The organism is Mycolicibacterium rhodesiae (assembly GCF_002086695.1).
GTDB lineage: Bacteria > Actinomycetota > Actinomycetes > Mycobacteriales > Mycobacteriaceae > Mycobacterium > Mycobacterium rhodesiae.
Window position 1 is genome coordinate 1 of the sequence record NZ_MVIH01000014.1, and the last position, 57,671, is coordinate 57,671.

Below are 57,671 nucleotides of genomic sequence, written 5' to 3' on the forward strand. Positions count from 1 at the left end.
GCGCAACTTCCCAAGCGCGCACTCTCACGTGAGGCAACCAACAGCACTACACGCGCATCTTGACATGAGGCAACAGGATGATCTGTGGACAATCGCGGAACTGGGGATAACGCCTACTACTTCAGCTGGCTGGCCGCGTACTCATCGGGCCGATTCTTCGTCAGCCACAATCAAATTGGCGCCAACCCCCAATCGCAAAAACGGCTGCCGGCGCGCGACGCACGCACCGAGAGCCGCCTCACGACACCGATCAGGGAGTGATCGTCGTCTTCTCGTCGATGATGTTGGTGGCGTCCATCAGCGGACCCTCCTGGCCGTCCAGCGCGTCGGCGTTCATCTGCAGGACATACAGACCGTCCTGGCCGGGAATCACGACCGTCTTCTGGGCGATGATCCGCTTCTTGCCGTCTTTGGTGTAGTTGCCACCGAGCTGAACGGCGTCGAAACCGCTCAGGGTGCTCTTGTTGGCGCCGTCGCCGAGCGGCGTCCACCCCGGCAGGTTCTGCAGCTCACCCGGCGCGAACTCGAGAACCTTTTTGGGGTCGACGTTGCCGGTCAACTTGGAGACGATCGCGATGATGCTCGGCGGATCGTTCTTGTCCTGCGGGTTGTCGAAGACAATCGCCCCGTAAGCCCAGTCCGGGGTCTGCTGGCCGGCGTCCGACCACCCCGGCGGCATCGCCAGATCGATGTTGGGGGAACCGGGATCGCCACGCTTGACCGGCGTCTCGGTGATCTGGTTCTCCTTCAGGTAATCCTGGATGGTCTTGTTCGTGCCCGCGGCCGGCGCCGGACTCGCCGATGTCTCAGTGGATTTCGAGGTCGATGTCTCGGTGGACGTCGACGTCGACGTGGAGGTCGACGTCTTGCTGTCGTTCTTGCTGTCAGAACCGCAGCCGACGAGCGCGAAACTCAAGGAAACGGCGGCCAGGCCCGCCGTGGCTACCGCCGTCATCTTGTTCATCGAACGAGTTCTCCTTTGTTGTGGCGCGCTGTCGCCAGCGATCAACCAAATTCGATTGAGCAGCTTAGTGCCCTTCACAGCGAAACCACATGAATCTTTGTGAAACCGCTTTTGCCACGGCACTGGAGAAACAGGCGCACCATGGGCTGAGGCCGCGAAATTGCAATGGCGCAGCGTGGTCGCGGTGGTGGGTCGGGTGAAGCCACCATGGGCGGTGCGCCTGGCGTGTGGGGGGCGCCGTGGGCAGCGTTGTGCGCTTGCTGTGCCTGGCCGTGTCGAGCGTCGTCGCGTCGGCGATGCTGACCGTCACTGTTCAGCTGGCGGCCACCACCGCCCTGATCATGGGCGGCACGGGACACCCTCTGGTGGGCGAATCCCCGGATTTCGTCGACCAGTTCACGCAGGACGCGCTCGATCTCTTCATCGCCCCCACCGGCGCGGTGCGGGCCGATTCGTCTGACCCCGGCACCTACCACCGGGTCGCCGTCGGCACCCCCGAACAGTTCTGGCCGGTGGCCGGCGCGGACCACTTCGATGCGTCTGTGGCGGCAGGTGCCGACAATCTGGGTAACTGCCTGCAGGGCCGGACGTCCTGCGAGGCGCGACATCTCGGCGCCGACGCGCCCGCGTCGGATTACGTGGTGTTCGGGTATTCGCAGAGCGCGAGGATCGCATCGATCGTCAAGCGCGACCTCATCGCGCAGTACCGCGCCTCCGTCGGCGCCACGCCGACAGTCTCGTTCGTGGTCGTCAGTAATCCGAACCGGCCGAACGGAGGCTTCCTCGAACGCTTTGCGGGCTTCTACATCCCCATCCTGGCGGTCACGTTCGACGGGGCGGCCCCCACCGACAGCTGCGATGCCGACGGCACCAACTGCCGGTTCCTCACCGCCGACATCGCGCAGCAGTACGACGGCTGGGCCGACTTCCCGCGACGGCCGCTGAACCTGTTGGCCGACCTCAACGCGCTGGCCGGAATCGCCTACCTGCACCAGCACTACGTCGTGTCCGCCGCCGGCGCGATCAATCAGGGCACCACCGGCGACACCACGTACTACCTGCTGCCGACCCGGCGCCTGCCGCTGCTGATGCCGCTCGCTCAACTCGGGGTGCCGGGACCGATCCTCGACGTCCTCGACGCCCCCCTGCGGGTGATCGTCGAGTGGGCCTACGACCGAACCATCAATCCCGGCGAGCCGACCCCGGCGACGCTGGCGAATCCGAAAGACCCGGCGACCATGGTCCGCGACCTCCTCGCCGCGATCCCCGTCGGAGTCGACGACGGGCTGCAAGAGGCTGGGTTGGGGCGGCCACTCGGAACGACGCCTGCGGGACCGTTCGGCGTCGGCGGCGCAACGCCGCCCGGCGGGCCACCGCCGAGCAGTCCGGCGCCGGCCACCCGCCGCGCCACCGCACGGCCATCCGGTGCCGCAGGCCACAGACCCCGCACACAACCGGCCCGATCGCAGCGACCGCCCGCCGCAAACGCCACCCCGGCGCACTCCGGCGTCGGTCGCCACCGGGCCCGGTTCTGACCACTGTGTGACGCCCCGTGAAGGCACGCGTTTGCCGATCTTGCGCATGGGTAAGTTGGCGCCATGGGAAAGTCCATCGTCGCAACCTCATTGGCCACCGCCGCGGCCGCCGTGGCCGGCAGCATCGCCAGCCGCTCCGGTGTCGAGACCTGGTATCCCCGGATTCGTAAACCCCGCTACGTTCCACCGAACGCCGTGTTCCCGGTGGCGTGGACGACGCTGTATGCCGATATCGCCGTGACGTCGGCGGCGACGATCGACAAGCTCTGGGCCAACGGTGAGGAAGCCAAGGCGCGGGCCTACATCGGCGCGCTCGGCGTCAACCTGGTGCTGAATGCCGGCTGGAGCTGGCTGTTCTTCAAGTCCCACAAGCTCGGACCGTCAGCGGTGGCGGCCGGCGCACTCGCGGTCAGCAGCGCCGACCTGGCGCGCCGGTCGGCCGCCGCGGACCCGAAGCTCGGGGCGGCGCTGGCGCCCTACCCGTTGTGGTGCTCGTTCGCGACGCTGATGTCGACCGACATCTGGCGCCTCAACCGTTAGAACGCCATCTCACGCGGCGCGAAGCGGTCGGTGATGTCGCCGATCAGCGATTCGTCGTAGGGGTCGACCGCGACCGGCGTGTCGTCGAGCTTCAACCGGTCCATGTCGACCCACACGACGTTGGGGCTGGTGGTCAACTCGAAGAAGTACATCCGGTTGGTCAGGTCGGTCACTGTCCGGTATTCGGTGTTGTAGACGCCGAAGTCGCCGTAGGGAGCGCCGAACGGAACCGACACATTCCGCATGATCGCCATCACGCTCGCGATCGCCTCGCGCTGTGAATTCGGGGTGGGCAGCAGGGCGCTGTAGTAGGCGGCACGCTGGAACCGATCGACCGGGTTGACGTTTCCCGGCAACGGCATCTCCCGGCTCGGGTGGGAAAAGTCTTGCAGGGACAGCAGATTCAGCTGCTCGTCGTAGGTGGGATCGTTGGTCATCAACGTGAACTGGCGGCCGTGGTGGACCACCGCCTTGCCCTGGGCGAATTCGATGATCGCCGAGTCGCCACCGGCGTCCTCGAGGGCGACGTGCAGGTTCGCGTCACGTCCATGCGCCGACACCTTCACCAGCTGGATCTCCTCCATCAGTCGCAACGCCTCGGCGACGGTGTCCGCCTGATCCAGCAGATACTGCAACCACAATCCGGCCTGCACCCCGGGTTTCGCCGGGTCGCGCGGGCCGAAGTCCGTCTCGTTCAGGTACAGCCCGTGGCCGGCCAGGCCCGCCTCGTTGAGGCCGTCCACGGTGCCCAGTCCGTAGACGGTCGTCACCAGGCTGGCGTAGCGGCTCGTCCAGCGCAGCGGATTCGGGTCGGCGACGATTCCGGTCGGCTTGCTGCCGTCGCGGTCCCGCCCGCGGGGAAATCCGACGATCAACGGCTGCGTCGACTCCGGCCAGTCCATCGAGCGCCCGGTCAGAACCGCTAGGTCATTGGTGTTCCACAGCACCCGAGTACACATGGCTGACAGGTTAGCCCGCGAGGCACGCGCATCAGCCGAACGATCAGTGGTATCAAAGCCCCGTGCGGCGGCTGATCGTCTGCCTGACGACGACACTGTGCCTGGCGACGGGACTCGGTCCGGCGGCGTGCGCGAAACCCACTTCGCCGCCGCCGCCGCCGCCGTCGTCGTCCTCATCGCCGTCGGCACCCGACGCCGGGGCGATCAATCCGGCCAATATCAAACGCATCCGGTCGTCGCTCCCGGCCGGCTACGAGGTTGCCGACGTGGCGGGGCCGGTGAGCGCTGCGGGCTTGTGGGGGTTCGGATCCGGGTGGACGGCAGCCCCGCCGCAGTGCGCGGCGCTCGCGGACCCGGCCCCCGCCGATCCCGGTGCACGGGGCTACTCGGCATCCGGGGCAGGCGGAACCGTCTACGTCGTTGTCGCCGTACCCACCCAACCGGCGCCGGATGACGCGGTGGTCGGTGAGTGCGCCCGGTGGACGATGACGTTCGCGCACACCACCGGTGACGTGACCCTGGCGCCCGCGTCCGAAGCGCCAAGTATCGACGGTGTCCTGACCGTCGCGATGTCGGTCACCACCCGCACCGTCGTCGAGTCCGGCACCGAGACAGACGGCCAGGCCGTCACCGCGCAGGCCTACGTCGGCGGCCACGTCGTCTACGTCACCCTCGTCACCGATCCCGGATCACCGCATCCGGCACTGGATTCCCGTTCCGTCGGCGATCTTCTGGTCGCGACGGTCGCTGCCCTGCGCGGCTGAGGCAGGTACATTGGCCACGATGTTGAAACCCGGCGCGGTCGTCGCAGTGCTGTGCGCCGGACTGGCGGTGGCGTGCTCATCGGGCGCACCAGCCGAACCGAAGGCCGATATCGCCAAGGTGACGACGGTGAAGTCGAGCTTCGGCCCGGACTTCACGGTCTCCGAGGTGGCCAAGACCGGAATCGACCCGCAGGTGCTGGCCGGCCAGAAACTGCCCGACGGCCTGACCTTCGATCCGCCGTCGTGTGCGAAGTACGCGACCGGACAACTCGTGCCACAGGGCACCCAGGGCAACATGGCCGCTGTGTCGGCCGAGGGCCAGGGCAACCGCTTCATCGTGATCGCCGTCGAAACCGATTCGGCAGTGCCGGTGACCGAGCCCGGGCCGGACTGCCGCAAGGTCACCTTCACCGGCAGCGCGCTGCGCGGGTTGGTGGAGTCGGTCGAGGCGCCCACGATCGACGGCACCAAGACCCTCGGCGTCCACCGCGTGCTGCAGGCGGTGGTCAACAACCAGGCGCGCACCGGCGAGACGTACAACTACTCCGCCCATTTCGGCGTCTATCAGGTGATCGTGAGCGCCAACCCGCTGGTGGTGCCCGACAAGCCGGTGGTGCCGGTGAACACCGGGCGGGCCCGGGATCTGCTGGTCGCCGGCGTCAACGCCATCCGGGGCTGACCTCAGCGCACGTCGCGCGGGCGGAACTGGATGCTGATCCGCGGTCCTTTGGGCAGCGCGGTTTTGGGAACGGCGTGCTCCCAGGTTCGTTGGCACGAACCGCCCATCACCAGAAGGTCGCCGTGGTGTTGCGGTAGCCGCAGCGACTGGCCGCCGCCGCGGGGCCGCAGCGCGAACACCCGGGTGGCGCCGAGGCTGACGATCGCCACCATGGTGTCCTCGGTGCTGCTGCGGCCGATGGTGTCGCCGTGCCAAGCCACGCTGTCGGCGCCGTCGCGGTACAGGCACAGCCCGGCACTGGTGAACGGTTCGCCCAGTTCGCCGGCATAGACGTCGTTGAGGCGACGGCGCAGCTTCGTTATGGCGGGGTTCGGGGGCGGTTCGGTGAGCAGATCGTGGAAGCTGACCAGGCGTGGAACGTCGAGGACCCGGTCATACATCTGCCGACGCTCCGCGCGCCAGGCGACGTCGTCGAGCAGGGAGTCGAACAACGCATCGGCGTCGTCGACCCATGCCGAGCGCATGTCGATCCACGCGCCGGCACCAAGCTCGCGGCGCTCACTGTGCTCGAACAGCGCGCCCTGAACCGGGACAGACACAGCACGAGGATATCGCACATCTGTTCGACGCTGAAGCTTCGAAGCTAGAGTTTTGCCGCCCCGGGACCGTGTCCGGCGAGGATGTCTTCGGGGTTGGACAGCGCGCAACTGCGCAGGCTCAGGCAACCGCAACCGATGCAGTCGGCGAGGTTGTCGCGCAACCGCTGCAGGTGGTCGATCCGCTCGTCGAGGTCGTCGCGCCAGCCCGCCGACAGCCGCGCCCAGTCCCGGCTGGTGGGAACCCGGTCGGTCGGCAGCGTGGCCAGTGCTTCGCGGACCCTGGCCAGGGGGATGCCAAGGCGCTGGGACATCCTGATGAAGGCCACCCGCCGCAGCGTGTCGCGCGGGTATCGCCGCTGGTTGCCCGAGGTTCGGCGGCTGCTGATCAGGCCCTCGCGCTCGTAGAAGTGCAGTGCCGAGATCGCCACTCCGGCTCGCGCCGCGAGCTCGCCGGGCCCCAGTTCGTGCTCGGTCACTCCTCGACGATAGATGAGCTGACGCAGGTGTTGTTACGGTGCTATTCGTGACTGCCGCCGTACTTGGCTCCAACTCCGAGGTCGGGACGCTGCGGGTCGTCATCCTGCACCGTCCCGGTGCCGAACTGCAGCGGCTGACCCCACGCAACAACGACAAACTGCTGTTCGACGGTCTGCCGTGGGTGGCGCGGGCCCAGCAGGAGCACGATGCGTTCGCCGATCTGCTGCGGTCGCGGGGGGTGGAAGTGCTGTTGCTGTCCGACCTGCTCACCGAGGCGCTGAGCAGCGGAGCGGCCAGGATGCAGGGTATCTCCGCGGCGGTCGATGCGCGCCGGCTGGGATTGCCTCTGGCGCAGGAGCTTTCGGCCTACCTGCGCAGCCTGGAGCCGGCGGCGCTGGCGCATGTGCTGATGGCGGGCATGACATTCACCGAAATGCCTTCGGGCACAACGTCGGACATGTCACTGGTCCGGTTGATGCATCACGGCGGCGACTTCGTCATCGAGCCGCTGCCGAACCTGTTGTTCACCCGCGACTCGTCGTTCTGGATCGGCCCTCGGGTGGCCATCACCTCGCTGGCCCTGCCCGCGCGGATGCGCGAAACCTCACTCACCGACCTCATCTACGCCCATCACCCGCGTTTCCTCGGTGTGCGTCGTGCCTACGAATCGCACACCGCGCCGGTGGAAGGCGGCGACGTGCTGCTGCTCTCGCCCGGCGTGGTGGCCGTCGGAGTGGGAGAGCGCACGACCCCGGCGGGTGCGGAAGCATTGGCGCGCAGCCTGTTCGACGACGGGTTGGCTCACACGGTGCTGGCCGTCCCGATCGCCCAGGAGCGGGCCCAGATGCACCTGGACACCGTCTGCACGATGGTCGACGTCGACGCAGTCGTGATGTACCCGGCGATCAGTGACTCGCTGTCGGCGTTCACCATCAAACGGACACCCGACGGGGTGAAGATCCTCGACGAGGCGCCGTTCGTCAAGGCGGCCGCCGATGCGATGGGAACGGCGCTGCGCGTCATCGACACCGGGCTTGACCCGGTGACCGCCGAACGCGAGCAATGGGATGACGGCAACAACACCCTCGCGGTGGCGCCCGGCGTCGTCGTCGCCTACGAACGCAACACCGAAACCAATGCCCGGCTGCAGGATTCAGGTATCGAGGTGCTGCCGATCGCGGCCTCCGAGCTCGGCACCGGTCGCGGCGGTCCGCGGTGCATGTCATGTCCGGTGGCCCGGGACCCATCGTGACCGATCTGCTGATCGACGGGAAGCTGGTCCCCGGCGGCGCGGGGATATTCGGCACCGTGAATCCGGCGACCGAGGAGCAGATCGGCCCGGCCGCAGACGCGGACACCGCCGACATGGATCGGGCCATCGCTGCCGCCCGTGCCGCGTTCGATCACAGCGACTGGGCTCGGGATGTGGCGCTGCGGGTGCATTGCCTGCGCCAACTGCATGCGGCTCTGACCGACGAGATCGAGGAGCTGCGCTCGGTCACCGTCGCCGAGGTGGGCGCCCCGGTGACCTTCACGTACGGCTCGCACCTTGAAGGCCCGGTCAACGATCTGGCATTCCCGGCCGACACCGCCGAAAGCTATTCGTGGACAACTGATCTCGGGATGGCATCCCCGATGGGGATAGCGACGCAGCGCTGGCTGGTACGCGAGCCGTATGGGGTCGTCGGTGCGATCACGCCGTTCAACTTCCCGCACCAGATCAACCTCGCCAAGCTCGGACCTGCGTTGGCGGCAGGCAACACCGTGGTCCTCAAGCCCGCTCCCGAGACCCCGTGGTGCGCCGCTCACATCGGCCGGATCATCGCCGAGCACACCGACTTTCCGCCGGGTGTGGTCAACATCGTGACCGGCGCCGATCCCGGCCTCGGTGCGCAGTTGTGCCAGGACGCCCGGGTGGACGTGGTCTCCTTTACCGGGTCGACGACCACCGGTGCCGCCGTGATGGCCGCTGCGGCCCGCAACATCACCAAGGTCTGCCTCGAACTGGGGGGCAAGTCGGCGTTCGTCGTGCTCGACGACGCCGACCTGGGCCGAGCGTGCGGCGCGGCCGCCGTCGCGGTGTCTCGGCACGCCGGCCAGGGCTGCGCGTTCACCACTCGGTTGCTGGTGCCGCGCAACCGATACGACGAGGCCGTGGACGCCGCCGCCGCAGCGATGGGCGGTATCGCCGTCGGCGACCCGGCCGATCCCGCGACGGTGTGCGGACCGCTGATCTCGGCGCGTCAGCGAGACCGCGTGCAGGGTTATCTGGACCTGGCATTGGACGAAGGCGGATCGTTCGCCTGCGGCGGGGGCCGCCCGGGTGGGCTGGACCGCGGGTACTTCATCGCTCCCACAGTGATTCGCGGCCTGGACAATTCGGCACGGGTAGCCCGCGAGGAGATCTTCGGCCCGGTGCTGGTGGTGCTGGCTCATGACGGTGACGACGACGCGGTGGCCATCGCGAACGACTCGCCGTACGGGCTGTCCGCGGCGGTGTGGAGTTCCGACCCGGAGCGGGCGGCCGCGGTGGCGGGGCGGCTGCGGACCGGAACGGTCAGTGTCAATGGGGGAGTGTGGTATTCGGCCGACACCCCGTTCGGCGGCTACAAGCAGTCGGGCAACGGCCGTGAGATGGGGGTCGCCGGCTTCTCCGAGTACCTCGAGACCAAAGTGATCGCCACCGCGGTGGGCACGGCGTGACCGGACTGCCGTTCGATCCCGACGCGCTGCGCGCCCGTTATGCGCGGGAGCGCGAGATACGTTTGCGGCCAGACGGTATCGGTCAGTACGTCGAGGTGGCCGGTGACTTCGCCGGCTTCGCGTCCGACCCGTGGTCCGGTGCGCCAGAACCCCGCGAGCCGGTCACCGACGAGGTCGACGTCGCGATCATCGGCGCCGGGTTCGGCGGTCTGCTGACCGGTGCCCGGCTGCGGGAACTCGGCGTCGCCGACATCCGGCTGATCGACAAGGCTGCCGACGTCGGCGGCACCTGGTACTGGAACCGATACCCCGGCATCGCCTGCGATGTCGAGTCCTACGTCTACATGCCGCTGTTGGAGGAGGTCGGCTATCTGCCGACCGAGAAGTACGCCAAGGGCCCGGAGATCTTCGCGCACTGCCGGCGCATCGCCGAGCACTACGACCTTTATCGCAATGCCCTGCTGCACACCGAGGTCCGGAAGATCCAGTGGGACGAGCGCAGCGAGCGGTGGATCGTGGAAACCGACCGCGGTGATGCGATCCGCGCTCGGTTCGTCTCGATGGCGAACGGATACCTGCAGAAGCCGAAACTCCCGGGCATCCCCGGCATCGCGTCGTTCGCCGGGCACACGTTCCATACCAGCCGGTGGGACTACGACTACACCGGACACGACCTGGAACTGTTGGCCGACAAGCGGATCGGGATCATCGGAACCGGTGCGACGGCCGTGCAGTGCGTTCCGCACCTGGCGCGTGCCGCAGGTCATCTCTCGGTGTTCCAGCGCACCCCGTCCTCGGTCGACGTCCGCGCCAACCGGCCCACCGACGCGCAGTGGGCCGCCACGCTGGCACCCGGCTGGCAACGGCGTCGCATCGAGAACTTCCAGCAGCTGACGGCAGGCGGTGACGCCGACGAGGACCTGGTGGCCGACGCCTGGACCAGCATCGTCAAGACACTGCTGGTGATGCAGGATGGCGAGCTGGCCGATTTCGCGAAGATGGAGGAGGTCCGCGCCCGCGTCGACGCGATCGTGGCCGATCGCGACACCGCCGAGGCACTCAAGCCGTGGTACGGCTACTTCTGCAAGCGGCCGTGCTTCCACGACGACTACCTGGCAACGTTCAACCGGCCCAACGTGACTCTGGTCGACACCCATGGCCGCGGCGTGGAGTGCATCACCGAGCGCGGTGTCGTGGTCGACGGTATCGAGCACGAACTCGACTGCCTGATCTTCGCAACGGGATTCGAAGTCGGCACCGAGTATGCCCGGCGCACCGGGTTCGAGGTGCTCGGCCGCGACGCACGCACATTGACCGACAAGTGGCGTGACGGCGTCCGGACGTTGCACGGTCTGATGGTGGCAGGCTTTCCCAACCTCTTCGTCGAAAGCATCGCGCAGTCGGGCTTCACGGTGAACTTCCCCTACCTGCTTGACGTCCAGGCCACCCATGTCGCATGGATCATCGCCGAGGCCTTGTCGCGCAATGTGTCCCGCGTTGAATCGACGGCGGCCGCCGAGGACAACTGGGTGGACATCGTGGTAGGCAGATCCGCCGGGACCGCGGACCGCGCCCGGAACTGCACCCCGGGGTACTACAACCGGGAAGGGCAGGCCAACGCCACCACCCGGCAGGGCAGCTTCTTCTACGGCACCCCAACCGAATACGCAGACATCCTGGCCGCGTGGCGGGAGGACGGCGCGCTCGATGGGCTCGAGATCTCTCGCGGCGGCCTCCGATGACAGCTCGATACCTGACGGGCAGACTGCGAGCTGCGGTGCGGCGGCGGTCACCGCGGGTGGCGATCATCGGCGCCGGGTTCGGAGGGCTGGCCGCCGCGGTCGCGTTGCGGCGCATCGGCGTCGACGACATCGCGATCATCGAACGCTGTGACGGAGTCGGCGGCACCTGGCGGCTGAACACCTATCCCGGTGCGGCGTGCGACATCCAGAGCCACCTCTACTCGTTCTCCTTCGCGCCCAACCGCAACTGGAGTCGCACCTACGCCAGGCAGCCGGAGATCTTGGCCTACCTGGAGTCGGTGGCCAAGGATTTCGACCTGGAACGGCACGTGCTGACCGGCACCGCGGTGCGGAGCATGCGCTGGAGCGAACGCGCTCAACAGTGGGATCTCGACCTCGAATCAGTCAGCACCGGAAGCAGCTTCGCCTTCGCGGCCGACGTGGTGATCAGCGCCGTGGGTCTGTTCGGTGAGCCCAAGTTGCCCGACATCGACGGGTTGACGGACTTCGGCGGTTCGATCATGCACACCGCGCGCTGGGACCCGCGCGCCGACGTCACCGGCTGCCGGGTAGCGGTCATCGGCACCGGAGCCAGTGCGGTGCAGGTCGTTCCCGAACTCGCGAGAGACGCCGCCGCGGTGACGGTCTTCCAGCGCACACCGCCGTGGATGGTGCCCAAGGACGATCGCGCGTTCACCGCCGACCAACTCGACCGCTTCCGTCGGATCCCCTGGGCAGCGCGCCGCGAGCGGTGGCGGCTGTGGAAGGAGCAGCACGACAACACGGCGCTGCGACTCGACGACCCCCGGGTGGCCGGGCGGCAGGGCATCGCCGAAGAGTTCCTGCGCCGCAGCGTCACCGACGACGAGCTCCGCGAGGCGCTCACCCCGGACTATCCGTTCCGCTGTAAGCGGGTGCTGCTCGGCGGCGACTACTACGCCGCACTTCAGCAGGACCACGTGTCGTTGGTGACCGAACCCATCGAAAAAATCACCGAGGACGCGGTGTGCACCGCCTCGTCGACGATCGAGGCCGACGTCATCGTGCTGGCCACCGGATTCCAGACCAGCCGGTACCTGGCCGGCATCGAGGTCACCGGCGTCGGGGGACAGTCGCTGCACGACCGTTGGGGCGAGGACCCCAGCGCCTACCTCGGTGTCGCGGTCAGCGGCTTCCCCAATTTCTTGATGCTGTACGGGCCCAACACCAATCAGGGCGGCAATTCGATCGTCTACATCCTGGAGGCGGGGGCCCGCCTGGCCGCTGACGCGGTGGCGCGGCTGCGCCGCAAGGGCGGCACGCTGGAGGTGGACCCGGACGCCGAGCGGCGATTCAACGACGAGATCTCCGCCGAACTCGAGCAGACGGTGTGGACGCAGTGCGGCAGCTACTTCCGCTCACCCGATGGTCGCATCGTCACGCAATGGCCCTACACCGAGATCGAATATGCCCGGCGCACCTGGCGATTGAAGCCCGGGGACTGGATCCACCGGTAAGTCAGAGTCCCAGCGGCCAAGACCCGATCACGTCGTCGGCCTCCAGGCGGGCCAGGTCCTGATCCGTCAACCCCAATGCGTCGCCGAAGATGTCCGCGTTGTGCTGACCCAGCAGCGGAGCCGCCTCGGCGACGAAGTGTCCGGTGACCGGCGGCCGCGGGTAGGGCAGTGGTCCGCACAACGGGTGTGACACCGTCTGGAAGAACCCGCGTGCCTGCAGCGAGGGGTTGTCGATCACATCGGGTGGCTGCAGAACGGGTGCGGCGGGTATCCCGGCGGCGAGCAATGCTGCGACGGCTGCGTCGCGGGGCCGGGTCGCGAGCCACTCGGCGAGATGGCCGTCGATGAGGTCGCCCGCATCGGCTGTGTAGCTCACGTCGTGAGCCCAGTTCGGGTGACCGAGAAGTGCTGTGAGCGCGGTCCAGTCGGCGTCATGGCGGATGCTGACCGCCACCCACTGATCATGCCCGGCGCAGGCGTAGACGTTCTGCACGGCGAACTCGTGCCCGCGGTTGCCCCGGCGGGTCAACACCACACCGGCGGCGTCGCGTTCGATGACCTGCAGCGCGCTGGCGTTGAGCACCACGTCGATCATCGGCACTTCGATCAGCTGCCCCTGTCCGGTGCGCCGGCGGTACTCCAAGGCCGCGAGCGTGAGGAACGCCGCGTGCACTCCGGCCAGCGGGTCGCACGCGCCGCGCGGGGCGGTCGGCAGCCCGTCGGGATAGCCGGTGATCCAGGCCAGCCCCGCAAGCTGCTCCATCGTCATCGCGAAGCCCACCCGGTCGCGCCACGGGCCGTCGAGCCCGAACCCGGGCATGCGAACCTCGATGATCTGCTCGTTGAATCCGCGCAGCGTCTCGTATCCCAGCCCGAAGTTCTCCATCACCCGAGGGGTGAAATTCTCGATCACCACGTCGGCCTCGGCGACCATCCGGCCGAAAAGTGCTCTGCCGTCGGCGGATTCCAGATCCAAGGTGACCGAGCGCTTGCCGGAGTTGACGCCGTGGAAGACCCAGCTGTACTCCCACCATCGTTCGACGTCGGCACGGAACCCGCCCGCGAAGCGCATCCCGTCCGGGCGCTGCACCGACTCGACCTTCACCACGTCCGCACCGAGCATCGCCAGCAGATGAGTGGCGGCCGGCCCGGCCCAGAACGCGGTCAGATCCACGATCCGGACGCCGTCGAGCGGCAGGCCCGTGCCGGTGGTCTTGTCCCGCGGCGTCCAGCCACCCACGGTGTCACCGACAGCGGGAGGTAACGCCGGCGGCAGTGCGGGCGTGCGGCTCATCCGCCACGGCGGCCCCGGCGCCAGGAACCCCGCGGGATGATCGACGAACGACTTCCGCGCGACGAAATGGTCCATCCCAGCAAGGGTTTCACCATTGCCGATGGCCGCCATCGGAATCCGGAACAGCTCGGCCAGTTCGACGATCTCCGCGACGGTGTGGGTGGCGAACCAGTCGCCGATGCGGGCCCGGATGAGGTCGCGCTGTTCCCAGCGGCCCACCTGGAAACGCAGCTCGGGAACGTCGGCCAGGTCCGGGCATTCGACCATCGCGCAGAAGTCCTGCCACTGCTGACCGGTGGCCATCGAGATTCCGACGTAGCCGTCCTTGGCGCGCTCCACCGACGGGACCTCGGTCGAACGGCCGACGACCTCGAGGAGCATCAATTCCTTACGCAGCCAGGAGAACACCTGCATCGACGTGGTCATCGCTTCCAGCACCGACATGTCGAAACCGCCGCCACCGCGGTGCGCGGCGAGCGCGAAGAACGCGGCGTAGCTGCCGGCGATGAACTCACCAAGGTCGCCGCCGACGGCGATCGGCGGCCGCTCCGGCTCTCCCCGTGACCCGGTCGAGCCGCACCAGGCCTGCATGGTAAATTCGGTGGCAGGCAGCTCCGTCCACGGCCCGCTCCAACCGAAGTTCGACACCGTGACCACTGGTGTTGTGCAGCAGGCGATTTCGTCTGGACCGAGGCCCATCTCGGCGGCCTGCTGCGGGGTGGCGCCGAGCACGACGATGTCGACGGAGTCCAGCAGCGCGGCGCTGACCGACTGCCCGGCGATGCTGCGCTTGCCGCCGGCCAGGAACGAGAAGAACGGGCTGTCGCCCTCGGGCGCCGCGACGCCGGTGGGCCGGTAGCGGCGTAGCCGATGACCGGTCGGGGGTTCGACCATCACCACCTCGGCGCCGGCGTCGCGCAGCAGCTTGCCGCAGTAGGCGGTGGCGATCCGGTCGCCGATCTCGAGCACCCGGATACCCGACAGGGGAGAGGTCATCCGTCGCTCACGCGATTCCGAAGTCGATGACGCCGCGAATCAACCGGCCCTGCATCAGGTCGTCGAACGCGGTGTTGATGTCGTCGAGGCGATAGCGCCGGGTGATCATCTCGTCGAGCAAGAGCTGACCCGCGGTGTACATGCTTGCCAGCAGCGGGATGTCGGACCGCGGATTGCACGACCCGAACACCGTTCCGCACAGGGTCTTGTTCATCAAGACCAGGTCCTGGATGTCGAGGTGTACGGGCAGCGCGCCGGACGGGGCCATGCCGGTCAGCACACAGGTGCCGCCCTTGCGAGTGAGCGCCAGCGCGTCGCGCACGTCGTCACCGGTGATGTCCGACGGCGCGACGACCACACAGTCCGCCATCACCCCACGCGTCAGGTCCCGAACCAGGTCTTTGGCATCGGCCGCCCAGACCGCCGTGTGGGTCGCCCCGAAGTCGACCGCCGACTTACGTTTGCGCTCAAGGGGATCCACCGCCACGATCGTCGTCGCACCGTTGATCCGCGCGCCCTGGATGGCGGCGGTGCCGATGCCGCCCGCGCCGACCACCACCACGGTGTCGCCGCCGCGCACATTCCCGCGGCGGGCCGCCGAGCCGTACCCGGTCGGGATCGCACACGCCAGCAGCGCCGCGGGTACCAGCGGGATGTCCGGGTCGATCTTCACCAGCGAATCCGCCGCGACGACAGTGTGTTCGGCGAAAGCGCCGATCTTGGAGGTGTGGCCGACGTCGTGGCCGTCGAGAGTGTGGTGGCGAAATGTGCCGTCGGTCGGCATGCCCGGTGTCAGCACACCGGCACCCTTGTCGCACAGGTACTCCATGCCCGACGCGCACCAGCGGCAGTGGCCGCACACCGCGACGAACGACGTCACCACATGGTCGCCGGCAGCCAGCCCGGTGACGCCGGGGCCGACCTCGACGACCACGCCGGCGCCTTCGTGGCCACCGATGGTCGGGGGACGCGACGTCGGGGCATCCTTTGGTCCGGAGGGCGGCGACATGAAGCCGTTGCGGATGTGGTCGTCGGAATGGCACAGCCCGGCGGCGGCCATCTGCACCAGCACCCCGCCGGCGCGCGGGGCGTCGAGTTCGAAATCCTCGACCGACCAGGAGCCGCCGACTTCGCGGACGATCGCGGCGCGGCTTTTCATGGCCCCGACCTTACGGCGCGGTCTATTCCCGGGTTCGCGGAGAGTGAAACGGGGCGCACGCTCCGCTTAGTCGGGGTTAGGTTCGCAGACGTGGCAATCAAACTTGGACTCCAGATCCCCAACTTCTCCTACGGCACCGGCGTCGCCGAGCTGTTTCCCACCGTGATCGCGCAGGCCCAGGAGGCCGAAGCGGCCGGGTTCGACTCCGTCTTCGTGATGGACCACCTGTATCAACTACCCGGGCTCGGTGCGCCCGAGGAGCCGATGCTGGAGGCCTACACCGCGCTGGGTGGGCTGGCGACGGCGACGAACCGGGTTCAGCTCGGCACGCTCGTCACCGGCAACACCTATCGCAACCCGGCCCTGCTGGCCAAGGAGATCACCACCCTTGACGTGATGAGCCAGGGTCGGGCAGTTCTCGGCATCGGCACCGGCTGGTTCGAACTCGAACATGACTCGCTGGGATATGAGTTCGGCACCTTCACCGACCGGTTCAACAAGCTCCACGAGGCGTTGGACATCATCCTGCCGATGCTCAAGGGCGAGCGGGTCACGGTGGACGGCAAGTACTACCAAACCAAAGAGGCGTTCGCCAACCCCCGCTTCCGCGACCACATCCCGCTGATGATCGGCGGCAGCGGCGAGAAGAAGACAATCCCGTTGGCCGCCAAGCACTTCGATCACCTGAATATCATCGCCGGCTTCGACGAGCTGCCCCGCAAGGTCCAGGTGGTCAAGGATGCGTGCGAGAAGATCGGCCGCGATCCCGCCACATTGGAGACCAGTGTGCTCGCGATCGCGCTGATCGACGAGAACATCACCGCCGACATGATCCCGGAGGACTTCAAGCAGCAGGCCGTCTTCGGCAACCCGGAGCAGATCGCCGAGCAGATCAAGACCAAGGTGCTCGACGCCGGCGTCGACGGCGTGATCCTGTCCGCAGCGACGATCAACGGGTACAAGCCCGGTGGAGTCACCGCGATCGGTGAACTGCTGAAGCCGATGCTCGGGCTCTAACGCCCCGGCGAGATCGACACCATGGCCGTGGATCAACCGGACTCACGACCCTCATGCAGATCTCGTCCACGACAGTCGCCGGCGGGTGAAGGCGTCTTCCACGCGGTGAAGGATGTACGCGCGGCTGTGCTCCTTCACCACGCGGACGATCAGCCAGCCCAAGGCCTCGAGCATGTCGTAGTGGCTGATGTCGCGGACGTGTTGGCCGCGGTCGGACTGGTGATGCGCTCCCTCGTACTCCAGCCCGATCTTCGGCCCATCCCATCCGAGGTCGACGAACACCGTCGTGTAGCCGTCGGACACGGGAATCTGGGTGACGGGGCAGGGGTATCCGGCGTCGATCAGCAGCAGCCGGAGCCAGGACTCCCGCGGCGACTGTGCGCCGGCGTCGATCAGGGGCACCGCGGTTCGAGCCCGTCGGATTCCTCTCGCGCCCGGGTAGCGATCGGCAAGCGAGAGCACGGCGGCGGGTTCGAATCCGGTGGCCGCTGCGAGTGCGTCGAGGTTGGTGATGGCCTCGTCTCTCGGTAGGTGACGGGCAAGGTCGAGCGCGGTGCGTACTGGTGTGGTGACGGCCAAGTCGGCGAGCGGCCCGAATTCATCCGGACCGATGCGTTCCTCGCGCACGATGACGCCGGGTCGGCGGCGGCGGGCGTGTCCGATGAGTTCGACGGGGGTGGCCGGTCCGACCCACGATGCCCCATGGAGCGCGGCCGCTGCCCGGCCGGTGATGATTCCGTCCGGTACCCACAGTGCTGCCGCCCGGGTGCGGACGTCGAGCGTGCGTTCGGATCCGTTGGGGATGTACACGTCGGGATGAATCGCGGTGTAGTTCCACCGCAGCTGACCCCGCGTCAGCAGGCCACTGGCGACTGCGGTGCTCCCGATGAACGGCCTCGACATGCTCGCATGGTGGTTCGCTGCGCAAAAACCTGGTAGTCAGCGTCGCGAAAACGACCTCAGGGCTGTGGAATTCCCGGATTCACGACCATGGTGTCGATCTCGCCGTGTGGCTAACCCTCTACCGCCAGCTGGGCAGCCAGATCTCCATGTTCCATGTCGCCTGCGAGATCGGCACGCCGGTCAGCACCGGGTACAGCCAGGCGAAGTTCGTGATCACCAGCGCGACATAGCAGCTCACCGCGATCAGCCCGAGCGTTCGTCGTTCGGCATTCTGATTGCGCGCATGCAGGATGTCGCCGAGGATCAGCGCGATCGCCATCACCAGGAACGGCGCCATCGGCACCGCGTAGAAGAAGTACATCTGCCGGTCGATGTCGGCGAACCAGGGCAGGAATCCGGCGCCGTAGCCGGTGAGCACGACGGCGTAGCGCCAGTCGCGACGCACGAACGCGCGCCACAACGCGTAGAACAGGACCGGCACCGCGAGCCACCACATCGCGGGAGTGCCGACCAACATCACGGCCTTCACGCAGGAGGCGGAGCCGCAGCCCGGGACGTTCTGGTTGTCGATCGCATACAGCACCGGCCGCAGCGACATCGGCCATGTCCATGGTTTGGACTCCCACGGGTGGTGGTTGCCGTTCGCGTTCGTCAGCGTCGCATGGAAGTGAAAAGCCTTGTACGTGTAGTGCCACAGCGACCTGATCGCGTCCGGCGGCTGATACCACTGCCGCTCGCCGATCGACTGGCCCACCTCGTACCGGTTGACGGCGGTCTCGGAGGAGAACCACCACGCGTACGACGCGAGGTACACCGCAAACGGAATCGCCAGGAACACGTAGGCCATCGGCCCGACGTCGCGGCGGATCGTGCCGAACCACGGTCGCGGCACCCGGTACGCGCGCCGGGCGGCGATGTCGAAAGCCAGCGTCATCGCGCCGAAGAACACGATGTAGTACAGCCCCGACCACTTCGTCGCCGTGGCCACCCCCAGCAGCACGCCCGCCCCGAAGCGCCACCACCGAACCCCGAGACGAGGACCCCACGGAGTCTCGGCGATGCGGCCCTCGAGCAGCGCGTTGTGCATTCGCTCGCGGACCTGGTCGCGGTCGACGATCAGCGCTCCGAACGCCGCGACCACGAAGAAGGTCTGGATGCCGTCGAGCAGCGCGGTGCGCGCCGCGACGAAACTCACCCCGTCCGCGATCAGCAGCAACCCGGCCATCGATCCGACCAGCGTCGAGCGACTGATCCGGCGCACGATCCGAACCACCAGCAGGACCATCAGCACGCCCAGCAGCGCGCTGGTGAACCGCCAGCCCACCCCGTTGTAGCCGAAGATCGCCTCGCCCAACGCGATCATCTGCTTGCCCACCGGCGGGTGCACCACCAGCCCGAAGCCGGGGTTGTCCTCGACCCCGTAGTTCGACAGCATCTGCCAGGCCTGCGGCGCGTAATGCTTTTCGTCGAAGATCGGGGTGCCCGCGTCGGTGGGCGAACCCAGGTTCATCAACCGGGTCAGCGCGGCCAGCGCGGTGATGATCGCGGTGGCCACCCAGCCCTCGATGCGATCGACCGGGCCGAAGTCGGCGACCGGCACCAACGGTCCTGGGCTGATGACGGGCACATGGCGTTCGTGCACGGCGAGGTCATCGGCTGTCGTGGACATCGCCTGCGATCGTATTCTGTCGGGCGTGACCACCGGACGGCTGATCCTCGGAGCCACGCCGCTGGGTCAGCCGGGGGATGCGTCGAAACGACTGGTCGACGCCCTCGCGACCGCCGACGTGGTGGCCGCTGAGGACACCCGGCGGGTGCGCTCCCTGGCCCAATCACTGGACGTGCGGATCGCCGGGCGGGTGATCAGCCTGTTCGACCAGAACGAGGCGGCCCGGGTGCCCGCGCTGATCGACGACATCAAGGCGGGGGCCACCGTGCTGGTGGTCAGCGACGCCGGGATGCCGCTGATCAACGATCCCGGCTATCGGATGGTGACCGCGTGCATTGACGCTGAGCTGGCCGTCACCTGCCTGCCCGGCCCGTCGGCGGTCACCACCGCGCTGGCGGTGTCCGGGCTGCCGTCGGACCGGTTCTGCTTCGAGGGATTCGCGCCGCGCAAGCAGTCCGCGCGACGGACCTGGCTGGCCGGTTTGGCCGGCGAGCAACGCACCTGCGTGTTCTTCGAATCACCGCGCCGGCTGGCCGACTGCCTGCGCGACGCGGTCGACGAACTCGGTGCGGACCGCCGGGTGGTGGTGTGCCGGGAGCTGACGAAAGTGCACGAGGAGATCCTTCGCGGCACGCTGGCCGAACTCGCAGAGTGGGCAGACGACACAGTCCTCGGCGAGATCACCGTCGTACTCGCTCCCGCGGTTCCGACCACCGACCTGCCGACATTGGTCGCCGAGGTCGAGGTGATGGTCGCCGATGGCATGCGGGTCAAGGACGCCTGCGCGCGGGTGGTCGACGCCCATCCGGGCGCACCGTCCAAGCGGGATCTCTATGACGCGGTGCTGCGCTCGCGCTCGCCGGCCTGAAGCACCGCAGCGGCCTTGTGCAGGCATTCCTGCCATTCGGCCATCGCGTCGGAGTCGGCCGTGATGCCGCCGCCGACGCCGAGCACCGCCGCGCCGGTCGCGTCGAATTCGACGGTCCGGATCGCCACGTTCAGTTCGGTGCCCGCAACCGGGGATGCCATCCCCAGCGTCCCGCAATAGATACCGCGGCGGCGTGGTTCCCACTCTGAAAGTAATTGCCGAGCACGGGTTTTCGGAGTGCCGGTCACGGAAGCCGGGGGGAAGGTCGCGGCCAACAGCGCGCTGTTGGGGATCTCGGAGCGGACCTTCGCGGCCACCGTCGACACCAGGTGCCACACCCCGGGTGCGGCCCGGACCGTGAGAAGTTCGGCGACGGTGACGGTTCCGGTGTCGGCGACCCGGCCGAGGTCGTTGCGGACCAGGTCCACGATCATGATGTTCTCGGCGACGTCCTTGACCGACGCCCGTAGTTCGTCCGGTGACCGGTGCAGGGGCAGCGTCCCTTTGATCGGACTGGACGCCACGTCGTCTCCGGTCCGCCGCAGGAACAGCTCCGGTGACAGTGAGGCCACTGCGCCCCAGTCGCCCGCCAGGTAGACGGCCCGCGCCGGTGTGGTCCGGGCGACCGCGTCGGCGAAGAACTCCAGCGACGAGCCCCGCAGCGTGCCGGTGAACTGCGTGCACACGCAGGCCTGGTACACCTCGCCCGCCTCGATCGCGGCCAAGCAGGCCAGTACACCCTCTTGGTGGCACGCGAAATCGGCTTCGTTCCAATCGATTTCGTAGGTGCTCGACGGCGCCGGGGACGACAGCGCGTCGGCCACCCATCCCGCGACCGGTGCGCCGGAGAGGCTTTCGTGCCACCAGCAGCCGTCGCGGTCCAATCGCAGCACGCTGTCGGTCCAGCCGCCTGCCGCCTCGGGGATTCGCGGCGGTGCGCCATCGTCCGCGGCGTCGGGATAGGACAGGTAGCCGATCCAGCCGCCGCCGACCGTGTCACCGTGGTGGCCGGGCGACACCGGGAACATCGCGTCGGGATCGACCGGCCGCACCGACAGGGTGGGGGCGATCACCGCACCGGCGCCGAACCATTCACCGACCAGGGCGGCAGGCGGCGCCAATCCGCACCGGCGGGCGGCGGCGGCCACGGCGCGCAGAACCTCGGCGGCGGTGCCGAGGTCCCCGAGCCGGTCGATGCGCATCGCCATAGCCTGACGCCTGCGGTCGGCAGACGCAAAGAGTCAGCGGCTGATCTCCCTGCGCACAGTGACCGCGGCGAGCTTGTCGGGGTTGCGCATCGCGTAGAAGTTGGTGATCGTCCCCTCGGTGATCTCCACCAGCATCACCGACTCGGCCCGGTCGCCGCGGAAGACGACGATCGCGGGCGCGCCGTTGTAGTTCGCGCCCTCGATCCGGTACTCCGGTGTCGCCTGGCGGAACAGCCCGATGATGAGCCTGGCGACCTTGGCCGGCCCCAGCACCGGACGGCGGGCGGCGCTGACCTTGCCGTCGCTGTCGGAGGTGAACACCACGTCGGGCGCCAGCATGCTCATCAGCCCGTCCAGGTCACCGGTTGCGGCCGCCATCAGGAATTGCGTGGTGATCTGCTCGGACTGTTGCGGGTCCAGCGGGGAGAACCGGCGCCGCCGTGAGTGCACGTGCTCGCGGGCGCGATGCGCCATCTGCCGCACAGCGGCCGTGGATTTACCTATGGCGTCGGCGATTTCGTCGTGGCTGAAGCCGAACACCTCACGCAGCACGAAGACCGCGCGCTCGTCGGGCGTCAGCGTCTCGAGCACCACGAGCATCGCCATCGACACCGACTCGGCCAGCACCACGTCGGCGGCTCCGTCGTGCTCGTCGAGCAGCAGGGGTTCGGGCAGCCACGGGCCGACATAGTCCTCGCGGCGACGGGATTGCGAGCGCAGCGTGTTCAGCGCCTGCCGGGTGACCAGCTGGGCCAGATACGCCTTGGTGTCCCGAACCGCATCCAGATCGACTGTCGCCCAACGTAAATAGCTGTCCTGCAACACGTCGTCAGCCTCGGTGGCCGAGCCGGTGATCTCGTAGGCGATGGTGAACAGCAGCGGGCGCAGCAGCGTGAACCGGTCGGCGTGCTCGTCGGCCGCGGTCACCGCGTCGCCACCGGTTCGGGAGCGGGGCGCCTGCCGCCGCCCTTGATCCAGAAATAGGAGCCCGGCTTGCGGGCCTCGCGGCGCAGGAAGCTGATGGTGCCCTTGCAGACCGCCTCCTTGATCGTCGCCGCGGTGCGCCCACCGATGTACAGCGGCAGCGGAACATCGTTGGTGCGGGCGATCTGAATGGTCGCGCCGCTTCGGCCGAGGCTGATGCACTGGCCGGTGAACGCCTGGCTGATAACGGCCGGTTGATCCCCGGCGAGCCGGGCCAGGACGGTGTTGGCGGCTTGCGCGCCCAGCGGGATCGCGGCCTGGCAGCTCATCCGCAGCGGCTGCCCCGACGGGGCGGCCGCATCACCGGCCGCGACGATCCGGTCGCTGTCGACACTGGTCAGTGTCTCGTCGGTGAGCAGCCGTCCCATCGCGTCGGTACGCAGGCCGGAGCGCGTCGCGAGATCTGGGACGCCGAAACCAGCGGTCCAGATCGTCACCGTGCTCGCCAGCCTGCGCCCGTCGCCGAGGGTGACCGCATCGGCGGCCACCGCGGTCACCACCGCCTGCGGTCCGTCGACGATCTCGACGCCGAGCTTGCGCAGCCGCTTGGCCACCGACCGGCGCCCTGGCGTGCTCAGGTAGGGCCCGAGGACCGCACCGCATACCAGCGTGACCGTGCGGCCCCGCTCGGCCAGTTCGGCGGCGGTCTCGATACCCGTCGGCCCGGCGCCGACGACGCACACCGGCGCGCCGTAGTGCAGGTCGGCCAGCGCGGTGGTCAACCGCTGTGCCTCTTCGAGATCGGCGATGGGATAGGCGAATTCGTCGGCGCCCGGCACCGCCGGCCGGGCGGAGCCGCTGCCCACCGCGTAGATCAGATAGTCATAGGGCACCGCCGGGCCGCTGAACAGTTCGACCTGCCGGGTCTGGGTGTCGATGCGGGTGGCGGCGTCGACCACCAGCTCGATACCGGGACCGAGGATCTCGGCATAGTCGACGACGGCGTCGTCGGAGCCGGTGACCAGCTGGTGCAGCCGGATCCGTTCGACGAAGTCGGGGCGGGGGTTGACCAAGGCGATGTCCAGGTCGGGACGCAGCCGTAGATGATTGGCCGCGATCACTCCGGCATAGCCGCCGCCGATCACCACAACTCGAGTGCGTTGCTCAGTCATCACATCTCTCCTTTGAGGTCGCTTGAGCGTGCTGACCTCGAGACACCAGGGGACCGGTGGATGTGACGTTACGTGACGCAGCTCACAGCGTCACTCGGCCGGCTGGTACCGGGGGAAGACGCCGGCTGGTGCCGGCAGCTCGGTGCCGGGCGCGATACGGACCGCGACCGCACCGAAGTCGCGGGCCGACTCCGGCTGCCCGAGCAGGTCGAGCAGGGTGGCGGCCGACGTGGGCATGACCGGCTGCACCAGCAGCGCCGCGATCCGCACCACCTCCAGCGTCACGTAGAGAACCGTCCGGAACCGCTCCTGGTCGGCGGCCGCCTCGGACTTACGCAGCACCCACGGCTCCTGAGCCGAGAAGTAGCGGTTGGCGGCACCGAGCATCGCCCAGATCGCCTCCAGGGCGAGGTGCATGGCGGGCACGTCGAAGTGGGCGCGCACCCGCGCCAGCAGCTCGTCGGCGAGCGCCAGCAGTTCTCGGTCGGCATCGGTGAACTCGCCCGGCTCCGGCACCCGCGCGTCGAGGTTCTTGTTGACCATCGACAGCGAGCGCTGCGCCAGATTGCCGAACTCGTTGGCGAGGTCGGCATTGATCCGGCCGACGATGGCGTCCTCGCTGTAGCTGCCGTCCTGTCCGAACGGGACCTCGCGCAGCAGGAAGTAACGCACCTGGTCGAGGCCGAAGGCGTCGACCAGAGCGAACGGGTCGACGACATTGCCCACCGACTTGCTCATCTTCTCGCCGCTGTTGAGCAGGAAGCCGTGCACGAAAACCCTTCTGGGCAGCTCGATTCCGGCCGACATCAGGAACGCCGGCCAGTACACGGTGTGGAACCGGATGATGTCCTTGCCGATCATGTGCAGATCGGCGGGCCAGTACTTGCGGAACGACTCCGAGTCGGTGTCGGGGAAGCCGGCGCCGGTCAGGTAGTTCGTCAGCGCGTCCACCCACACGTACATGACGTGGTCCGGGTGGTCCGGCACGGGCACACCCCAGTCGAAGGTGGTCCGTGAGATCGACAGGTCGCGAAGGCCACCCGAGACGAAGCTGACGACCTCGTTGCGGCGGACGTCGGGACCGATGAACTCCGGGTGCGCCCGGTAATGGGCCAGCAGCCGGTCGGCGTAGTTCGACAACCGGAAGAAGTAGGTCTGCTCCTCGGTCCACGTCACCGGAGTACCGGTCTCGATGGAGTACTTGTTGCCGTCGGCGCGGGTTTCGAGTTCGTCCTCGGTATAGAAGCGTTCGTCGCGCACCGAGTACCAACCCGAGTAGGAGTCGAGATAGATGTCGCCTGCGGCGTCCATCCGCTTCCAGATCTCGATCGACGCGTCGATGTGGTCGGCGTCGGTGGTTCGGATGAACCGGTCGAACGAGGCCCCGAGCTTTTCCTGCATCGCCTGGAACGCATCGGAGTTGCGGCGGGCCAGGTCTGCGGTCGGGATGCCCTCGGCGGCGGCCGTCTGCGCCATCTTCAGCCCGTGCTCGTCGGTTCCGGTCAGGTAGCGCACGTCGAAACCATCGAGCCGCTTGAAGCGGGCGATCGCGTCGGTCGCGATGTACTCGTAGGCGTGGCCGATGTGCGGCGCACCGTTGGGGTAGGCGATCGCGGTGGTCAGGTAGTACGGCGGCTTACTCATTTGGGGTTCACCCTAAAGTGTGGGCGTGGGTTCCCAGGACAAGAGGCGCGAGCCGCCGCCGCTCCCAGAGCCCTTGACGCCGCTGATCGACGCGCACACCCACCTGGACGCGTGCGGCGCCCGCACCGCGGACGACGTGCGCGCAATCCTGGACCGTGCCGGCGAAGCGGGCGTCGTCGCGGCGGTGACGATCGCCGACGATCTCGATGCCGCCCGCTGGGCCGCCGAGGCCGCCACTTGGGACCCGCGCGTCTATGCCGCCGTCGCGCTGCATCCGACCCGCGCGAACGCGCTGACCGACGGCGCACGCGCGGAGCTGGAACAGCTGGCGTCCACCGCGCGGGTGGTGGCGGTCGGGGAGACCGGCATGGACCTGTACTGGCCCGGCAAGCTCGACGGCTGTGCTGAACCTTCGGTCCAGCGAGAGTCGTTCGCCTGGCACATCGACCTGGCCAAGCGGACCGGCAAACCGCTGATGATCCACAACCGCGACGCCGACGCCGAGGTGCTCGACGTGCTGCGCGCCGAGGGCGCCCCCGAGACCGTCATCTTTCACTGCTTCTCCTCGGGCCCCGAGATGGCCCGGACCTGCGTCGAGGCGGGCTGGGTGCTGAGCCTGTCCGGCACGGTGAGCTTCCGCAACGCCCGTGACCTGCGCGAGGCGGCGGCGCTGATCCCGCCACGCCAGCTGCTCGTCGAGACCGACGCCCCGTTCCTGACCCCGCACCCCTACCGCGGGGCACCCAACGAGCCATATTGCCTGCCCTACACGGTGCGTGCCCTGGCCGAGGTCGTCGGGCGCCCGGCAGAGTTGCTGGCTGAGCAGTCTTCGGACACCGCCCGGCGGGTCTACGGTCTCTAAGGGTCTGTTGAGAGCGGCGGGCCCGGGTTGCTCCGGGCCGGGATGGTTCGTTACCGTCTTGTGATCAAAGGGGAGCCACATTGGCGCCCCTGTTGCTTTTTAAGTACTTAGGCAGGACCGAAACTCTTGAACGCGTTGACCAAGCTGCATCAGTCGCCGTCACCGATCCTTCGTCTCGTCGTCGCCGCAGTGCTGCTGACGCTGGCCGGTGCGGGGGCGTTCGCGGTGAGCTCCCACAAGACCGTGACTCTCAACATCGACGGTGCCCAGATGAAGGTCAGCACGATGAAGTCGCGGGTGATCGACGTCGTGCAGGAGAACGGCTACTCCGTCGGCGAGCGCGACGATCTCTTTCCCGGCGCCAACCAGCCCGTCAGCAATGCCGAGACGATCGTGCTGCGGCGCAGCCGGCCCCTGCAGATCTCGTTGGACGGCCAGGACGCCAAGCAGGTGTGGACCACGGCCTCGACCGTGGACGAGGCGCTGGCTCAGCTGCGGATGACCGATACCGCCCCGGCCGCGGCCTCACGCGGCAGCCGCCTGCCCCTGGAGGGCATGGCGCTTCCCGTGGTGAGTGCCAAGACGGTTCAGATCAACGACGGCGGAGTGGTGAACACCGTGCACCTGGCCGCGCCGAACGTGGCCGGCCTGCTCGCCGCCGCGGGCGTGCCGCTGGAGCAGGCCGACTCGGTGGTGCCCGCGCCGTCCTCGCCGGTGATCGCGGGTATGCAGATCCAGGTCACCAGGATCCGCGTCGAGAAGGTGACCCAGCAGATGCCGCTGGCGCCGGTCGCGCAGCGGATCGAGGACCCGACGCTGAACATGAGCCGCCAGGTCGTGGAGGATCCCGGAACGCCCGGCTTGCAAGACGTGACTTTTGCTGTCGCCAAGGTCAACGGGGTGGAAACGGGTCGGCTTCCCGTTGCCAACACTGTCGTTGTCCCGGCGCGTGATTCGGTTTTGCGGGTCGGAGCGAAGCCCGGTACCGAGGTTCCTAAGGTGCTGAACGGACCCATTTGGGATGCCATTGCCAGGTGCGAAGCGGGCGGAAACTGGGCGATCAATACCGGTAACGGTTACTTCGGTGGCGTGCAATTTGATCAAAACACCTGGGAAAGAAACGGCGGACTGCGCTATGCTGAGCGAGCCGATTTGGCAACCAGAGAAGAACAAATTGCGATTGCTGAAGTAACAAGATCGCGACAAGGCTGGGGAGCGTGGCCCGTGTGTGGTAGGGGTGCATCGTGACAATTCGTTTACTCGGTCGGACCGAGATCAGAAATCTGGCCAAAGAACTCGACTTCAAGCCGCGTAAGTCTCTGGGACAGAATTTCGTACACGACGCAAATACCGTGCGTCGCATTGTCTCCGCGTCCGGGATAAACAAGCACGATCATGTCCTGGAAGTCGGGCCCGGACTCGGTTCTCTGACGCTGGCATTGCTGGACCGCGGCGCGACGGTGAGCGCGATCGAAATCGACCCGGTCCTCGCCCAGCGCCTTCCCAAGACGGTTGCTGAACACTCACACAGCGAGATCCACCGGCTGACCGTGCTCAATCGCGACATCCTCGGCATCGAGCGCTCCGACCTCGTCGAGCCGCCGACCGCGGTGGTGGCCAATCTCCCGTACAACATCGCCGTTCCGGCGCTGCTGCACCTGCTGGCCGAATTCCCCTCGATCCGGACCGTGATGGTGATGGTCCAGGCCGAGGTGGCTGAGCGCCTTGCCGCCGAGCCCGGCGGCAAGGACTACGGCGTACCCAGCGTCAAGGTCCGGTTCTTCGGCAAGGTTCGCCGCTACGGCATGGTGTCGCCGACGGTGTTCTGGCCGATCCCGCGGGTCTACTCCGGTCTGGTGCGCATCGACCGCCACGAGACCTCACCGTGGCCGACCGAAGACGACTTCCGTGAGAGCGTGTTCGAGCTGATCGACATCGCCTTCGCGCAGCGGCGCAAGACGGCCCGCAACGCCTTCCTGGAATGGGCCGGCTCCGGCAACGAATCCGCCGAACGCCTGCTCGCCGCCAGCATCGATCCCGCCCGGCGCGGGGAGACGCTGACGGTCGCCGACTTCGTCAGGCTGCTGCAGCGCTCGGGTGACTTCACGCCGTCGACGGACTCCTCCGAAGGCCCGTCACGGCCTGCTCAGGTGTTCTGAGCGCTTCGCACTGCTTCGGTGAGGTGATGCACCAATTCGGTGCATGACGGGTATCGCCGATCTGGATCCTTCGCGATCGCTCTGGCCAAAACCAGGTCGAACGACCTCGTCAGCCAAGGGATCCGCGCCGATACCTCCGGCGGCGGACTGTGTACGTGTGCGTCCACCAGCGCCAGCGGATTGTCGTACGCGAACGGCGGTGCGCCGGTGAGCAATTCCAGGGCGGTGCAGGCCAGGGCGTATTCGTCGGTCGCCGCTTGCGGGAGGCGCCCCTGCAGCAGTTCGGGAGCGGCGTAGGGCAGCGAGGTCACCACGTGGGCGGGCCGGTGCCAGACGTCCTCGGCGAGGATGTGCGCGACGCCGAAGTCGATGAGAACCGCGCCGAGTTTGGAAAAGTCTTGGTGCACAAGAATATTCGTAGGCTTGACGTCGCTGTGCACGACGCCGTCGTGGTGGGCGTGGTCGAGCGCCGCGGCGATCTGGCCGAGCGCCGCAAGCCGGTCCGCCAGCGACGTCAGCCGGGTGGCGTCGCCGCCGTCGACGTACTGCATGGCCATCCAGTGTTGGCCATGGTCGTAGACGGTCACGATGTGGCGGTGACGCAGCCGGTCGGCGATGCGGTATTCGCGGGCCAGCCGGGCGATGCTCGCCGGGCTGCGGTGGTCGTCGTCGAGCACCTTCAGCGCGACCAGTTCCGGTGTCCGGCCGGCCCCGCGGGCCAGGTAGACCGCCGCTTCGCCGCCGCGGCCCAGCTCGCTTTCGACGACGTAGCCCGCGAACGATTGCCCGGGATGCGTCACGGTTCGACCCTAGAGCGCGGGTCGGCGACGGCCGGGCGAATTGCGCACGGCGCGATAGTCTCGTGGGCGTGTCCTCGTCCAACGGTTCTATCGCTGCCGAGTGGGTGCCGACCGGATCGGTGACCGTGCGCGTGCCGGGCAAGGTGAATCTGTACCTGGAGGTCGGTGACCGTCGCGACGACGGCTATCACGAGCTCGCCACCGTCTTCCACGCCGTGTCTCTGGTCGATGAGGTGACGGTGCGCAACGCCGACGTCTTGTCCCTGCGGGTGGTCGGCGAAGGTGCCGATCAGCTGCCCGTCGACGAGACCAACATCGCCTGGCAGGCCGCCGAGCTGATGGCCGAGCACATCGGGCGCGCTCCCGACGTGGAGATCACCATCGACAAGTCGATTCCGGTGGCCGGTGGGATGGCCGGCGGTAGTGCCGACGCCGCGGCGGTCCTGGTCGCGATGAACAATCTCTGGGAGCTGGGTGTGCCGCGCCGCGACCTGCATGCGCTGGCCGCCCAGCTGGGAAGTGACGTCCCGTTCGCCCTGCACGGCGGCACTGCGCTGGGCACCGGTCGAGGCGAAGAGCTGGCGACGGTATTGGCCCGCAACACATTTCACTGGGTGCTGGCCTTCGGTGAGGGTGGGTTGTCGACGGCGGAGGTCTATCGCGAGATCGACCGGCTCCGCGAAGCTGGCGATCCGCCGCGGCTGACCGATCCCGAGCCGCTGCTGGGCGCACTGGCCGGCGGCAATCCGCGAGAGCTGGCCCCCTTGCTGGGCAACGACCTGCAGGCTGCGGCACTGAGCCTGAACCCGGGACTGCGCCGGACCCTGCGGGCGGGTGCCGAGGCGGGTGCGCTGGCCGGCATCGTCTCCGGGTCCGGGCCGACATGTGCGTTCCTATGCGAGTCGGCGTCCGCCGCGGTGGATGTCGGTACCGACCTGGCAGGCGCCGACGTGTGCCGCACCGTGCGGGTGGCCAGCGGGCCGGTTCAGGGTGCCCGGATCGTGCCGGGCCGGCCGACCTGACTGTGACGCGCTTCTCATTAAACCGTAAAACTTGGCGGTAACTTAAGGGGAGTTTAAGATGATCGACGGTGACAACTAGCGGCTTGGTACTGCACACATATGAATCGCCCACCCCGGTCCGGGGCGGGCGGTGGTCCGGCGGTACCGGCACTGTCGTCGCATCATCACCATTTCGAGATCGAACCGCTCCCCAGTCGTACTGGCGTGCCTCCTATGCAGGGCGTTGTGGCCGGTGGAGCATGAAATACAGGGCGTTCGCTTCATCCCCAACGTCGCTGATCAGCCAGCTCCGGATGCCGAGGAGGTCGTCGTGAGCCGTTTCACCGACAAGATGTTCCACAGTGCCTTGACCAGCAGTAAGGGCATGGTCACCGGGGAACCGCACGAGCCGGTTCGGCACACGTGGCGTGAGGTGCACGAACGGGCCCGTCGCATCGCGGGCGGCCTGGCCGAAGCCGGGATCGGCCTCGGCGACGCCGTCGGCGTGCTGGCCGGCGCTCCGGTGGAGATCGCCCCGACCGCTCAGGCGCTCTGGATGCGCGGCGGCAGCCTGACCATGCTGCACCAGCCCACTCCGCGTACCGACCTGGAGCAGTGGGCCAAGGACACCGCGACCGTCATCGACATGATCGAGGCCAAGGCCGTCGTCGTCTCCGACCCGTTCCTGGTCGCGGTGCCGGTGCTCGAAGAGCGCGGCGTCAAGGTCCTCACGGTGGAGGCGCTGCTGGCCGCCGAGCCCGTCGACCCGGTCGAGACCTCCGAAGACGACGTCGCGCTGATGCAGTTGACCTCCGGGTCGACCGGCTCGCCGAAGGCCGTCATCATCACGCACCGCAACATCCACTCCAACGCCGAGGCGATGTTCATCGGGGCCAAGTACGACATCGAGAAAGATGTCATGGTCAGCTGGCTGCCCTGCTTCCACGACATGGGCATGGTCGGGTTCCTGACCATCCCGATGTACTTCGGCGCCGAGCTGGTCAAGGTCACGCCGATGGACTTCCTGCGCGACACCCTGCTGTGGGCCAAGCTCATCGACAAGTACAAGGGCACCATGACCGCGGCGCCGAACTTCGCGTACGCGTTGTTCGCCAAGCGCCTGCGCCGCCAGGCCAAGCCCGGCGAGTTCGATCTGTCCACGCTGCGCTTCGCCCTGTCCGGGGCCGAGCCGGTCGACCCCGCCGACGTCGAGGACCTGCTGGACGCAGGCAAGCCGTTCGGCCTCCAGCCCGAGGCGATCCTGCCGGCCTACGGCATGGCCGAGACCACGCTGGCGGTCTCGTTCTCCGAGTGCGGGGCCGGGCTGGTTGTCGACGAAGTCGACGCCGATCTGCTGGCCGCACTGCGCCGCGCCGTGCCCGCATCGAAGGGGAACACCCGCCGGCTTGCGACGCTCGGCCCGCTGCTCAAGGACCTCGAGGCGCGCATCGTCGACGAGGACGGCAACGTGTTGCCTGCCCGCGGTGTGGGCATCATCGAGCTGCGCGGCGAGTCGCTGACCCCGGGCTACATCACCATGGGCGGCTTCGTGCCCGCCCAGGACGAGTGCGGCTGGTACGACACCGGTGACCTCGGCTACCTGCTGGAGAACGGTCACGTCGTGGTGTGTGGCCGGGTCAAGGATGTCATCATCATGGCCGGCCGCAACATCTACCCGACCGACATCGAGCGGGCCGCCGGACGTGTGGAAGGGGTGCGCCCCGGCTGTGCCGTCGCGGTGCGCCTCGATGCCGGCCACTCCCGCGAGACCTTTGCGGTGGCCGTCGAATCCAACGCCTGGCAGGATCCCGCCGCGGTGCGGCGCATCGAGCACGAGGTGGCACACGAGGTGGTCGCCGAGGTCGACGTGCGCCCGCGCAATGTCGTTGTCCTCGGGCCGGGCACCATTCCGAAGACGCCGTCGGGCAAGCTGCGTCGCGCCAACTCGGTCGCGCTGGTCACCTAACCGGTCAGAACCGGCAGCTGATCTCCATCGCATCGGAATCCCTGACCGGAAAGCTCACGCCGACAAAACCGTTCGCGGGGTCGCGGATGTACTCGACGTACGGCTGCGCGTCGGCCAGTCCGGTGTTGTCGGCAACCACCAGCGCTCCGGCGCTCAGCCGAGGCTCCAGCAGCGCAACGACCGGGACGTACAGGTCCTTCCACCCGTCCAGCAGGACGAACCCCACCGGCTCGTCGATGTCGGCGAGCGTCTGCGTGGCATCGCCGGCCAGCACGGTGATCAGATCGTCCAAGCCGACCTCGGCGAAGGTCGAGGTGGCTGCGGCGACCTTGGCGGCGCTGAGCTCGGTGGTCACCACCCGCCCGGTGCCGTTGTCCCGCACCGCGCTGGCCAGATGAATTGTGGAGAGCCCCAACGACATTCCGAACTCCACCACGAGTGCCGGCCGGGTCGCGCGGACCAGGGTGTAGAGCAGCAGGCCCGACTCGGGGGTCACCGGAAGGTAGAAGTCGCTGAACGCATCGGCGCGTTCCTGTGCGGTCTTCGCCGCCCGCAATTGGGCGCCGCGCTCGTGAAGCTGAGCCATCTGCCCGCTTGCTTCGGCATACATACGGTCGATGGCTGCCGCCACCTTCGGATCGCGCAGGGTGTTCACCGCGCCGAGGCTACTCCCGCTTCCTGACGAATCGGGGGGCGCTGCGACTCCCGGTCGCCCGACGGCTGCGGGACCAGCAGGACCGGAATGGTGGTGTGAGACACGACCGCCGCCGCGACGCTGCCCTGCAGGTGTCCGAACAGGCCGCTGCGACGGTGCGGACCGAGCACGATCAGACCGGCGCCGTGCGCAGTGGCGGCGTCCACGATGCCCTTCCAGGTCGGTGCCGCCTCGATCGCCACACTGCACGACTCGAATCCGGCCGCCCGCGCCAACGTGGCGCCGTGCTCTGCGGTCTGCTCGGCGGCCCGGCGGACATCGCCGGCACAGTCGGCGTCGAATGGCCGGTTGTCGCTCGGCGTGAAGCCGACATCGACCGGCTGCCAGACACAGACCACCACAGCATCGCGATAGGGCGAAAGGTGTTGCGCTGCTTGCGTGATCGCATACCGGGCCAAATCTGAGCCGTCGTAGGCGAAGAGGACCGGCCCCCCTGCGTGCGACGGGCGACGGTCGGCGACGGACGGTGCCGCCGGCTGCGTGGTGATGGCCGGTGGTGCGGGCGGCAGGCCGCGCAGCCGTGCGAGCAGCGGGGGCGAGTACCAGGCGGGGGAGTCGCCGTCGAGGAACTCGTCGAGATCCGGTGTCTGCGGGCGGGCGCCGCTGAGCGCGTAGACGGCGACGCCGAACACCGCGCCGCCGATTGCGAGTGCGAAACCCACCCACAGGGCGACGTTGGTGCCTTCCAGCAGGTCACCGGAGTAGCGCGTCGCGAGGTGCGCGAAGATCGGCGCCACCATGAATGCTGCTACCGCACGCAACAATTCGATGATCGCGAACACGCGCTGCAGGCTGTTGGACCGCAGGGAGAACCCGGCGACGAACAGTGCAGGCGCGACGGTGGCGCCCAGTGCCAAGCCCGTCAGTGCGGAACCGACAAGTGCCAGTGGGACATTCGCCGGCAGCGACGCCCGGAACACCGCGATGCCGGCCGCCAGCAGCCCCATGCCGACGAGCGGCAGGAAGTGCATGGCGCGGCGGCTGATGACGACGCCGAACACCACGGCCATGACGATCGCGCCGCCCAACTCCGGCAGATAGAGCAGGCCCACCTGGACCGGGCTGAAGTGCTGCATGAACACGGCCGCGGTGAGGGTGGTCGCGGCGATCGAGGCGGCTGCGGCGAACAGTGCCACGCCCACGCCCGCCACCGGGATCGCACTGGTCAACATCGTCCGGATGGTCAGCAGCGGCCGGTGCGCGCGGAACTGGTACACGATCAGCGCCACGATGAGGGCCAGGCCGCCGAACATCGGTGCGGTGACGGCGAAGTCGGAGATCGCGTGGGTGCTCAGCTGCGCTGCGCCGACGAACGCGGCAGTGCATCCGACGGTTGCGAGCCCGATCGCCTTCAGGTCGCGCGGTGCCTCCGGGTCGGCGGGCGGGGCGTCGTCGAATGTCAGCGCGGCCAGGACGAGAGCAAGGAGAGCGACGGCTGCGACGATCCAGAACAGTGGTCGCCAGGCGTGCGCCTCGGCCTGCACACCGCCGAGGAATGGTCCGAGCGCGACGGCGCCGAACACGCACATGTTCATGATGACCGCGGTGTTGCGGAGCTTGTCCCGCGGAAAGCCGATCGTCAGCGGCGGAGCGGCGGCGATCAGCAGCATGCTGGTCGCCAGGCCTTGCAGAACGTGGCCTGCGATGAACGCGGCGGCGTTCGGTGCGGCGGCGGCGATGACCGATCCGATGACGAGCACCACGGCGTACAGGAGCAGCATCCGGCGCTGCGGAAGATGTTGCGCGAATTGGACGGCGAGCACCGTGCCCACGGCGTAGGCAGCGTTGCCCAGACCCGAACTCAGCGCCATCGTCTGGGTCGTCATGTGCAGCTGCTCGGAGATGATCGGCACGAGCGGATCCAGCGCGGCCGACAGGGCCAGGTAGGGGATCAGGGCGAGCGTGACCATGGCGGCCACGGCCGGGTAGCGCCCCGCGAGCGGGCCCTGGCGCATCAGCTCAGTCCTCCGGTCGCGGCTGTGTGAGCGCGAAGCGTGGCCGACACGGGATGCGGGGACGCGGGAAGATAGAGCATGGCGTATCAAAACTTTACATAGGTAATGAATATTCCGCGCATCGGAGTGCTTCGGATCACCCTTCGCTCTGAGTATGGAGTACTATACCTAGCTATGCGTCCTCAACTATCCGACCATCCGACCGTGCAGGCGGTGCGGGCCCGGCAGCGCACCAGGCCGGCGCCGGTGATCGACGCCGACTGGCTCCGTGAGATCTGTCTGGCCGCCGGGGCCGACGACGTGGCCTTCGCCGCCGTCGACAACCCGGACCTGGTGAGCGAACGCGAGCACGTCGAGGCCGCACTGCCCGGTACGCGGAGCTACATCTCGCTGGTGGTCCGAATGAACCGGGACAACGTGCGCTCGGTCGCGCGAAGTGTGGCCAATCAGGAGTTCCACCGCAGCGGGGAGATCATCAACGAGGCCGCGCACCGGATCACCCGCGCCCTCGAGGCGGCCGGGCACCGGGCATTGAACCCGTCGGCCACATTCCCCATGGAGATGGACCGCTACCCGGGCCGGATCTGGGTGGTCGCCCACAAGCCCGTCGCGGTGGCCGCCGGACTTGGTGTGATGGGCATCCACCGCAACGTCATCCATCCCAAGTTCGGCAACTTCGTCCTGTTGGCCACGATTCTCGTTGACGCACCGGTCAGCAGTTACGGTGCACCACTGGACTATTCGCCGTGCCTGGAATGCAAGCTCTGTGTCGCGGCCTGCCCGGTGGGTGCGATCAAGAAAGACGGCGAATTCGACTTCCTGGCCTGCTCGGTGCACAACTACCGCGAGTTCATGGGCGGGTTCACCGACTGGGCGCAGACCATCGCCGACAGCGACGACGCCGCCGACTTCCGTTCTCGGGTAACCGATTCGGAGAACGCCTCGATGTGGCAGAGTCTGTCGTTCAAGGCGAATTACAAAGCTGCCTACTGCCTGGCGGTCTGCCCCGCCGGCGAGGACGTCATCGAGCCGTATCTGGACGATCGCAAGGCCTTCATGGACCTGGTGTTGCGGCCGCTGCAGGAGAAGGTGGAAACCCTTTACGTGCTGCCCAATTCAGCGGCGAAGGCACATGCCGAGCGACGCTACCCGCACAAGCCGGTCAAGGTCGTCGACTCCGGGGTGCGGGGTCGCGCGTAGGCTGGTCCGATGGAGCGGGCGCTCGGCTGGATGGGGGTGTTCGGCGCGGGATTCGCGATCGTCGCGGTGCTCGCTCTCGACGCCACGCTCGGCGGGCAGCACACTCGCGGCCGCCGATTGCGCGCCGCCACCATCTCGGAGTACGTGTACACCTCGGGCAGTGCGGCTTTCGTCACGGCGGTACTGATCCTGGCGGTCGCGTCGGCGGCGCTGCTGCGCGGCCTGATCCGGGCCGGACGGGTGCGGCTGCGCTCGGCGGGTTCGGTGTTGATGATGCTGTGGGTGGTGGGCCTGCTGGGCGTCATCGCGTTTCCCAAGCACAACTGGGTCACCGGTCCGAGCACCTCGGGCACTGTGCACCGGGTCGCGACGCTTGTCGCGTTCGTCGCGTTGCCCTTGGCGGTGTTGCTGATCGCCCGTGGCCGGGACGTCGCCGTTCGAGCAGCCAGATGGCTTACTGCAGTCGGAATCGGTTGGCTGGCAGTGTTGTTCGGGGCGATCGGGGTTGGCGTGGCGACTGATCGACCGTGGTGGAAGCTGATCCCACTCGGGGTGGTGGAACGAGGGATCGCCGGGTTCGAGGTGGCTGCGCTGATTGCGCTGGGGCTATGGCTGGTGCGTGGGGAGCGCGTCGATCCTCCTCACGAGCGGCAGGCGTCATCGCGTCGAGAACGTCGTAGACCTGCCACCAGCGAGCCTCGTGTTCCGACCGGGAGATCCGGCCCTCCGCCAGATCCAGGTCCGCATGATCCAGGGCCCGCGCCATGACGCGCAGCTGTGAGTACCGTCGCTCGGTCTCGTCGTGGCGCACGCCCGCGACCGTCATGGCCCACAGGGTGCGCACCCGCATCCGTGTCTCACCCGCCAATGCGAATGTGATTGCTCCAGCGGCGATGTAGATCATCGTCCCGGCGATCAGCGCGGTTGCCGACATGCCGACGGCCTCGCCCCCGATCTGCAGCGCCAGCCACAGCGCGGCTCCCCAGAGTGGCCACGTGCGCCACGCCCGCAGCATTCGTCGTTCCCACGCGGTGATACCGGGTGGGAACACCACCAGGCGGTAGCGGGCGACGCCGTAGCGCGCCGGGTAGGCGTCGAAGGAACCCCAGACAGAAGTGGTCACGAGTCAGGTCTACGCCCGCGCCGTATCACCGTCGTCGGTCTATACGGAATCCTTATGCCCTGCCTGACGAACCCTTACGGGTTCACCAGGCGTGCACTTGATTCTGGGCTGTCTCCAACCCGGCCTCGATCAGCAACTCGGTCGCGTCGGCGGCCTGCTCGCAGATCGCAGGCACCTCCGTGCGCTCGGCCGCGGTAAACGGCTCGAGTACGTACGCCGCCGGATCCTTGCGTCCCGGCGGTCGGCCGACCCCGATGCGGACCCGCTGAAAGTTCTTGGTCCCCAACGCATTGGCCACAGACCGCAAACCGTTGTGGCCGCCCTCGCCGCCGCCGAGCTTCAGACGGATCCGGCCGAACTCGATGTCGAGCTCGTCGTGGATGACGATGATGTCGGCAGGCATGACCGAATAGAACTTCGCCAACGGACCGACCTGGCGCCCCGACTCGTTCATGTAGGTGCGCGGCTTGGCCAGCACAACGGGACGATGCGCCAGCCGGCCGGTCACGACCTCGGCGCCGGAGCGCTTGTGCACCTTGAACTGTGCGCCGATGCGCCCGGCCAGCACGTCGGCCACCATGAAACCGAGGTTGTGCCGGGTCTTGGCGTACTGCGGGCCCGGGTTGCCCAGGCCGACAACCAGCAGGGGATCGGCCATTCGGGCTTACTCGGCCTCGGCCGACTCGCCCTCGCCGTCGGCGGCTTCGGCTGCTTCGGCGGCCTGCTCGGCGACCGACTCGCCGCCGCCCTCGGACTCGAGCTCCTCGGCCGTCGGGGCGGTCACGATGTTGACGACCAGCAGTTCGGGATCGCTGATCAGCGACACGCCCGCCGGCAGCTCGACCTGGCCTGCGGTGATCTGGGTGCCCTCTTCGGCGCCCTCGATCGACACGACCAGCTGCTGCGGGATCGACAGGGCGTCGGCCTCGATCTCGATGGTGTTCGCATCCTGGGTGACCAGGGCGCCCGGCGCGGCGTCGCCCTCGAGGGTGACGTTGACCTCGACGGTCACCTTCTCGCCGCGGCGAACCACGATCAGGTCGGCGTGCTGGATGCTGCGCCGGATCGGGTGCACGGAGAGGGCCTTGGTCAGCGCGAGCTGTTCCTTGCCGTCGATGTCGAGGGTCAGCACGGCGTTGGTGCCTGCCTTGCGCAGCACGGCGGCGAAGTCGTGGGCGTCGAGCTCGAGGTGCTGGGGCTCGGTGCCGTGGCCGTAGAGAACGACGGGAACCTTGCCGTCGCGGCGGGCCTGGCGCGAGGCGCCCTTGCCGGTCTTGCCCCGCACGCCGGCGGTGAGGTTGTTGGTGGCGTTCTTGGCCATGAGGGGTGCTCCTGTTGCCTGTCGTGGGTCATCCGCACGGCGAAGGCAGGCACCAATAAGAGGAAGCCTCGTCGATAACGGTGGCTGGACCACCCTCGCCGTGACGCGGCCACCAGGGTAGCCGATCAGGGCTTCAGAGCGGAAATTCGACGCCGGTGAGCTGCTCGGACAGCCGCCACAGGCCGGCGGCGGTGGTCTGGTTGCGGGCCAGCGGGCTGCGCGGCGACTGGCCGGTCGGCCCGCGCATGGCGAACCTGGGGCCGATGAAGCTGTTACCCGGCAGGTCCTCGGCAGCCGCGTACAGGGTCTGGCGGGCGCCGAAGTCGGCACTGGTGGCGAACACCGCGTTGCCGGCGTCCCAGATCCGGGTGCCCATCCGGTTGCCGGTGTGGCCCTGCAGGTTGGTCGCCGAGTAACCGGGGTGGGCGGCGTGCGACTTGAGCGGCGATCCGGCGGCGTCGAGGCGCTTCTGCAGCTCACTGGTGAACAGCAGGTTGGCCAGCTTGGACTGGCCGTAGGCCAGCCAGGCGGAATACGGCCGGGCCTTCCAGTTCAGGTCTTTGAGGCTGATCTTGCCCAGCAGGTGCATGAACGACGAGACCGTGACCACGCGGTCGGTCACCTTGGGCAGCAGCAGGTTCGTCAGGGCGAAGTGGCCCAGATGGTTGGTGCCGATCTGGCTCTCGAATCCGTCCTTGGTGACGGCATAGGGGACCGCCATGATCCCGGCGTTGTTGATCAGGACGTCGACGCCGTCCACGCCGTCCGCGAATTCCCGGATCGAGTCCAAGCTCTGCAGATCGAGGCTGCGCACCTCAACGTCACCGGTCATCGTGGCGGCCGCTTCGGCGCCTTTGCTCTGGTTGCGGCACGCCAAAATCGTGTGGGCACCGACCCGGGCCAGTTCACGCGCGGTGACCAGACCCAACCCGCTATTGGCGCCGGTGACGATGACGGTGCGGCCGGCGAACGAGGGCAAATCTGCGGCGGTCCAACTCATGGGAGTCACTCTAGGGGGACAGGCGCAGCCGGCAGACGCTACTTCTTCAGTGCGACGTTGAAGCCGGAGATGATCGCTTCGACGTCGTTGGACGCCGCGGCGGCCTGATCTGCCAACGTGGTCACCGTCAGCTGCACCAGGTAGCGCTGGAACGCGGGCGCCGGAGTCACCGGGATCACCACGCGGTTGTAGGAGTGCAAACGCTTGCCGTTGAGGTCGTAGCTGCCCTCGATCATCGAGGACGGGAATCCCTTGAAGTCGGCGGTGGACGCGTTGAGTTTGGTGAAGTTCTGACTCATCTCGGCATCGACGCTGGCGTGCTTGAGCGCCTCGCCCACGTCGAAGTTGCCGGTCAGCTTGAACACGATCACCATCGCGGTCGGATAGGTGTTGTTCTTCGCGATCACCTCGGTGCCCGGCGAGAAGTTCGAATTGGTGTACTTGGTCCAGCCCGGCGGCCGCGGCAGCGTCACGCTGATGTCGGTGAGCTTGTCCAGCGGGATCTGCTCGCCCATGACCCCCACGCCGTAGAGGTATTCGGCGATCGGCTGCGGCTTGTCCGAGGTGGTGGGAGCCGCGGTGGTGGTGGCCGGTGTGCTCCAGATCGAGGAGTAGTCCGGCGGCGTCGACCCGCACGCCGCCACGGTCGTGGCCAGCGCGATGCACAGGACTGCGCTGCCGGCTCTCACAGAATTTCGTGCACCGATTCGATCGGCCGGGCCAGCCGGGTGCCCTTGTCGGTCACCACGAACGGGCGCTCGATGAGGATCGGGTTGGCGGCCATGGCATCCAACAGCTCGTCGTCACTGGCGTCGGCGAGATTGAGCTCGCTGTAGAGGGATTCACGCTTGCGCACCGCGGCGCGTACGTCGATGCCGGCGTCGGCGATCAATCTGGTGATCTCGGCGCGCGACGGCGGCGTCTTCAGGTACTCCACGATTTCTGGATCAATTCCGTTGTCGCGCAGTAGGTCCAGTGTTTTGCGCGAGGTGCTGCAGCGGGGATTGTGATAGATGGTGCTTGACAACTACGCGTCTCCGTCGAAAAGGCCTGTGACCGAACCGTTTTCGAAGACCGCGCGGATGGTGCTGGCCAGCAGCGGCGCGATCGAGAGCACGGTCAGTTGCGGGAACCGCTTGGACTCGTCGATCGGCAGGGTGTTGGTGACGATCACCTCGCGGGCACCGCTGTCGGCCAGTCGCTCGCGGGCCGGGTCGGACAGCACGCCGTGGGTGGCGGCGATGATGACGTCCTTGGCGCCGTCGTCGTGCAGCAGCTTGACCGCGCCTGCGATGGTGCCACCGGTGTCGATCATGTCGTCGGTGAGCACGCAGGTCTTGCCGGCCACGTCGCCGACAACCCGGTTGGACTTCACCTGGTTGGGCACCTTCGGGTCGCGGGTCTTGTGGATGAACGCCAGCGGTGTGCCGCCGAGGGCGTCGGCCCACTTCTCGGCCACGCGTACGCGGCCCGAGTCCGGCGAGACCACCACGACGTTCTCGCAGTTGTAGTTGTCCCGGATGTAGCCGGTCAGCAGCGGCTGGGCTCGCATGTGGTCGACCGGCCCGTCGAAGAAGCCCTGGATCTGATCGGTGTGCAGGTCCACTGTGACGATCCGGTCGGCGCCCGCCGTCTTGTAGAGGTCGGCGACCAGGCGGGCGGAGATGGGTTCGCGGCCGCGGTGCTTCTTGTCCTGACGGGCGTAGGGATAGAACGGCAGGATCGCGGTGATCCGCTTGGCGCTGCCGCGCTTGAGCGCGTCGATCATGATCAGCTGTTCCATCAGCCACTTGTTCAGCGGCGCGGGATGGGACTGCAGGACGAAGGCGTCGCAGCCCCGAACGGATTCGTCGAAGCGGACGAAGATCTCACCGTTGGCGAAATCGCGTGCGGTCTGCGCGGTGACCTGCACGTCGAGCTCTTTGGCGACCTGATCCGCCAGCTCCGGGTGCGCGCGGCCCGAGAAGAGCATCAGATTTTTGCGGTTGTCGGTCCAGTCCGTGCCCACTGTGTGCTGCCCTTGCCGGTCGGGGATCGATACGGGCCAATCGTACGGTGCTAGGTCCCCGGGTTACCAAAAAGGCAACATCTGGCGACGACGATCAGTCCGTCGGGTCGGCCGCCCCGGGTTCTTTCGCCTTCGCCGCGGCCTGCGCCGCTCGGGCCCGATTTGCGGCCTCCGCCGCGGGACTACCGGGTCGCTTGCGCAGCACCCAGTCCTCGATGTTGCGCTGTGGTCCGGCCGACACCGCCAGCGCGCCCGGCGGCACGTCGTCACGCAAAACGGTGCCCGCCCCGGTGTACGCGCCGTCGCCGACGGTGACGGGCGCGACGAACATGGTGTCGGAGCCGGTGCGCACGTGCGAACCGATCGTGGTGCGGCTCTTGTTCTCGCCGTCATAGTTCACGAACACGCTGGATGCGCCGATATTGCTGTGCTCGCCGATGTCGGCGTCGCCCACGTAGGTCAGGTGCGGGACCTTGGTGCCCGCGCCGATGACCGCGTTCTTGGTCTCGACGAACGTGCCGAGCTTGCCGCGGGCCCCCAGCTGGGTGCCCGGGCGCAGGAACGTGAACGGTCCGACCGTCGCGCCGTCGCCGATCGCCGAGTCGCTGCCGTGGGTGCGTACCACCGAGGCCTCATCGCCGACGCTGACGTCGGTGAGCGTGGTGTCCGGACCGATCTCGCAGTGCGCGCCGATCCGGGTGGCGCCCAGCAGCTGGGTGCCCGGCCGGATCACGGTGTCGCGGCCGATTGTGACGTCGACGTCGATCCAGGTGCTCAAGGGGTCGATGACGGTGACGCCGGCGCGCTGATGGGCCGCCACCACCCGCCGGTTGAGCTCGCGCGCCAGATCGGCGAGCTGCACCCGGTCGTTGACGCCGGCGACCAGGGCAGCGTCGTCGACGTGCTTGGCGTGCACCACCCGGTGGTCGGCGCGCAGGATCGAGATCACGTCGGTCAGATAGAGCTCGTGCTGGGCGTTGTCGGACGACAGCCGGCTCAGCGCCGAGCGCAATTCGGCGATGTCGAACGCGTACACACCGGCGTTGACCTCGCGGATGGCCCGCTGCTGGGGGGTGGCGTCGGTTTCCTCGACGATCGCGATGACCTCGCCGTCCTGGGTGCGCAGGATGCGGCCGTAGCCGGCCGAGTTCGGCAGGGTCGTGGTCACGACAGTCGCCGCGGCGCGTTGAGCGCGGTGGATGGCGATCAGCTCGGCCAGGGTTTCGGCGTCGAGCAGGGGCACATCGCCCGAGGTCACGACGACGGTGCCGGCGAAATCGTCGGGCAGCCCGGACAGCCCGCACAACACCGCATGCCCGGTGCCGAGTTGCTGCTCCTGCACGGCCACCTCGATGGTGCGGCCCAGCTGCTGCGCCAGCCCGGCCACCACCGGCCCGATGCGCTCGCGGTCCTTGCCGAGCACGGCGACGAGGTGCTGGGGCGCGACTTTGGCGACCGCGTGCAGGGCGTGCGCGAGCATGCTGCGCCCGCCGAGGGTGTGCAGGACCTTGGGGGTATCGGACCGCATGCGGGTTCCGGCCCCGGCTGCAAGTACCAGGACGGCGGCATCGGTCTGTGTGGTCACCTGGACCTCCATCACTAAAGCTCCGTCGCCAGGACTCGAACCTGAACTATCTGAACCAAAATCAGAGGTGCTGCCGATTACACCACGACGGACTGGCCGAAATATCCGCCTGAGACTCTAGTGCAAACCAGTACCCTTCCTGGATGGCAGCACCGGAGAAGGAGCCGCGCGCTCCGCGCGCCCGGATGACCGGCACCGAGCGCCGGCGCCAGCTCATCGACGTGGCGCGGACCCTGTTCGCCGAGCGCGGCTACGAGGGCACCTCCATCGAGGAGATCGCCCAACGCGCGAACGTCTCCAAGCCCGTCGTCTACGAGCACTTCGGCGGTAAGGAAGGCCTGTACGCGGTGGTCGTCGACCGCGAGATGTCGGCCCTGCTCGACGGGATCTCGTCGTCGCTCACCAACAACCGGTCCCGGGTCCGGGTCGAGCGGGTGGCGTTGGCCCTGCTGACCTACGTCGAGGAGCGCACCGACGGTTTCCGCATCCTGATCCGTGACTCACCGGCGGCGATCAGCACGGGCACCTACTCCAGCCTGCTCAACGACGCCGTCAGCCAGGTGTCCTCGATCCTGGCCGGCGATTTCGCCCGCCGCGGCCTGGACCCCGTGCTGGCCCCGCTGTACGCGCAGGCCCTGGTCGGCTCGGTGTCGATGACCGCGCAGTGGTGGCTCGACACCCGTGAGCCGAAGAAAGAAGTGGTCGCCGCGCACCTGGTGAACCTGATGTGGAACGGGCTGACCCATCTGGAGGCCGATCCGCAATTGGAAGGTGAGTGAGTAGGCGACCTGCGTCACAGCGCGCGAGCGAATCGCGGCCCGCCGCAACGTCTTCGGTCCCGCCGCCTAGGATGGATGCATCATGACCGTACCGGGGCAGGAGTATGTTCACACCCCGATCGCGGGGCTGGTGGACTTGGCGCTGACCGCGCCGGAATTCGTCGAACTCGCGCAGCGGGCCGCCGAGCGTCCCGACGAGCTGGCGCTGGTCGGACCGGCAAGTGCACAGCTGTATGCCGCCTGCGCGGTCGCCCGTAAGGGCCCGCTGCTGGTGGTGACCGCGACGGGCCGCGACGCCGACGACCTCACGGCCGAACTGCGAGGTGTGTTCGGCGACTCGGCGGCGATGTTCCCGTCCTGGGAAACCCTGCCGCACGAGCGCCTGTCGCCCGGGGTCGACACCGTGGGCGCGCGGTTGATGTTGCTGCGCCGGCTGGCCCGGCCCGACGACGCGCGCCTGGGGCCGCCACTGTGCGTGGTGGTCACCACGGTGCGCTCGCTGCTGCAGCCGATGTCCCCCGACGTCGGAACCGTCGAACCCGTCACGCTCCTTCCGGGAGCCGAGTTCGATTTCGACGCCTTGATCGCGCGCCTGGTCGAGCTGGCGTACACCCGCGTCGACATGGTCGGCAAGCGCGGCGAATTCGCGGTCCGCGGTGGCATTTTGGATGTCTTCCCGCCGACGGCCGAGCATCCGGTGCGGGTGGAGTTCTGGGGCGACGAGATCAGCGAGATGCGGATGTTCTCGGTGGCCGATCAGCGGTCCATCCCCGAGATCGACGTGGACAGCGTGGTCGCGGTCCCGTGCCGCGAGCTGCTGCTCACCGACGAGGTGCGGGCGCATGCCGCCAAGCTGCTCGCCGACCGCCCGCGCGGTGAGGGTAACCAGGTCACCGGCAGCGTCGGCGACATGCTCGCCAAGCTTGCCGAAGGCATCCCGGTCGACGGGATGGAGGCGCTGCAGCCGGTCCTGCGTCCCGACGACCTGACCCTGCTCATCGACCACCTGCCGGATGGCACCCCGGTTCTGGTGTGCGATCCGGAGAAGGTGCGCACCCGCGCGGCCGACCTGATCAAGACCGGCCGGGAGTTCCTCGAAGCGTCCTGGTCGGTGGCCGCTCTCGGCGGTGACGCCCCGATCGACATCGAAGAACTCGGCGGCTCCGGGTTCCGGGAACTCGAGGAGGTGCGGGCCGCGGCGCGCACGTCCGGCCACCCGTGGTGGACGGTGAGCCAGTTGGCCGCCGAGGACGCCACCGAACTCGACGTGCGGGCCGCCCCGTCGGCTCGCGGCCAGCAGAGCAACGTCGACGAGATCTTCGCGATGTTGCGCGCCCACGTACTGACGGGAGGATTCGCCGCCGTCGTGGCTCCGGGCACCGGAACCGCGCACCGGGTCGTCGAGCAACTCGGCGAGCGCGACACCCCGGCGGCACTGCTCGAATCCGGGGAGGCCCCGAAGGCCGGCGTGGTCGGCGTGCTCAAGGGCCCGCTGCGGATGGGCATAATCGTGCCCGGCGCCAACCTTGTGGTGATCACCGAAACCGACCTGACCGGCAACCGGGTGACCGGTACCGAGGGCAAGCGGCTGGCGGCCAAGCGCCGCAACACCGTTGACCCGCTGGCGTTGACCGCAGGCGACCTGGTGGTGCACGACCAGCACGGCATCGGGCGGTTCGTCGAAATGGTCGAGCGGACCGTCGGCGGCGCGCGGCGCGAGTACCTGGTGCTGGAGTACGCGTCCAGCAAGCGGGGGCAATCGGCCGACAAACTGTTCGTGCCGATGGACTCCCTTGACCAGCTGTCCCGCTACGTCGGCGGTCAGGAGCCCAGCCTGAGCCGTCTGGGCGGCAGCGACTGGACCAACACGAAGACCAAGGCGCGCAGGGCTGTTCGCGAAATCGCGAGCGAACTGGTGGCGCTCTACGCCAAGCGGCAGGCCGCACCGGGCCACGCGTTCGGCCCGGACACCCCGTGGCAGGCCGAGATGGAGGACGCGTTCGGCTTCACCGAGACGATCGACCAATTGACCGCCATCCAGGAGGTCAAGTCCGATATGGAGAAGCCGGTCCCGATGGACCGGGTCATCTGTGGCGACGTCGGTTACGGCAAGACCGAGATCGCGGTGCGCGCGGCGTTCAAAGCCGTGCAGGACGGCAAGCAGGTGGCCGTGCTGGTGCCCACCACGCTGCTGGCCGACCAGCATCTGCAGACGTTCAGTGCGCGGATGGCCGGTTTCCCGGTGACCGTGAAGGGCCTGTCGCGGTTCACCGATCCGGCCGAGTCGCGCGCGGTGATCGAAGGAATGGCCGACGGCAGCGTCGACATCGTGATCGGCACGCACCGGCTGCTGCAGACCGCCGTCCGGTGGAAAGACCTCGGCCTGGTGATCGTCGACGAGGAACAGCGTTTCGGCGTCGAGCACAAGGAACACATCAAAAGCCTGCGCACCCACGTCGACGTGTTGACGATGAGCGCCACACCGATTCCGCGCACGCTGGAGATGAGCCTGGCCGGCATCCGGGAGATGTCGACGATCCTCACCCCGCCCGAGGAGCGCTACCCGGTGCTGACGTACGTCGGCGCCCACGACGACAAGCAGGTCGCGGCGGCGCTGCGGCGCGAATTGCTGCGCGACGGGCAGGCGTTCTACATCCACAACCGGGTCAGCAGCATCGATTCCGCTGCCGCGCGGGTGCGCCAGCTGGTGCCCGAGGCGCGGGTGGTGGTCGCGCACGGGCAGATGCCCGAGGAATTGTTGGAGCGCACCGTCGAGGGCTTCTGGAACCGCGAGTACGACATCCTGGTCTGCACCACGATCGTCGAGACGGGACTGGACATCTCGAACGCCAATACCCTGATCGTCGAGCGCGCCGACACCTTCGGCCTGTCCCAGCTGCACCAGCTGCGCGGTCGGGTCGGCCGCAGCCGTGAGCGCGGCTACGCCTACTTCCTGTACCCGAAGGAGATGCCGCTCACCGAGACCGCATACGACCGGCTGGCCACGATTGCGCAGAACAACGAGCTCGGCGCCGGCATGGCAGTTGCGTTGAAGGACTTGGAGATTCGCGGTGCGGGCAATGTGCTTGGTGCCGAGCAGTCCGGCCACGTCGCCGGGGTCGGGTTCGACCTGTACGTCCGGCTGGTGGGCGAGGCCGTCGAGGCGTATCGCGCCGCAGCCGACGGCAAGACGGTCACCACGTCCGAGGAACCCAAGGATGTGCGCATCGATCTGCCCGTCGACGCCAACCTGCCGCCGGATTACATCGGCAGTGACCGGCTGCGGCTGGAGGCCTATCGCCGGCTGGCGGGCGCCGGCGACGACGCCGGCATCGTCTCGGTCGTCGAGGAACTGACCGACCGTTACGGGCCGCTGCCCGAACCCGCACAGCGCCTGGTCGCGATGGCTCGGCTGCGGCTGGTGTGCCGCAGTTACGGCGTGACGGAAGTCGCCGCCACCGGAAGCGGTTCGGCCACAACGATTCGCGTCTCGCCGCTGACTCTGCCCGACTCCGCGCAGCTGCGGCTGAAGCGGGTTTATCCCGGTGCGAGCTACCGGGCGACGACCTCGACGGTGATGGTGCCGATCCCGCGCGCGGGCAGCGGTGTTGGCGCCCCCCGGATCCGCGACCTGGAACTGGTGCAGATGGTGGCCGATCTGCTTCGGGCGCTTGACGGACAACCCCACGGCGAGCTTGATATAACGACGTTTACACCGGCAGGCACGGCGAGGGGAGAGCGGTGACCGTCATCCTGGTCGATCCGCGCCGTCCGTCGCTCGTGCCCGTCGAGGCGGTCGAACTGCTCGGCGGCGATGTGCAGTACACCGAGGAGCTGCCGATCAAGGTGCCGTGGTCGCTGCCGTCGGGACGGCCGGTCTTCACCGGCCAGGACGCGCCGGTGCTGCTGTCCTCGGACCGGCAGCATCCCGAAGTGCGAGCCAGGTTGTCCGCCGGTGAGCGGCTGATCGCCGCACCCGACCCGCAATCCGGCGAGCGGCTGGTCGACGCGGTGGCGATCATGGACAAGCTGCGCACGGCCGGGCCGTGGGAGAGCGAGCAGACCCACGATTCGCTGCGACGCTACCTTCTGGAGGAAACCTACGAGCTCTTCGACGCGGTCCGCGGCGGCAACGTCGACGAGTTGCGCGAGGAGCTCGGAGATGTGTTGCTGCAGGTGCTCTTTCACGCCCGGATCGCCGAAGAGGCGTTGCACGGTTTCACCATCGACGACGTCGCCGATTCGCTGGTGCGCAAACTCGGCAACCGGGTGCCCGCGGTGCTGGCGGGGGAGTCGATCTCGCTGGAAGACCAACTGGCGCAGTGGGAACAACGCAAGGCTGCGGAGAATCTCGGGAAGAGCAACCGGATTTCCTGCGTCGACGACGTGCCGACCGCTCAGCCGGCGCTGGCGTTGGCGCAGAAGGTGATTGCCCGCGTGACGACCGCCGGGCTGCCGCCGGAACTGATCCCGGCATCGATCGTCACGGTGACGGTCGCGGCGGAGCGCGATGCCGAGAACGAGCTGCGCACCGATGTGCTGGAATTCATGGACACCGTACGAGCCGTCGAGCGCGCGATCGCGGCCAACCGCCGCGATACCGACGCCGCAACAGAACTCGACGCCGTCGCGGCAATGGGCGCGGTCAGCGCCGACGAGTGGCGCAGGCACTGGCCTGCGCCGCAAGCCGAGCCGCTGGAGCTACCGCTGGTCCCCGAGGTGGTCACCGACGACGACGTGCTCGACGACGTCGACCTCCTTCGGGTGGACGACGATCTGGACCTGCCCGAGCTCGCCGATGACCTCGCGGTGAGTGAACTGGTTGACGTCGAGGCCGATCACCCGAGCAGCGTCGAACCCCAGTAGTCGCCGTCGCGCAGGCCCGGCGGCACGGCGAAGATCCCGCTGCCGGTGTGGGTGATGTACTCGTTGAGCAGATCGCGGCGGGCCAGTTCCATCTGCATCGGGATGAACTGGGTCACCGGGTTGCGCACGAATGCGATGAAGAACAGCCCGGCGTCCAGGTGCCCGAATCCGTCGGAGCCGTCGGTGAAGTTGTAACCGCGACGCAGGATCTGGATACCGTTCAGGTGCTGCTGGGATGCCAGCCGCACATGGGCGTCACGGTCGATCAACGGCTCGTTCTTGTTGTCGACGATGTCGAAGTTCAGCTCCTCGAACTCCTGCTTGAGTCCGTTGGGTGCCCCGCTGCCCTTCTGCCGGCCGATCACCCGCTCCTGCTCGAGAAGCGTTGTTCGGTCCCATGATTCGATCCGCATTCGGATGCGACGGCTGATCAGGTAGCTGCCGCCGGTCATCCAGTCCGGTCCGTCACCCTTGGCCACCCACACCTGCTGGTTCAGGGTGTCGGTGTCTTCGGCTTTGATGTTGGCGGTTCCGTCTTTGAACCCGAACAGATTTCGCGGTGTCGACTGTTCCCGGGTGGTCGAGGAGGTGCGGCCGAACCCCAGCTGGGAATACCGCACCGCGACGGTGCCGAAGCCGACCCGGGCGAGATTGCGGATGGCGTGCACCGCGACCTGCGGGTCGTTGGCGCAGGCCTGTACGACGATGTCGCCCCCGCACCGCGCCGGATCCATCGTTTCGTTGGGGAACTTGGGCAGATTCTCCAGCAGCTGCGGCTTCTGGCCGGCCAACCCGAAGCGGTCCTTGCCGTCCTTGACGAACAGCGACGGGCCGAACCCGATCGTCAGCGTCAGCTGCGACGGCGTCAACCCGAGTGCCTCACCCGTATCCGACGGTGGGGCATAGGGATTGAGCCCGACGGCGCCGTCGTGGACGGCTTCCTCGCCGGCGGTCATCCGCTCGGCCATGCCGGTCCACTCCTTGAGCATCGCGACGAGGTCGGCCTTGGACTCGGTCGTCACGTCGAACGTTGCGAAGTGCATCCGATCCTGGGCTGGGGTGACGATCCCGGCCTGGTGCTCGCCGCGGAACGGCACCGGCTTGTCCAGCCCGCCGGTGACCGAGCTGGCTGCGGACGCCCGGCCGGCCAGCGCCCCGGCGCCCGCCGCGCCGACCACCGCGGCGGTGACGCCTGCCGCGCCGAACAGCTTGCGCCGCGACATTCCCGACGGTGCCGGCTGGGGAGAGGTCGTTGCCGGCTTGTCCTCGTTACTGGGGAGCGATGACACCCTGCACCTGGCTTACCTCTTTGCTCAGCGCGTCGATCGCACGCGAGAGTTCCTGTCGCTGGGGCTCGGTCACGGTGTCGTACAGCACGAAGCCGTCGCCCTTGCGGTACTTGGCCAGCAGCGCCTCGACGTCGGCGAAACCCTTGTCGACCCGCTTGCCGAGATCGGCGTTGCGGCTGTCGAGGATCGGGCGGACCGAGGCCACCGCGGTCTGACTGCCCTGCACGTTGGCGTTGAAGTCCCACAGGTCGGTGTGGCTGAAGATGTCCTCTTCGCCGCTGATCTTGCTTGCCGCGATCTCATCGAGCAGACCCTGTGCGCCACCGGCGATCTGGGTGGAATCGATGGTCCAGCCGGGTGCCTTCACGCCGTCGTTGAGCTCTTTGACATCAGCCATCAGCTGGTCGGCCAGCGCGCCGGCGTCGGGCTGCAGACCGGTGACCCAGAGCTGCTTCTCCAGGGCGTGGAAGCCGGTCCACTTCTGGCCGGGTTCCAGGTCGGCCTCACGAAGATCGATGCGCGGGTCGAGATCGTTGGGGAACGACTCGGCGACCGGTTCGATGCGCTCGTAATAGGTACGCGCGACCGGGTACTGCGCCTTGGCGGCCGCGACATCACCCTTCTTGACCGCGTCGACGAACACCTGGGTGGCGGGGATCAACGCGTCGGTCTGGCTGTTGACGTAGCGCTTGTAGCTCTCGCTGGCTTCCTTGAACTCGCCCTTTTCGTCGACCGCGACGGCGTTGCCGGTCACGGTGAAGTCGCTGCGAATGCCGTCGCCGATCATCCCTGGCTTGCACGCGGTCTGGTACTTGCCCGGCTCGGCGAGCTGGACGACGAGCTTGCGCTGCAGCCCGGGGGAGATGTTCTCGACCTCACCCATCACCCGCTCGCCCTCGCCGTACACGTAGAACTCGGTCACCTTGGTGCCGTTGTTGGTGACCACGAACGTGCTCGGGCCGGTGGCGGCCTGGGTGCTCGACAGCTTGCAGTCGGTGTCGGTGGCGTTCACGGTGATCTCGGACGCTGCCTTGCTGCTCGAGTCCGCCGACTTCGATTCCTTGGCGGTGCATCCGGCCAGAGAAACTCCGGCGAGTACTGCGGCGACGGCGGCGGTGGACGTCTTGATGCCGTGGGGCAGCGTCACTTATGGGACCTTTCGGTAAGGGGAGAGCGCTCCGAGTCTTCGGAGACGGTGTCGCTGGGGACGTCAGTGGCCGGAGCGGGCTTCGGCGTGGCATGGGTGGGCCGCAGGAACAGGGCGAGCACGAGGACGATGTAGGCCAACCAGCAGATGAGCTGCAGCACCGTCGGGGTCGGGGTGATGTTGAAGACGCCCTGGACGATCTCGCCGTACCAGGCCGACCAGTGTTCGGAGCTGATGTCGAAGGCCTTGGAGCCCAGGCCGGGTAGCCAGCCCACGGTCTGCAGCGCGCCGATGCCGTAGGACAGGACGCCCGCGGCCACCAGGATCAGGAACACGCCGGTGTAGGAGAAGAACTTTGCCAGGTTGATCCGCACCGCGCCGGCGTACATGCCCCAGGCGATGGCGGCGGCCACCAGCACGCCGATCAGCAACCCGAGCAGCGGCCAGGCGGTCTCGGCTTCGGCGAAGCCGACCATGAACAGCGCGGTCTCGACGCCTTCCCGGCCCACGGCCAGGAACGCCAGGGCGAAGACGGCGAATGCGCCGGTCTCGAGTGCCTTCGACATCCCGGCTCGCAGTTCGCCGGACATGCTGGCCGACGCCTTGCGCATCCAGAGCACCATCGAAGTCACGATCACGACGGCGACCAGCGAGGCGACCCCGGCGATGGCTTCGGCGGCCAGGCCGGTGATCGTGTAGGTGCCGTATTGGATCGTCAGAAACACGACGACGGTCATCAGCACCGCGGCGCCCACGCCCAGCCAGACCCACTTCAGGGCGTCGCGGCGATCGGATTTCACCAGGAAAGCGACCAGGACCATGACGATGATGCCGGCTTCCAGACCCTCGCGGACGCCGATCAGCCCGCTGCCGAAAAGCTGCGCGCTGACATTGGGGGCGGCCGCGCTGATTGTCGTCTGGATGCCGCTTGAGATGTCCGCCAGGTGGGTCATCGCGCGTCCTAACTAACTTCAGGCAATTCTGGTCAAGCAAGGCTTACCAAATGAAGGATCGGCTCACCTTAACAGACGGTAGGTAACGAAGTTACCGGCCTTTGGGGGTCGTTGGTAGGGACTAACGACCCGGGAGCCGTGGGACGATGAACATGTTTGGTTGGGCCCGAGGAGTGCTGTGTCGTCAACGCGTTGGCTGCGTGCTGCCGCCGTCATTGCGGCGGCAGCGATGTTGCTGGCGGCCAGTTGTTCCTGGCAGCTGGGCACGCCGATTCCGGACGGGGTTCCGCCGCCGCCCGGGGACCCGGTGCCCGCCGTCGACACCCACGCCAAGGGCAGGCCGGCCGATCAGTTGCACGACTGGGCGGCGCAGCGCGCGCCGGCACTCGGTATCCCGATCACCGCGCTGGAGGCCTACGCATATGCCGCGCGGGTGGCGGAAGTGGAGAACCCCAATTGCCACCTGGCCTGGACGACGCTGGCCGGGATCGGCATGGTCGAGAGTCACCACGGCACCTACCGCGACGCCGTCGTCGCCCCGAACGGCGACGTCAGCCCGCCGATCCGCGGCGTCCACCTCGACGGCACCAACGGCAACCTCGAGATCATCGATGACGAGAAAACGGTGACCAATGACGAGCCGGTCTACGTGCGGGCGATGGGACCGATGCAGTTCATCCCGGAGACCTGGCGGCTTTACGGCGTCGACGCCAACAATGACGGGGTGATCAGTCCGGACAACATCGACGACGCGGCGCTGTCGGCGGCGGGGTATCTGTGCTTCCGGGGTAAGGACCTGGCCTCGCCGCGCGGGTGGATGAACGCACTGCACGCTTACAACCACTCCGACCAGTACGCGCGCACCGTGCGGGACTGGGCGACGGCATATGCCCAAGGGCACGCGCTCTGACAGCGCTCCCGCGCTTGGGACCATCTAGGCTGTTCGTCGCAGACCACGACGCAAGGAGAGAGCCAGTGCCCATCATCGAGCAGGTCGCGGCCCGCGAGATCCTCGACTCCCGCGGCAACCCGACCGTCGAGGTCGAGGTGGCCCTGATCGACGGCACCTTCGCCCGTGCCGCCGTCCCGTCAGGCGCGTCGACCGGCGAGCACGAGGCCGTCGAACTCCGCGACGGCGCGGCCCGCTACGGCGGCAAGGGCGTCGAGAAGGCCGTGGAAGCCGTGCTCGACGAGATCGCGCCGGCCGTCATCGGCCTGTCGGCCGACGATCAGCGTCTGGTCGACCAGGCGCTGCTGGACCTGGACGGCACCCCCGACAAGTCGCGGCTGGGTGCCAACGCCATCCTCGGCGTCTCCCTGGCCGTGGCCAAGGCCGCCGCTGATTCGGCCGCTCTACCCCTTTTCCGCTACTTGGGCGGACCCAATGCCCACATCCTTCCGGTGCCGATGATGAACATTCTCAACGGCGGCGCGCACGCCGACACCGGCGTCGACGTCCAGGAGTTCATGGTCGCCCCGATCGGCGCGCCGAGTTTCAAAGAGGCGCTGCGCTGGGGCGCCGAGGTCTACCACTCGCTGAAGTCGGTGCTCAAGAAGCAGGGCCTGTCCACCGGCCTGGGTGACGAGGGCGGTTTCGCGCCGGACGTCGCGGGCACCAAGGCCGCGCTCGATCTGATCGGCACGGCGATCGAGGCGGCCGGATTCTCCCTCGGCACCGATGTCGCGCTGGCACTGGACGTCGCGGCGACCGAATTCTTCACCGCCGGTAAGGGTTACGCCTTCGAGAAGGAGGTGCGGACCGCCGAGCAGATGGGTCACTTCTACGCCGACCTGCTTGATTCCTACGCGCTGGTGTCCATCGAGGATCCGCTGTCCGAGGATGACTGGGACGGCTGGGTCGAGCTCACCACCGCCATCGGCGACCGGGTGCAGCTGGTCGGTGACGACCTGTTCGTCACCAACCCTGAACGGCTCGAGGACGGTATCGAACGGGGCGCGGCCAACGCGTTGTTGGTGAAGGTCAATCAGATCGGCACTCTCACCGAGACGCTCGATGCCGTCGCGCTGGCGCACAACAGCGGCTACCGCACGATGATGAGCCACCGCAGCGGCGAGACCGAGGACACCACCATCGCCGACCTGGCGGTGGCCGTCAGCAGCGGTCAGATCAAGACCGGTGCGCCGGCCCGCAGCGAGCGGGTGGCCAAGTACAACCAGCTGCTGCGCATCGAGGAAGCGCTCGGCGATGCCGCGCGCTACGCCGGCGATCTGGCATTCCCGCGGTTCGTGGTCGGCGAGTGAGGCCCCTGCGGGACCGGAAAGAGGCCTGAAAGAGACTGTGGCGGAAAGCAAGCGGCCCGACTCGAAGCGACGCTCACCGGCCTCCCGGCCGGGGGGCTCGGGTCGTGTCCGCTCGCGCACGTCGCCGTCGGCCAAGAAAGACCCCCGTCCCACCGAGACCAGAGCCAAACCGGAGGCGGTCGGAGTTACCGGGCCTGCGGCGTCCGAGACCGGCCACACGCTCACCGAACCGGTCCGCCGGGCCATCGCGGCGTCGGCGGAGCGTCAGAGCGAACAGCGCCTCGGCTTCACCGCGCGCCGTGCGGCCATCCTGGCGGCCGTGGTCTGCGTGCTCACCCTGACCATCGCCGGTCCGGTGCGCACGTACTTCGCCCAGCGCACCGAGATGAAGCAGCTCGCCGCGACCGAGGCCGCGCTGCGCAAGCAGATCGCCGATCTGGAATTGCAGAAAGCCAAGCTCGGCGATCCGGTGTACATCGCGGCGCAGGCCCGCGAGCGGCTCGGCTTCGTGATGCCCGGCGACATCCCCTACCAGGTGCAGCTGCCGCCGGGAGCCGTCGTCACACCCGATACCGGCCCGGCGGCCGCGCCGGTGCGCAGCAATGATCCCTGGTACACCTCGCTGTGGCACACCATCGCCGACACCCCGCACGGGCCGCCGCCGGTCCCACCCGCCGATCCCGGGCCGCCTCCGGAACCCGGTCCAGCACCACCCCCGGCGCCCGGTGGTTGATCCCGCCGATCTCGACGCGGTGGCGCGGCAGCTCGGGCGCGAGCCGCGCGGCGTACTGGAGATCGCCTATCGCTGCCCCAACGGCGAACCGGCCGTGGTCAAGACCGCGCCCCGGCTGCCGGACGGTACTCCGTTCCCCACGCTGTACTACCTGACTCATCCGCTGCTGACCGCCGCGGCGAGCCGGCTGGAGTCCGACGGACTGATGCGCGACATGAGTGAGCGGTTGGCCCAGGACCCGGACCTTGCCGCCGCCTACCGGCGAGCTCACGATTCGTACCTGGCCGAGCGCGACGCGATCGAGCCGCTGGGCACCACGTTCACCGGTGGTGGCATGCCCGACCGAGTCAAGTGTCTGCACGTGGTGATCGCGCATTCACTGGCAAAAGGCAAGGGCGTCAACCCATTTGGGGATGAAGCACTGGCCGTGCTCGCCGCCGAGCCGGGGATGGCGGGAATCCTGGACAACGAGGAGTGGACATCAACGTAGAGACCAACCGGGTTGCGGCCATCGACTGCGGCACCAACTCGATCCGGCTGTTGATCGCAGACCTGGCCGGTGGACGCCTGCACGATGTTCACCGGGAGATGCGCATCGTGCGGCTGGGCCAAGGTGTGGACGCCACAGGGCAATTCGATCCTGACGCACTGGCCCGCACGCGGGCCGCGCTGGTCGACTACGCCGCGTTGCTCGAGCAGTTCGACGTCGGCAAAGTGCGGATGGTGGCGACGTCGGCGACTCGGGATGCAGCCAATCGTGACGTGTTCTTCGCGATGACCGCCGAGGTGCTGGACCCGGTGGTGCCTGGCGCGGTCGCCGAGGTGATCACCGGGCAGGAGGAAGCCGAGCTGTCGTTCAGCGGCGCGGTGGGCGAACTCGCTGACGCCGCAGCACCATTCATTGTTGTCGACCTCGGTGGCGGCTCCACTGAGCTGGTGGTCGGTGACAGTGGCGGCGTGCAGGCCAGCTTCTCGGCCGACATCGGATGCGTGCGGCTCACCGAACGCCGCCTACACACCGATCCGCCGACCGCGACCGAGATCGCCTCCGCCCGCGAGGTGGTGCGGGAACGTCTCGGCGAGGCGCTGCGGGCGGTACCTGTGGACCAGGTCAAAACCTGGGTGGGCGTGGCGGGGACGTTCACCACGATCGCCGCGCTGGCCCAGCGGATGACCACCTACGATCCCGCCGCGATCCACCTGTCCCGGACCGGTTTTCCGGACCTGCTCGCGGTGTGCGAACAACTCATCGGGATGACCCGCAAGCAGCGTGCGGCGCTCGGCCCGATGCACGAGGGTCGTGTCGACGTCATCGGGGGCGGTTCGATCGTTGTCGAGGAACTCGCCTACGCGCTGGGTCAGCGGGCCGGGATCGACGAGTTGGTGGTCAGCGAGCACGACATCCTCGACGGGATCGCGCTGTCACTCGCCTGAACGTCCCTCACTCGTCTTCGGGCAACACCAACGGCTCTCCGTCGGCGCCGGTCGGTGTCTTGGTGCCGGCGAGCGTAACTCCCAGCAGCGTCATGACCACGCCGATCGCGAAGTGAAGCCAGTTGTCGGCGTTGTTGAGCGGCAAGATGTTTCGCGGACCCGACAAGTCGATGAGCAGACCGTAGACCCAGAGGCCCAAGAAGATCAGGCCGCCGCCGATCAGGTACGCCCGCGCTCGGGCGAACGTGCGCGACAGGGCCAGACCGGCTACGCCGAAGCCCAGGTGCACCAGGTTGTGCACCACCGACACCCCGAAGACGCCGAACAGCGCCGAGCCTGAACCGTGCGCCCAGTGCAGCTGATCCAGATGGGTGGTCAGGCCGGGGATGAAGCCGGCGATCCCGACGGCCAGGAATGCCGCGGCGACAAGCACCGCGGCTCCCTGTACCGCCAGCAGTCCGACTCGCGCCCGCTGGAGTCTGCCGGAACGGGCTGTCTCCATGGGGCCTGCATACCCGTCAATACGGGCGGTCAACCCGTCGTCACTGCGGGGGCTGGGTGGCCGTCGAGTCCGCTGTCGCCGTCATGCGCCGGGTGAGCGTGACTCCGAGCGAGATCATCGCCACGGCGAGCACGAAGTGCAACCAGTTGTCGGCGGTGTTGACCGGAACGAAGTTGGCCTGGCTGTCGCGGTCGATGACCAGGCCGTAGAGCCACAACACCGCGTAGATGACACCGCCGCCGATCAGGTAGGCGCGCGCGGCGGTGAGGGTGCGGGCCATCAGCAATCCGGCCACGCCGAAGATCAGGTGAACGATGTTGTGCAACACCGAAACGTTGAAGATGCCCAGCAGTTGGGCCTCGGAATGATGACCGGCGACGTGCAGCATGTCGTAGTTGGTGGTGATGCCCGGGATGAACCCCAGAATTCCCACCAGAAGGAATACCGCGCCGAAGGCGATCGCGGCCTTCTGCACGTGCGAATAGCCACGGGTGTGGGTGATGTTGACTGACATGAATATTTCCCTCCCTGAGTTGTCCAGGTCCGGACGTACCCGGGGAGGGGTCAGGCAAACAAGATTCGGCTAGAGCTTGACCTTGCAGCCGCTGCCGATGTTGTGGCAGTGGTGGCCGCCGTCGCAGGCGTTACAGCGGCAGGTGCAGCCACCCGTGTGTTTGACAGGCAAGACATGCATTGCAG

52 protein-coding genes, 1 tRNA gene and 1 pseudogene are annotated in these 57,671 nt (G+C 67.9%); 25 read left to right on the top strand and 29 right to left on the bottom strand.

What is annotated here, in order from left to right:
* Positions 1-250: 250 nt before the first annotated feature.
* Positions 251-964: an envelope biogenesis lipoprotein LpqN gene (gene lpqN, locus BST42_RS22820; protein ID WP_083121614.1), complete on the bottom strand. Its 714-nt coding sequence runs from the start codon at positions 962-964 to the stop codon at positions 251-253.
* A gap of 239 nt (positions 965-1,203) precedes the next feature.
* Here lpqN and BST42_RS22825 point away from each other — a divergent pair, with 239 nt between their 5' ends.
* Both BST42_RS22825 and BST42_RS22830 read left to right on the top strand, forming a co-directional pair.
* Positions 1,204-2,499 carry a PE-PPE domain-containing protein gene (locus tag BST42_RS22825; RefSeq protein ID WP_083121615.1) on the top strand — a complete coding sequence of 432 codons (1,296 nt, stop codon included), beginning with the start codon at positions 1,204-1,206 and terminating at the stop codon, positions 2,497-2,499.
* Positions 2,500-2,562: 63 nt separating this feature from the next.
* Complete coding sequence (locus BST42_RS22830; protein WP_083121616.1) at positions 2,563-3,039, top strand: TspO/MBR family protein; 477 nt, start codon at positions 2,563-2,565, stop codon at positions 3,037-3,039.
* Here BST42_RS22830 and BST42_RS22835 read toward each other — a convergent pair.
* On the bottom strand, positions 3,036-3,998 hold the full coding sequence (locus BST42_RS22835; protein WP_083121617.1) for a bile salt hydrolase: 963 nt from the start codon (positions 3,996-3,998) through the stop codon (positions 3,036-3,038). The genes BST42_RS22830 and BST42_RS22835 overlap by 4 nt on opposite strands.
* A gap of 62 nt (positions 3,999-4,060) precedes the next feature.
* Between BST42_RS22835 and BST42_RS22840 the strand changes: the two genes are divergently transcribed.
* Entirely contained in the window at positions 4,061-4,762 is a 702-nt protein-coding gene (locus tag BST42_RS22840; RefSeq protein WP_237159558.1) for a DUF5642 family protein, read from the top strand.
* A gap of 19 nt (positions 4,763-4,781) precedes the next feature.
* Positions 4,782-5,441, top strand: a complete 660-nt coding sequence (locus BST42_RS22845) for a DUF5642 family protein (RefSeq protein ID WP_083121618.1) — start codon at positions 4,782-4,784, stop codon at positions 5,439-5,441.
* Between the two features lie 2 nt (positions 5,442-5,443).
* Here BST42_RS22845 and BST42_RS22850 read toward each other — a convergent pair whose 3' ends face one another.
* Both BST42_RS22850 and soxR read right to left on the bottom strand, forming a co-directional pair.
* Positions 5,444-6,040 (bottom strand): alpha-ketoglutarate-dependent dioxygenase AlkB, encoded by a 597-nt coding sequence (locus BST42_RS22850; RefSeq protein WP_083121619.1) that lies wholly within the window; start codon positions 6,038-6,040, stop codon positions 5,444-5,446.
* A 44-nt stretch (positions 6,041-6,084) separates the two neighbouring features.
* Entirely contained in the window at positions 6,085-6,516 is a 432-nt protein-coding gene (gene soxR, locus BST42_RS22855) for a redox-sensitive transcriptional activator SoxR (RefSeq protein ID WP_083121620.1), read from the bottom strand.
* Positions 6,517-6,563: 47 nt separating this feature from the next.
* On the opposite strand from soxR, the gene arcA reads away from it, so the two are divergent.
* Genes arcA through BST42_RS22875 form a run of 4 tightly spaced genes read left to right on the top strand, consistent with a single transcriptional unit; the run spans position 6,564 to position 12,458 of the window.
* Positions 6,564-7,769 (top strand): arginine deiminase, encoded by a 1,206-nt coding sequence (gene arcA, locus BST42_RS22860; RefSeq protein WP_083121707.1) that lies wholly within the window; start codon positions 6,564-6,566, stop codon positions 7,767-7,769.
* Entirely contained in the window at positions 7,742-9,220 is a 1,479-nt protein-coding gene (locus BST42_RS22865; RefSeq protein WP_110918731.1) for an aldehyde dehydrogenase, read from the top strand. The genes arcA and BST42_RS22865 overlap by 28 nt, the downstream gene beginning before the upstream one ends.
* Complete coding sequence (locus BST42_RS22870) at positions 9,217-10,962, top strand: flavin-containing monooxygenase (protein WP_083121622.1); 1,746 nt, start codon at positions 9,217-9,219, stop codon at positions 10,960-10,962. The genes BST42_RS22865 and BST42_RS22870 overlap by 4 nt, the downstream gene beginning before the upstream one ends.
* Positions 10,959-12,458 carry a flavin-containing monooxygenase gene (locus BST42_RS22875; RefSeq protein WP_083121623.1) on the top strand — a complete coding sequence of 500 codons (1,500 nt, stop codon included), beginning with the start codon at positions 10,959-10,961 and terminating at the stop codon, positions 12,456-12,458. Before BST42_RS22870 ends, BST42_RS22875 begins: the two co-directional genes overlap by 4 nt.
* A gap of 1 nt (position 12,459) precedes the next feature.
* On the opposite strand, the gene BST42_RS22880 is transcribed toward BST42_RS22875, so the two are convergent.
* A complete protein-coding gene (locus tag BST42_RS22880; protein WP_083121624.1) occupies positions 12,460-14,748 on the bottom strand; it encodes a CaiB/BaiF CoA-transferase family protein in 2,289 nt (762 codons plus the stop codon).
* Positions 14,749-14,755: 7 nt separating this feature from the next.
* Positions 14,756-15,907 (bottom strand): NDMA-dependent alcohol dehydrogenase, encoded by a 1,152-nt coding sequence (locus BST42_RS22885; RefSeq protein ID WP_083121625.1) that lies wholly within the window; start codon positions 15,905-15,907, stop codon positions 14,756-14,758.
* A gap of 90 nt (positions 15,908-15,997) precedes the next feature.
* On the opposite strand from BST42_RS22885, the gene BST42_RS22890 reads away from it, so the two are divergent.
* Positions 15,998-16,924 carry an LLM class F420-dependent oxidoreductase gene (locus tag BST42_RS22890; RefSeq protein WP_083121626.1) on the top strand — a complete coding sequence of 309 codons (927 nt, stop codon included), beginning with the start codon at positions 15,998-16,000 and terminating at the stop codon, positions 16,922-16,924.
* A gap of 51 nt (positions 16,925-16,975) precedes the next feature.
* Here the strand turns inward: BST42_RS22890 and BST42_RS22895 are convergent, their stop codons facing one another.
* Together BST42_RS22895 and BST42_RS22900 are read right to left on the bottom strand one after the other, a co-directional pair.
* The gene (locus BST42_RS22895; protein WP_083121627.1) at positions 16,976-17,827 is read right to left on the bottom strand and encodes a type IV toxin-antitoxin system AbiEi family antitoxin; all 852 of its coding nucleotides are present in this window, start codon (positions 17,825-17,827) and stop codon (positions 16,976-16,978) included.
* A gap of 118 nt (positions 17,828-17,945) precedes the next feature.
* A complete protein-coding gene (locus BST42_RS22900) occupies positions 17,946-19,496 on the bottom strand; it encodes a dolichyl-phosphate-mannose--protein mannosyltransferase (protein WP_083121628.1) in 1,551 nt (516 codons plus the stop codon).
* Between the two features lie 25 nt (positions 19,497-19,521).
* On the opposite strand from BST42_RS22900, the gene rsmI reads away from it, so the two are divergent.
* Positions 19,522-20,364, top strand: a complete 843-nt coding sequence (rsmI, locus tag BST42_RS22905) for a 16S rRNA (cytidine(1402)-2'-O)-methyltransferase (RefSeq protein WP_083121629.1) — start codon at positions 19,522-19,524, stop codon at positions 20,362-20,364.
* Here the strand turns inward: rsmI and BST42_RS22910 are convergent.
* The 4 genes from BST42_RS22910 to metG all read right to left on the bottom strand — a co-directional run bounded on the left by BST42_RS22910 (position 20,328) and on the right by metG (position 25,312).
* Entirely contained in the window at positions 20,328-21,566 is a 1,239-nt protein-coding gene (locus BST42_RS22910) for an aminodeoxychorismate synthase component I (RefSeq protein WP_083121708.1), read from the bottom strand. The two genes, rsmI and BST42_RS22910, sit on opposite strands and share 37 nt — an antisense overlap.
* A 39-nt stretch (positions 21,567-21,605) precedes the next feature.
* On the bottom strand, positions 21,606-22,499 hold the full coding sequence (locus BST42_RS22915) for an RNA polymerase sigma-70 factor (RefSeq protein WP_083121630.1): 894 nt from the start codon (positions 22,497-22,499) through the stop codon (positions 21,606-21,608).
* On the bottom strand, positions 22,496-23,668 hold the full coding sequence (locus BST42_RS22920) for an NAD(P)/FAD-dependent oxidoreductase (RefSeq protein ID WP_083121631.1): 1,173 nt from the start codon (positions 23,666-23,668) through the stop codon (positions 22,496-22,498). Before BST42_RS22920 ends, BST42_RS22915 begins: the two co-directional genes overlap by 4 nt.
* A 90-nt stretch (positions 23,669-23,758) precedes the next feature.
* Positions 23,759-25,312, bottom strand: a complete 1,554-nt coding sequence (gene metG, locus BST42_RS22925; RefSeq protein WP_083121632.1) for a methionine--tRNA ligase — start codon at positions 25,310-25,312, stop codon at positions 23,759-23,761.
* A gap of 25 nt (positions 25,313-25,337) precedes the next feature.
* Between metG and BST42_RS22930 the strand changes: the two genes are divergently transcribed.
* From BST42_RS22930 to rsmA, 3 genes are all read left to right on the top strand, one after another.
* Entirely contained in the window at positions 25,338-26,174 is an 837-nt protein-coding gene (locus BST42_RS22930; RefSeq protein ID WP_083121633.1) for a TatD family hydrolase, read from the top strand.
* 126 nt (positions 26,175-26,300) lie between these two features.
* Positions 26,301-27,422, top strand: coding sequence for a resuscitation-promoting factor (locus BST42_RS22935; RefSeq protein WP_083121634.1), 1,122 nt, complete (start codon positions 26,301-26,303; stop codon positions 27,420-27,422).
* The gene (gene rsmA / locus BST42_RS22940; RefSeq protein WP_083121635.1) at positions 27,419-28,333 is read left to right on the top strand and encodes a 16S rRNA (adenine(1518)-N(6)/adenine(1519)-N(6))-dimethyltransferase RsmA; all 915 of its coding nucleotides are present in this window, start codon (positions 27,419-27,421) and stop codon (positions 28,331-28,333) included. Before BST42_RS22935 ends, rsmA begins: the two co-directional genes overlap by 4 nt.
* Here the strand turns inward: rsmA and BST42_RS22945 are convergent.
* Entirely contained in the window at positions 28,321-29,133 is an 813-nt protein-coding gene (locus tag BST42_RS22945) for a serine/threonine-protein kinase (protein WP_083121636.1), read from the bottom strand. The two genes, rsmA and BST42_RS22945, sit on opposite strands and share 13 nt — an antisense overlap.
* A gap of 68 nt (positions 29,134-29,201) precedes the next feature.
* Between BST42_RS22945 and BST42_RS22950 the strand changes: the two genes are divergently transcribed.
* Positions 29,202-30,155, top strand: a complete 954-nt coding sequence (locus tag BST42_RS22950) for a 4-(cytidine 5'-diphospho)-2-C-methyl-D-erythritol kinase (RefSeq protein WP_083121709.1) — start codon at positions 29,202-29,204, stop codon at positions 30,153-30,155.
* Between the two features lie 310 nt (positions 30,156-30,465).
* Positions 30,466-32,100 (top strand): fatty acyl-AMP ligase, encoded by a 1,635-nt coding sequence (locus tag BST42_RS22955; protein WP_083121710.1) that lies wholly within the window; start codon positions 30,466-30,468, stop codon positions 32,098-32,100.
* A 4-nt stretch (positions 32,101-32,104) separates the two neighbouring features.
* Here BST42_RS22955 and BST42_RS22960 read toward each other — a convergent pair whose 3' ends face one another.
* Both BST42_RS22960 and BST42_RS22965 read right to left on the bottom strand, forming a co-directional pair.
* Positions 32,105-32,710: an O-methyltransferase gene (locus tag BST42_RS22960; protein WP_083121711.1), complete on the bottom strand. Its 606-nt coding sequence runs from the start codon at positions 32,708-32,710 to the stop codon at positions 32,105-32,107.
* A 41-nt stretch (positions 32,711-32,751) separates the two neighbouring features.
* A complete protein-coding gene (locus tag BST42_RS22965; protein ID WP_083121637.1) occupies positions 32,752-34,770 on the bottom strand; it encodes an MFS transporter in 2,019 nt (672 codons plus the stop codon).
* 174 nt (positions 34,771-34,944) lie between these two features.
* Between BST42_RS22965 and BST42_RS22970 the strand changes: the two genes are divergently transcribed.
* Positions 34,945-35,970 carry an epoxyqueuosine reductase gene (locus tag BST42_RS22970; RefSeq protein WP_083121638.1) on the top strand — a complete coding sequence of 342 codons (1,026 nt, stop codon included), beginning with the start codon at positions 34,945-34,947 and terminating at the stop codon, positions 35,968-35,970.
* 9 nt (positions 35,971-35,979) lie between these two features.
* A complete protein-coding gene (locus tag BST42_RS22975; protein WP_083121639.1) occupies positions 35,980-36,738 on the top strand; it encodes a DUF998 domain-containing protein in 759 nt (252 codons plus the stop codon).
* On the opposite strand, the pseudogene BST42_RS30465 reads toward BST42_RS22975, so the two are convergent.
* The 9 genes and pseudogenes from BST42_RS30465 to BST42_RS23015 form a co-directional block, all read right to left on the bottom strand.
* A pseudogene (locus BST42_RS30465) lies at positions 36,692-37,093 on the bottom strand (DUF6611 family protein); the annotation flags it as partial. The gene BST42_RS22975 and the pseudogene BST42_RS30465 sit on opposite strands and share 47 nt — an antisense overlap.
* A gap of 82 nt (positions 37,094-37,175) precedes the next feature.
* Positions 37,176-37,751, bottom strand: coding sequence for an aminoacyl-tRNA hydrolase (gene pth / locus BST42_RS22980; RefSeq protein ID WP_083121640.1), 576 nt, complete (start codon positions 37,749-37,751; stop codon positions 37,176-37,178).
* A gap of 6 nt (positions 37,752-37,757) precedes the next feature.
* Positions 37,758-38,414, bottom strand: coding sequence for a 50S ribosomal protein L25/general stress protein Ctc (locus tag BST42_RS22985; RefSeq protein WP_083121641.1), 657 nt, complete (start codon positions 38,412-38,414; stop codon positions 37,758-37,760).
* A gap of 133 nt (positions 38,415-38,547) precedes the next feature.
* On the bottom strand, positions 38,548-39,414 hold the full coding sequence (locus tag BST42_RS22990) for an oxidoreductase (protein WP_083121642.1): 867 nt from the start codon (positions 39,412-39,414) through the stop codon (positions 38,548-38,550).
* 38 nt (positions 39,415-39,452) lie between these two features.
* The gene (locus tag BST42_RS22995; RefSeq protein WP_083121643.1) at positions 39,453-40,103 is read right to left on the bottom strand and encodes an LpqN/LpqT family lipoprotein; all 651 of its coding nucleotides are present in this window, start codon (positions 40,101-40,103) and stop codon (positions 39,453-39,455) included.
* Positions 40,100-40,441 (bottom strand): arsenate reductase (glutaredoxin), encoded by a 342-nt coding sequence (arsC, locus tag BST42_RS23000; RefSeq protein ID WP_083121644.1) that lies wholly within the window; start codon positions 40,439-40,441, stop codon positions 40,100-40,102. Before arsC ends, BST42_RS22995 begins: the two co-directional genes overlap by 4 nt.
* A complete protein-coding gene (locus BST42_RS23005) occupies positions 40,442-41,422 on the bottom strand; it encodes a ribose-phosphate diphosphokinase (protein WP_083121645.1) in 981 nt (326 codons plus the stop codon).
* A 94-nt stretch (positions 41,423-41,516) separates the two neighbouring features.
* Positions 41,517-43,007, bottom strand: coding sequence for a bifunctional UDP-N-acetylglucosamine diphosphorylase/glucosamine-1-phosphate N-acetyltransferase GlmU (gene glmU / locus BST42_RS23010; protein WP_435406060.1), 1,491 nt, complete (start codon positions 43,005-43,007; stop codon positions 41,517-41,519).
* Between the two features lie 20 nt (positions 43,008-43,027).
* Positions 43,028-43,099 (bottom strand) — tRNA-Gln (locus tag BST42_RS23015).
* A 51-nt stretch (positions 43,100-43,150) separates the two neighbouring features.
* Between BST42_RS23015 and BST42_RS23020 the strand changes: the two genes are divergently transcribed.
* The 3 genes from BST42_RS23020 to BST42_RS23030 all read left to right on the top strand — a co-directional run bounded on the left by BST42_RS23020 (position 43,151) and on the right by BST42_RS23030 (position 48,652).
* Entirely contained in the window at positions 43,151-43,786 is a 636-nt protein-coding gene (locus tag BST42_RS23020) for a TetR/AcrR family transcriptional regulator (RefSeq protein WP_036340885.1), read from the top strand.
* 82 nt (positions 43,787-43,868) lie between these two features.
* Positions 43,869-47,531, top strand: a complete 3,663-nt coding sequence (mfd, locus tag BST42_RS23025) for a transcription-repair coupling factor (protein ID WP_083121647.1) — start codon at positions 43,869-43,871, stop codon at positions 47,529-47,531.
* Positions 47,528-48,652: a nucleoside triphosphate pyrophosphohydrolase gene (locus BST42_RS23030; RefSeq protein WP_083121648.1), complete on the top strand. Its 1,125-nt coding sequence runs from the start codon at positions 47,528-47,530 to the stop codon at positions 48,650-48,652. The genes mfd and BST42_RS23030 overlap by 4 nt, the downstream gene beginning before the upstream one ends.
* Here the strand turns inward: BST42_RS23030 and efeB are convergent.
* The 3 genes from efeB to efeU are packed head-to-tail and all read right to left on the bottom strand — an operon-like array spanning position 48,625 to position 52,041.
* Positions 48,625-49,941 carry an iron uptake transporter deferrochelatase/peroxidase subunit gene (gene efeB / locus BST42_RS23035; RefSeq protein WP_435406061.1) on the bottom strand — a complete coding sequence of 439 codons (1,317 nt, stop codon included), beginning with the start codon at positions 49,939-49,941 and terminating at the stop codon, positions 48,625-48,627. The two genes, BST42_RS23030 and efeB, sit on opposite strands and share 28 nt — an antisense overlap.
* Positions 49,922-51,088 (bottom strand): iron uptake system protein EfeO, encoded by a 1,167-nt coding sequence (gene efeO / locus BST42_RS23040; protein ID WP_083121650.1) that lies wholly within the window; start codon positions 51,086-51,088, stop codon positions 49,922-49,924. Before efeO ends, efeB begins: the two co-directional genes overlap by 20 nt.
* Positions 51,085-52,041, bottom strand: a complete 957-nt coding sequence (gene efeU, locus BST42_RS23045) for an iron uptake transporter permease EfeU (RefSeq protein WP_083121651.1) — start codon at positions 52,039-52,041, stop codon at positions 51,085-51,087. Before efeU ends, efeO begins: the two co-directional genes overlap by 4 nt.
* A 178-nt stretch (positions 52,042-52,219) precedes the next feature.
* Between efeU and BST42_RS23050 the strand changes: the two genes are divergently transcribed.
* The 5 genes from BST42_RS23050 to BST42_RS23070 all read left to right on the top strand — a co-directional run bounded on the left by BST42_RS23050 (position 52,220) and on the right by BST42_RS23070 (position 56,470).
* A complete protein-coding gene (locus tag BST42_RS23050) occupies positions 52,220-52,951 on the top strand; it encodes a lytic transglycosylase domain-containing protein (protein ID WP_083121652.1) in 732 nt (243 codons plus the stop codon).
* Between the two features lie 65 nt (positions 52,952-53,016).
* Positions 53,017-54,303, top strand: a complete 1,287-nt coding sequence (gene eno / locus BST42_RS23055; RefSeq protein WP_083121653.1) for a phosphopyruvate hydratase — start codon at positions 53,017-53,019, stop codon at positions 54,301-54,303.
* A 37-nt stretch (positions 54,304-54,340) separates the two neighbouring features.
* Positions 54,341-55,036, top strand: a complete 696-nt coding sequence (locus BST42_RS23060) for an FtsB family cell division protein (RefSeq protein WP_083121654.1) — start codon at positions 54,341-54,343, stop codon at positions 55,034-55,036.
* Positions 55,029-55,526 carry a DUF501 domain-containing protein gene (locus tag BST42_RS23065; protein ID WP_083121655.1) on the top strand — a complete coding sequence of 166 codons (498 nt, stop codon included), beginning with the start codon at positions 55,029-55,031 and terminating at the stop codon, positions 55,524-55,526. The genes BST42_RS23060 and BST42_RS23065 overlap by 8 nt, the downstream gene beginning before the upstream one ends.
* Positions 55,511-56,470: a Ppx/GppA phosphatase family protein gene (locus tag BST42_RS23070; protein ID WP_083121656.1), complete on the top strand. Its 960-nt coding sequence runs from the start codon at positions 55,511-55,513 to the stop codon at positions 56,468-56,470. Before BST42_RS23065 ends, BST42_RS23070 begins: the two co-directional genes overlap by 16 nt.
* 7 nt (positions 56,471-56,477) lie before the next feature.
* Here the strand turns inward: BST42_RS23070 and BST42_RS23075 are convergent, their stop codons facing one another.
* Both BST42_RS23075 and BST42_RS23080 read right to left on the bottom strand, forming a co-directional pair.
* Positions 56,478-56,972, bottom strand: a complete 495-nt coding sequence (locus BST42_RS23075) for a DUF4383 domain-containing protein (protein WP_083121657.1) — start codon at positions 56,970-56,972, stop codon at positions 56,478-56,480.
* A gap of 40 nt (positions 56,973-57,012) precedes the next feature.
* Complete coding sequence (locus BST42_RS23080; RefSeq protein WP_083121658.1) at positions 57,013-57,486, bottom strand: DUF4383 domain-containing protein; 474 nt, start codon at positions 57,484-57,486, stop codon at positions 57,013-57,015.
* Positions 57,487-57,671: the final 185 nt, after the last annotated feature.

Coding starts and splice junctions, on each gene's coding strand:
- BST42_RS22970 (WP_083121638.1), top strand. CDS start 34,945: ATGCGTCCTCAACTATCCGACCATCCGACCGTGCAGGCGGTGCGGGCC.
- BST42_RS22985 (WP_083121641.1), bottom strand. CDS start 38,414: ATGGCCAAGAACGCCACCAACAACCTCACCGCCGGCGTGCGGGGCAAG.
- metG (WP_083121632.1), bottom strand. CDS start 25,312: ATGAGTAAGCCGCCGTACTACCTGACCACCGCGATCGCCTACCCCAAC.
- BST42_RS22845 (WP_083121618.1), top strand. CDS start 4,782: ATGTTGAAACCCGGCGCGGTCGTCGCAGTGCTGTGCGCCGGACTGGCG.
- efeU (WP_083121651.1), bottom strand. CDS start 52,041: ATGACCCACCTGGCGGACATCTCAAGCGGCATCCAGACGACAATCAGC.
- BST42_RS22900 (WP_083121628.1), bottom strand. CDS start 19,496: ATGTCCACGACAGCCGATGACCTCGCCGTGCACGAACGCCATGTGCCC.
- BST42_RS22895 (WP_083121627.1), bottom strand. CDS start 17,827: ATGTCGAGGCCGTTCATCGGGAGCACCGCAGTCGCCAGTGGCCTGCTG.
- BST42_RS22835 (WP_083121617.1), bottom strand. CDS start 3,998: ATGTGTACTCGGGTGCTGTGGAACACCAATGACCTAGCGGTTCTGACC.
- mfd (WP_083121647.1), top strand. CDS start 43,869: ATGACCGTACCGGGGCAGGAGTATGTTCACACCCCGATCGCGGGGCTG.
- BST42_RS22910 (WP_083121708.1), bottom strand. CDS start 21,566: ATGCGCATCGACCGGCTCGGGGACCTCGGCACCGCCGCCGAGGTTCTG.
- BST42_RS23020 (WP_036340885.1), top strand. CDS start 43,151: ATGGCAGCACCGGAGAAGGAGCCGCGCGCTCCGCGCGCCCGGATGACC.
- BST42_RS22920 (WP_083121631.1), bottom strand. CDS start 23,668: ATGACTGAGCAACGCACTCGAGTTGTGGTGATCGGCGGCGGCTATGCC.
- BST42_RS22830 (WP_083121616.1), top strand. CDS start 2,563: ATGGGAAAGTCCATCGTCGCAACCTCATTGGCCACCGCCGCGGCCGCC.
- BST42_RS22960 (WP_083121711.1), bottom strand. CDS start 32,710: ATGTATGCCGAAGCAAGCGGGCAGATGGCTCAGCTTCACGAGCGCGGC.
- pth (WP_083121640.1), bottom strand. CDS start 37,751: ATGGCCGATCCCCTGCTGGTTGTCGGCCTGGGCAACCCGGGCCCGCAG.
- BST42_RS22875 (WP_083121623.1), top strand. CDS start 10,959: ATGACAGCTCGATACCTGACGGGCAGACTGCGAGCTGCGGTGCGGCGG.
- lpqN (WP_083121614.1), bottom strand. CDS start 964: ATGAACAAGATGACGGCGGTAGCCACGGCGGGCCTGGCCGCCGTTTCC.
- BST42_RS23080 (WP_083121658.1), bottom strand. CDS start 57,486: ATGTCAGTCAACATCACCCACACCCGTGGCTATTCGCACGTGCAGAAG.
- BST42_RS22880 (WP_083121624.1), bottom strand. CDS start 14,748: ATGACCTCTCCCCTGTCGGGTATCCGGGTGCTCGAGATCGGCGACCGG.
- BST42_RS22990 (WP_083121642.1), bottom strand. CDS start 39,414: ATGAGTTGGACCGCCGCAGATTTGCCCTCGTTCGCCGGCCGCACCGTC.
- BST42_RS22885 (WP_083121625.1), bottom strand. CDS start 15,907: ATGAAAAGCCGCGCCGCGATCGTCCGCGAAGTCGGCGGCTCCTGGTCG.
- BST42_RS22965 (WP_083121637.1), bottom strand. CDS start 34,770: ATGCGCCAGGGCCCGCTCGCGGGGCGCTACCCGGCCGTGGCCGCCATG.
- BST42_RS22865 (WP_110918731.1), top strand. CDS start 7,742: ATGTCCGGTGGCCCGGGACCCATCGTGACCGATCTGCTGATCGACGGG.
- BST42_RS22975 (WP_083121639.1), top strand. CDS start 35,980: ATGGAGCGGGCGCTCGGCTGGATGGGGGTGTTCGGCGCGGGATTCGCG.
- BST42_RS23075 (WP_083121657.1), bottom strand. CDS start 56,972: ATGGAGACAGCCCGTTCCGGCAGACTCCAGCGGGCGCGAGTCGGACTG.